Below are 57671 nucleotides of genomic sequence, written 5' to 3' on the forward strand. Positions count from 1 at the left end.
ACACAAAAGCAGCCTTTTAAAGCCTATTTTATCGTCAGTGTGATTTTGAATATCTCAGTACTGGTGGCAATTTATCAGCTCTACCCGTTTTCTTCTTTTTTCACTTCCTGAACATTATCCCTGGTCACAGACTGTTGAAAATACCTCAGTCTGAATGACCTCAGCCCTACTCCCAACCCCAAATTTATTATTAAACGTATCTCTTGCGCCCAAAGCACAAACTGCACTTATTACAACATTTCTATCCCGTACCCTCGCGCCCTCCTCATTCTGGATTGAATAATCCCAACGCTTTGAAGCAACTGCATCTATATTTTTTATGCGACCTATTTTAGATGGAGATAACCATGAAACAGCAAATACCTGGTTTTAAAAAAAGTACGGTAGCAGGCCAATGAAGAAAATCACCGTTTTATGCTCAGGGCTGCTGTTCTCTTCGCTCAGTCACGCCAGTGCGCTCTATTTTTACGAAATCGGTACTGAAGACACGGCTCTTGCAGGTGCCGGGCAAGCCGCTCGTGCTGGCGATGCCTCAACAATTGTGACTAATCCGGCGGGCATGACGCGTCTACCCGACCATATATTTACCGGCGGCGTGCAGGCGTTAGGCGGGAATATTGATTACCAACTGGATAATTCATCACAGCAAAGTCCAGGCAACGTCATGAATGTCATGCCCAACGCGAGTGGATTCTACAGCCAGAAAATTAATGACGATTTGTACGCCGGTATTGGGTTATACGGCAATTACGGTTTAGGGATCGATTTCGGTAATTGGGCTGGCGATCGCTTAATCAAAAAAAGCACGTTGATGGCGATGACGCTGAGTCCTTCCCTCGCCTACAAATTAAGCGATCGCGTTTCGGTGGGCGCTTCTGCCAACATCAATTACGGCTTCCTGTCTTTAACCCGCAACGTTGATGGCGGGGACGATAAACAAAAAGATCATGACTGGGCGATGAGTTATCGCCTGGGTTTGTTGATGGAGTTAACTGACCAGACTCGCGCGGGCGTGACCTGGAACAGCGAAACTAAATACGATTTCAGCATCGACGGTAAGGCCCGTTTGCCTAACCTGCCCAACGTGCAGTACGACTTGCCAATTACTGCGCAAGTGAATGCGCCGCAGCAAATCATGGTGAGTCTGGTGCATGACATCAACAAACAGTGGTCGGTGATGGGAGATTTGGGCTGGCAGGACTGGAGTCGCTTTGGCGCACCGCAGGTTAGCGTTGTCGGCCAGCCGCTCGATAAAACCAACCGGATGAAAGATACCTGGCATACTGCGCTCGGTGTGCAATATCGCCCGACGGATCAGTGGCGTCTGAATGCGGGTGTCGCATTTGATAGCACACCGTACGATAGCCAGAGCAACGTGGCGATGACCATTCCAACCGGCGATGAGTGGCGCTTTGCCACGGGGGCGCAATACCAGTTAACCACGGCCAGCAACGTGGGTTTTGCGGTGGAATATCTGCACATGCAATCCTCTAAAACCCAGACGCCAGAGATACTTCAGGGCAGCTACGACCACCCATATCTTTGGTTTGCGAGTGTGAACTACAGCTATCAGTTCTAAACTTGACTTACCGGTGTAAACGGTGGATGACGCTGTGCTTATCCACCCTACAGCACCCTTTCGTAGGTCGGATAAGCGCAGCGTCATCCGACACAACCGGCGTAACTTTGTCAGCAATCAGGAGGCGACGAGCAACTATGACATTTCCGTTACCCGGCGCCTTCATTCTGCTGGGAGCGTTGCTCTCCAGCCCGCTGTGCTTTGCTTTAGACGGCAGCCGTCTGAAGCATCGGGCTGATGCCGTGCTCACCCTGATGAGTTACACGGTGGTGCCCGACATTACCGCCAGCGACCTGAATGTCGACAGCGGAACCAGCGAAAGTAATGAGCTGACCATTACCCAATTTGGCGGCGGCGCTACCATGAGCCAAAGTTTTCCCATTTATCTTGAAGGAGCAATGAGCTACAGCCGCTATGACCCTCAATTTGTTCTGACCAACGGTGAAGAAAGCCGCAAAATTCCGACCCGCTGGAACAGCCTGACCGCTACCGGAGGCATTGGCTGGGATTTTCACTTGTACAAAGATAAATGGGGCGGAAATCTGGTGTTGCGCCCAATTGGTAATGTGATGCTGGGCACCATGGCGAGTGATTTACGCATTGGCACCTACCTGGTGGAACAGCGTCTGGACGATGATTTTAAATTTCTTGATGGTGGCCGACTCAATGCCTATGGCCTCGGCGGTGCGTTAATGCTCGATTACGAGTTATTTTCCAAACCTCAGGATATTGATATTGAGTTACGCTACTCCGCAATGAGCCTGCAATCATTTGGCAGTACCACAAAAACCGTTCAGGGTCAGGCGAGTGCCGAAAACCTCGGTATTTATCTGCGTCGGCGTGCGCCGATTTCTGACTGGACGTTACTGCAAAAGCCGCTTCGCTATGTTCTTGAGGGCGCACATACCGAATATCTTGGTGAACAACGGGGGCAACTCGGCTTTAACAGCTTATCCTCAGTGGGGGTTGGCCTGGAGCTTGATAGCAGCGAGTATCGCATTTTTGTTACCCGTACACGCCTCGTTGCACGTTATATGTTTGGCGATAACACCACGGGTTATGGTCTGGGTTTGGCGATGAGTTTTTAAAATACCAAAGAAACAAGCAGGTTTTAGAACACTGGATACAATAAACACTTTTGGGATACCCGATGAGACGACAGCCACATTTTACTCCTGCGCGCTTTGCGACCGCCTTTTGCCCCCTGCTATTGCTCAGTTCACTGGCACACGCCGAGGTTGATCTCGGTTCTTTAGAACTATTCGCCAAAGACAACACCACCAGCCCTATTCCAAAAGGTCTGGTGCTGGGCGGCGCGGTCATTAACGGTACGGCACGCTACGAAGCGCAAAAGAACGAAACCTACGTGATTCCCGGCGCATTCTATTTTGGCAATAACCTGATGTATCTTGGCGACCGCGCCCGCTACTACTTTCATCTGGACGATACAACAGCGGCCTATGCTTACGGCAGATTTCGTTTTGGCAATCTTGATCCCGATGATGAACACGAATTTGATGGCATGGACAAACGAAAATCGGAGTTTGAAGCGGGTGTCGGCGGCACTCTTATCACGCCTTACGCATTACTCAGCGCAAGGGTCAGCTCCGATGTCACAGGGCGCAGTAACGGCCAGGAATTACTATTGTGGGCTGATTTCCCGATAGTTAAAGGTAAATTGCTCATCATGCCCGGCATGGGGATGATGATCCGCAGCTCGAATATGGCCAATTATTACTTCGGAGGCATTTCGAAAAACGAAGCCACTGCCAGTCGCCCGGCATGGGATACAGGAACGACCTTCTCGCCAATGACGGCGTTGATTACCAGCTATCGCTTTAGTTCGAAATGGGTGGGAATGTTTGCGGCCAATTACGAGTTTTATGATAAAGATATTGCCGACAGCCCTATCGTTCAGCACAACGGGGAGTTGTACGCGACCGTTGCGGTCGGCTATATCTGGTAATCAAATACGGGCTGATGGTATTCATCAATATCTATCTGGAGTCAGGAATGATCGAGATATGCCCGTTACGCTCCAGAATGGCGAATTTGATCTCTGCAAGCCTGGTAATACCGTGATCCACGCGGGCGGTTAACAAAATATCATCGCAGGAAATATCGGCTTTCTTCATTTTGTCCTGAAACAAATAGCCATTTTCCACCAGAATTACCGGCGTGTTATCAAGAAAGTCATCCGCACCCGGCAGATATTTTTTGATTAATCCAAACAACATATCCACCACAATCAGGGTGACGATGGTCAGCATCGCGCCGGTAACTGAAAAATCATCCCCCAATAATGCCTGTTGAGTCGCCTCACTAATTATCAGCAGTAAAATCAAATCGAATGACGTCATTTGCAGCAGCGCCCGACGACCCGCAATTTTAAACACCACCATGAGAATCAGGTAAATGGCTACTGCCCTTAAAACCATATCCATTGTCTGGCTACCTTAAGGATAAATAAATTGGTGGAGTGTGATTTCCGGGCCGTTATCAATGGCAACGGTGCTGTGAGTCGCGCCAAATTTCATTGGCGTCAGACTCAACCACAGCGTTTGCTCAGAGCCTGGTGCCGATACGGAATATTCAAGCACCATCTTTCCATTGAGGCTGTACATTTTATCGGGCTGAGGTTGCAGGGTATCGATGCGAAAGCTGTCCATGAAATCCCCGCCAAGAATAATACGGTTGCGGTTTTCGCGAATCTGGGACGAAGTGATTTTCATATCCACATCGCTCATCAGACGACTGTATTTCTCATAATCAATGCGAAGTGTTCCACTGTCGTTTGCGATTCGGGCGTCGCTAATATAGCCACGAGAAAAAAGCCCGACCATCGCTGCAATCACAATGGCTAGCAACAGGGCAAAACCCATCCTTCGCAACTGGAATTCAAAACTCAGCCAGAACGGTTTTTCAACAATCGGTAATGATGATTTATCGGCGGGGGTGGTTTTCATTATTCTTCATCCAGCCAGTGGTTGCTGGATGAAGTCTAGTCAAGCGGGACGGGCTACGCCACAAATCCCCGAATCATAATGCCCTGCGCTTCAAGCAATTGGCGAACCTGACGGGCCATTTCGATAGCGCCTGGCGTGTCGCCATGCACGCAAATAGAATCCGCCTGAACAGGGGTAAATTGGCCTTCAATGGACGTGATGCCGCCTTCGACAACCAGTTGCAGCATCCGTTGTGCAACAACATTAGCATCATGCAAAACGGAACCGGCTTCACGGCGCGAAACCAGCGAACCATCAGCGTGATAGGCGCGGTCGGCAAAGGCTTCGGAAATGGTTTTCAGCCCCTTTTCCTGCGCCAGTGTCAGCACGCGAGAACCCGCCAGACCCACCAACGGTAAATTAGCGTCGACGGCCAGAATGGCCTCGATAACTGCCAGCGCCTGGCGTTCATCATGGGCGATGGTGTTGTACAACGCGCCGTGTGGTTTTACATAGCGCACTTCGGTGCCAGCCGCTCGCGCCAGGCCTTGTAGAGCGCCAATCTGATAAATCACATCGGCGCGTAATTCATCACTCGCTACGTCCATATTCCGGCGGCCAAAACCAACTAAATCAGGATACGAAACGTGCGCGCCAATAGTCACGCCCTGCTGTTTTGCGGCATGCAACGTGGATAATAACGAGGCCGGGGAACCTGCGTGAAAGCCGCAGGCCACGTTGGCGCTGCTGACAAGCTTCAGAATGGCGGCATCATCGCCCATCGTCCACGCCCCGAAGCTCTCACCCAAATCGCTATTTAAATCAATTGCCGTGACCATCGTTGCCCTCTTTTGCCGCTCACTGTGAATAGGTGTTTTAGCATATAAAACCTATTTACGCAGCGGCACATCCTTCATCAGTAAAGACAACACAAACGCCAATATCACCACACACGCAGAAATCAGATATACCGAATGCAGCGCCGCGCCAAAGGCTTGCAGATAATCATTTTGTAAAGCAGCCGGGAGTTCATGTACCGCTTTCGCCCCCAGTTGATGGGGAAGTTCAACACCCGGCGGGATCAGCGCAATCAGTTTGTTTTGCAGCACGTTGGTGAAAATCGCCCCAAAACCGGCCACGCCAATGGAACCGCCAATCTGGCGGAACAGCGTGGTGCTGGACGTCGCCACACCAATCATATTTTGCTCAACGCTGTTTTGCACCGCCAGCACCAGCACCTGCATCACCATCCCCAGGCCAAAGCCCAGCAGCGCGATGTACATATAAAGAACGTGGATTGGCGTTTCAATTTTAAGCGTGCCGAGCAGCGCCATCGCGATAAAAGTCACCAGCGTGCCGAGAATCGGGAAGATGCGGTAACGCCCAATTTTGCTGATGATTCGCCCGCTGACAATAGAGGTCAGCATCAGCCCCCCCATCAACGGAAGCAACTGGATCCCCGCTTCCGTTGGCGTAGACGATTTTACCACCTGCAAATACAAAGGCAGGAAAGTCATGGAGCCAAACAGCGACATCCCGATGATAAAACCTATCAGACAGCTCAATAAGAAAGTGCGGTCACGGAACAACCCGAGCGGGATAATCGGCTCGATAGCCAGGCGTTCTTCATAGATAAACCCGCCAAGGGTGACGACGAAGAAAGCGAAAATGCACCACAATTGCGGATCGGACCACGCCATTACGGTGCCGCCCTGGCTGGTAAACAGAATCAAACAAGTTAATGAAGCGGCGAGATAACCCGCACCAAGGAAATCAATCTGGTGGCGAATACGCGCGGTTTGCGGTTTGAGTACCGCACCAATCACCAGCAGCGCGAAAACACCCAATGGCAGGTTGATGTAAAAAATCCAGCGCCATGAAAAGTGCTCAACCAGGAAACCGCCAATCAGCGGGCCAATGACCGTTGCCAGTCCAAACACCCCGCCGAATAAACCCTGATATTTGCCGCGATCCGCAGGCGGGATAACATCCCCTACCGCCGCCATTGTTACGACCATCAGGCCGCCACCGCCCAAACCTTGCAGAGCACGCATCAAAATCAGCTGCGTCATATTCTGCGCCAGGCCACATAACGCCGAGCCAACCAGGAACAGCACTATCGCCGTTTGCAGTACAATCTTGCGCCCTAATAAGTCGCCAAATTTACCGTACAGCGGCACCACAATAGTGGAAGACAGCAGATAAGCCGTGACCACCCACGAGAGTTTTTCCAGCCCGCCCAACTCGCTGACAATCGTCGGCAAGGCGGTTGAAACGATGGTCTGATCAAGTGCAGCAAGCAGCATGACCAACATCAACGCGGAAAACAGCAAACGAATTGACGTTGCGTGCTGTTGCGTTTCTGTCCGGGGAGTTTCTGTGACTGTCATCTTATCTGTCGGCTTGTAATTAATTAACTGGATAATTAATATAGAGGGAATAGTTTCACGTGGTCAATGGAAAGCGCACAAAATGTCACCTCAAAACGGCAGTAAAAATTCCGAAAAAATCGCGTCAGGCGACCAAAAACGCCGCCGTCCTGGCCGCCCGGCAGGGGCGAGTAAAAGTGTCGATAAGCGCGATTTACTGCTCGATACCGCATTGAAATTATTCTCGAATCAGGGAATAGCCCAGACCCCTTTGAGTGCCATTGCAACCGAAGCAGGCGTGACTCCCGCCATGCTGCATTACTATTTCAAAACTCGCGAACAACTTTTAGACGTATTGATTGATGAGCGTTATATGCCGGTGCGGGCATCCATGGGTGGCGCGTTTGAAATGCACCCCAACGATCCGGTCAGCGCCCTGACGGCACTGACGCAGAAGTTTATTGATGCTTCGCTTGAGCATCCCTGGTTTGCACCGTTGTGGATCCGCGAAGTGTTAAGCGAAACCGGCTTGTTAAAGCAGATAATCGATGCACGTTTTGGTACAAAAGAGAGAGAAGCGGCGCAGGTGTGGATCCGCAAATGGCAGGATGAAGGCCGCCTGAACCCAGACATTGAACCCGAATTTTTATTTATCTCACTGTTTGGCTTAACGCTTTTACCCGTGGCGCGTTTACAAAATGATCTTAGCAGCGGCAGCACGTCGCTGACCAGCGAGAGGCTTTCGCGTCATATCGCAGCCCTACTGAAATCGGGTGTGGGCAATCGCGAATCATAATCTTATACCCAAATAATTCGAGTTGCAGGTAGGCGGCAAAGGAGCAAATCCCCGGGAGCTTACTTAGGTAAGTGACTGGGGTTTGTGAGTGCAGCCAACACCCCTGCAACTTGAAGAATGACGGGTATACATCAAGGATTAGGCTTTTTCTTAGGTAACCCATACTAAAAATGATGGATTATGCTCGCGCCATATTTTGGCGTTTCGCTTCGGCGGTTTCTTTTACATTTTGGGTTAAACAGCAATGAAAAAAATAATGTTGATGGTGGTGATGGTAGGTATGGTTGGAACATTGGCTGGCTGTAGTACTCCGGCGCAGCGTATGGCGGATTGCCAGGCTCAGGGAATCAGTAAAGATACCTGTTATCTTGCCGAGCAAAATCGTCAGAACTCCATCAATAACGCGGCAATGAAGCAGGCGATGGAAAACGCCCATGACGCAGTAAAATAGTCCCCGTTTAACAGGCTCAGATGAGCCTGTTATTTCGAAAAATCATCCCACCTTAACACCGTCTTTTCATCTCAGCCACAGCCTTGCCACACAGACAAAATCCCTTTTAATTCAAATGGTTTATTATTTCTCAGCCCCGAGAAATGTAAAGTTAAAAAAAGGATTGCCATTACTGTTTCCAGGCTCTTGTATTACGCCTGAAAGGGGGAGTACATTAGCGCCCGACGAATCAATGCAAAGCGGCCAGCGGTTATGGAATAAATCCCAAAAACTCCAGATGGCGGTTTACTGTTTCTATACTGAATTTTTTAGCAAAATTGCGCGGCAACACGCGCGGAGCAATGTAACGTGAAATATTTCATGATGGGGTTGTCGTTCATTTTGTTGGTTTGGGTCGGTACATTTGTAATGATGGTTGAATGAATAAGAAACAGGAGCCAATTGGCTCCTGTTTTCGTTTTTATTCAGCAATATTTGACGGCGATTTCTGCGTGATGGGCAATAAACCGTCAGCGCGGAACATCGCTTTAATCCCCCGCACGGCCTGGCGAATGCGATCGCGGTTTTCAATTAATGCAAAACGCACATGCGTATCACCGTAATCGCCAAAACCGACACCCGGTGAAACGCAGACTTTCGCGTCCTGAAGCAGTTTTTTAGCAAACTCCAGCGAACCCATTGCCGCGTATTGTTCCGGAATTTTCGCCCACACATACATCGACGCTTTCGGGCATTCCACCATCCAGCCCGCTTCGTGCAAGCCTTTCACCAACACATCACGTCGGCGTTTATACTGCTCGGCGATATCGCGCACACATTGCTGGTCACCTTCCAGGGCAGCAATAGCAGCGACTTGCAGCGGCGTAAAAGTGCCGTAGTCGTGGTAACTTTTGATACGCGCCAGCGCGTTCACCAGCTCTTTGTTACCCACCATGAAACCAATACGCCAGCCCGCCATGTTGTAACTTTTCGACAGCGTAAAGAATTCAACGGCTACATCACGTGCGCCCGGGACTTCCATAATGGATGGGGCTTTCCAGCCGTCGTACACGATATCGGCGTAAGCCAAATCGTGTACCACTAGCACATCGTAGCGTTTTGCCAGCGCGACGACTTTTTCAAAAAACTCCAGCTCCACGCATTGCGCGGTAGGGTTTGATGGGAAGCCGAGGATCATCATTTTCGGTTTTGGGTAACTTTCGCGAATGGCACGCTCTAATTCGGCGAAGAAGTCCACACCTTCCACCAGCGGCACCGAGCGCACCTGCGCCCCGGCGATAACCGCCCCGTAAATATGAATCGGATAACTTGGGTTTGGCACCAGCACCGTGTCGCCGTGATCCAGCGTTGCCAGCATCAAGTGCGCCAGTCCTTCTTTAGATCCAATCGTGACAATCGCTTCGCTTTCCGGGTCGATTTCCACGTCGTAGCGATCTTTGTACCAGCGAGAAATCGCCCGACGTAAACGCGGAATGCCGCGCGATGTGGAGTAACCGTGCGTATCTTCACGCTGCGCTACGGTACAGAGTTTTTCCACGATATGCGGCGGTGTTGGGCCATCCGGATTACCCATACTGAAATCGATAATGTCTTCGCCACGGCGGCGAGCGGCCATTTTCAGTTCAGCGGTGATGTTGAACACATACGGAGGGAGACGATCGATACGCGAAAAACGACGTTTTGGACTGGAGTCAGCCATAAATTCCTCTGATTACGTTAGCGCCCGGACCGTCCGAGCGACGCTGCCACATGATGTGGCCTGCTTAGAAAATAGCCTGAATAAAAATCATCTGTCGAGAGGGAAAGCGAAATATTTTTCATCCGAGATAAAAGAGGATGCTTCATTTGAAGCTAATCCCTATTTTATTTGATGATCATGGATTACATTAACCATGTCGCAACATTAATTTAACCTTCTTTTAAGAGACGTGGAGCTTCGCTATGACCCTACACATTGATGACTTACCGCGTGCAATCCGTGAGATAAAACAAAAGCTTCGCCACGACTTGCCGGACTACAAAGCTGCTTTTGAACAACTTGAAGGCGATATGAAGCGCCAGATTGAGGCTATTCGTGCCGAGATGGAGCGGGGAGAAAACCCGGTGCCGCAAATTAACGCCGAAGATATCGTCAATAATCGTGTGAGCGAGCAGCAAAAAGCCCTGATTCGCCAGCGCGGTTGCTGCACAGTAAAAGGCGTTTTTCCGCAGGCTCAGGCACAGGCATGGAATGAAGAAGTCGGCAATTATCTGGAGCGGAATAACTTTGTCGAGAAGCTGAAGAATGCCGCAGAAGATAACTATTTCGGCACACTTGCAGAAAGTAAGCCGCAAATTTACGGTATCTACTGGTCTAAACCGCAGGTCGAAGCGCGCCAGCACGCCCGCATGAAAGCGGTGCAGGTGTTCTTGAATAATTTATGGGAAACCGAAAGCAACGGTAAACAGCATTTCGACCCGGATCGCGTGGTGAGTTATGCCGACCGCACCCGTCGCCGCCCTCCTCGCTCCAACTCTTTGGGCCTGTCGCCACATGTTGATGGCGGTTCCGTTGAGCGCTGGCTGGATGAGAATTTCCGCCATGTTTATCGCCACGTGTTTTCCGGCGAATGGCAGAAATACAATCCGTTCGCTGCTGAAGGCCGCACTGAAGTTCGTGAATTCCCGTCTCCGGCTGTGTGTTCGATGTTCCGTACTTTCCAGGGCTGGACTGCACTTAGCCCGCAACGCAAGCACGGCGGCACGCTGACTTTGCTGCCGGTGGCAAACGCGATGGCGTATATCCTGCTGCGTGCATTACAAGACGATGTGCCGGAGGAATCACTGTGTGAAGCGAAACCTGGACGCGCACTTTCTATTAACGAACAATGGCATCCCCTTTTATTAACTGGGATATCCTCAATTCCCAATATGGAAGCGGGCGACACGGTATTCTGGCACTGCGATGTGATTCACGCGGTGGAAAATGAACACCTTGGAGAGTTCGATAGCAATGTGATGTATATCGCTGCGGCTCCGTGGTGTGAGAAGAACGCCGCATATCTTGAACGCCAGTGGCCTGCTTTTGTAGAAGGCAAATCACCGCCCGATTTCGCGGCCGATGATTTTGAGGTCGATTTTGATGGGCGTGCGACTCCTGCTGATTTGAGTTCCGCCGGGCGCGAGCAGTTAGGCGGGAAGTAACCCCTCACCCTAACCCTCTCCCCAGGGAGAGGGAATTAATCCCCTTTCTGGTAACCACCCAGTAATTTCCTTATCATTACCCTTCCATTCTTAGTCACGCGAGTTACCGGTGCACGAAACCTTTGACATGCTGCTGGCGGTATTTGACCGTGCGGCGCTGATGCTTATTTGCCTGTTCTTTTTGATTCGCATCCGCCTGTTCCGCGAGTTGCTGCATAAAAACGCTCACACCCCCAAAGAGTTATTGGCGGTCACGGCTATTTTCTCGATGTTTGCTCTATTCAGTACCTGGTCTGGCGTTCACGTCGAAGGGTCGCTGGTGAATGTGCGCATTATTGCCGTGATGGCAGGCGGGATTTTATTTGGCCCGTGGGTAGGGATCATCACCGGGATTATTGCCGGGCTGCATCGTTACCTGATTGATGTTGATGGCATTACTGCCGTCCCCTGTCTGATTACCAGTATCGTCGCCGGTATTATCTCAGGTTTAATCAACCGCAAAGTCCCGAAAGAACAGCACTGGCGAGTCGGTATTTTCGGCGCCATGTTGTGTGAAACCATGACCATGATTCTGGTGGTGCTGTGGGCGCCATCCATTGAATTAGGGATAGATATTGTCTCGAAAATCGGGATTCCGATGATCCTCGGCACGGTGTCAATCGGCCTGATTGTGGTGCTGGTGCAAAGTGTTGAGGGTGAAAAAGAGGCCAGTGCGGCACGCCAGGCCAAACTCGCGCTGGATATTGCCAACAAAACGCTGCCGCTATTTCGTAACGTTAACAGTGAGTCTTTGCGTCAGGTTTGCAATATTATCCGCGACGATATTAATGCCGATGCGGTAGCCATAACCGATGTCGATAAAGTTCTGGCTTACGTCGGGTTTGGCGAAGACAACTATAAGCAAAACGACGACGGCATTAGCCCAAGAACACAGCTGGCTCTTCGTGAAGGGAAAATCATTATTCGTAATGATGATGAAGCGTATCGTACCCCGGAAATTCACTCGCTGATTATTATTCCTTTATGGGAAAAAGGTGTGGTGACGGGCACGCTGAAAATCTATTACCGTCACGCGCATCAGATTACATCGACCTTACAAGAAATGGCGGTGGGGCTTTCGCAGATTATATCCACCCAACTGGAGGTTTCCCGGGCCGAGCAATTGCGTGAAATGGCCAATAAAGCGGAACTGCGGGCGCTACAAAGCAAAATTAACCCGCATTTCTTGTTTAATGCGTTAAATGCTATTTCATCGTCTATTCGCATGAATCCCGATACCGCCCGTCAGTTGATTTATAATTTGTCGCGTTATCTGCGCTATAACATTGAATTAAAAGACGATGAGCAGATCGACATTAAAAAAGAGCTGTATCAAATTAAAGATTACATCGCTATTGAGCAGGCGCGTTTTGGCGACAAGCTGACGGTGATTTATAACATTGATGAAGAAGTGAATTGCCTGATCCCAAGCCTGCTGATTCAGCCGCTGGTCGAGAACGCGATTGTTCATGGTGTTCAGCAATGTAAAGGCAAAGGTGTGGTGACGATTAGCGTTGAAGAGAGCGGTAATCGCGTGCGCATTGCGGTGCGCGACACTGGGCATGGTATCGACCCGCAAGTGATTGAACGGGTTGAAGCTAACGAAATGCCAGGCAATAAAATCGGCCTGTTAAATGTGCATCACAGGGTAAAATTACTTTATGGCGAAGGTTTGCATATTCGCCGCCTTGAGCCGGGTACGGAGATTGCGTTTTACGTGCCTCACGCTGCTGCTACCGCCGTTCCACCGTTATTGTCGCAACAAGGAGGAAACGCATGAAAGTTCTCATCGTCGAAGATGAAGTGCTGGCGCAGCAGGAACTAAACTGGCTGATTAAAGAACACAGCCAAATGGAAGTTGTTGGCACCTTTGATGACGGTATGGATGTGTTGAAATACCTCCAACATCATGAAGTTGACGCTATTTTTCTCGACATCAACATTCCTTCTTTAGACGGTGTTTTGCTGGCGCAGAACATCAGCAAGTTTGCCCATAAGCCCTTTATCGTGTTTATCACCGCCTGGAAAGAACACGCGGTGGAAGCGTTTGAGCTGGAAGCATTCGACTACATTCTGAAGCCGTATCAGGAGTCGCGCATTATTGGCATGCTGCAAAAGCTGGAGGCGGCATATCTACAACAGAATGCGCCGACCTCAGGAAGCAGTTCTAACCGTGAAGCGCTGACGATTAATCTGGTGAAGGACGAGCGGATTATCGTTACCGATATTAACGATATTTATTACGCTGAAGCGCACGAAAAAATGACCTTTGTGTATACGCGCCGCGAAGCCTATGTGATGCCAATGAATATCACCGAGTTTTGCCACCGTCTGCCGGAAAGCCATTTCTTCCGCTGCCATCGCTCGTATTGCGTGAACCTGAGTAAAATTCGCGAGATAGAGCCGTGGTTTAACAATACCTATATTTTACGCCTGCGGGATTTGGATTTTCAGGTGCCGGTGAGTCGCAGCAAGGTGAAAGAGTTTCGGGCGTTGATGCGCTTGTAAAATGGGCGCAAGAATTTGCGCCCGACGAGATTACAGAACCTGACCCAGCGTTTGACGCAAATGCGCACCAGCGCCGAGCAGCCCCGGTTGATCGTGAACAATCAGGTACACCGGGATGCTTTGCACATATTCTTTAAAACGCCCTTTATCCTCAAAACCGCCACGGAAACCGGAAGCCTTAAAGAACTCAAGGAAACGTGGCACGATGCCGCCCGCGATATATACGCCGCCGAAGGTTCCCAACGTCAGAGCAAGGTTGCCGCCAAAGCGACCCATGATCACGCAGAACAGCGACAGCGCACGGCGACAATCGGTGCAGCTATCTTCGAGCGCTTTTTCAGTGATGTCTTTCGGCTTGTAATTTTCCGGCTGACGGCCATCTGATTTAACAATGGCACGATACAGATTCACCAGCCCCGGCCCTGAAAGCACACGCTCCGCAGAAACATGGCCGATTTCAGTGCGCAACTCTTCGAGGATGATCCCCTCTTCTTCGCTGTTTGGCGCAAAATCGACGTGACCGCCTTCGCCCGGCAGACTCACCCAACGTTTATCGACGTGAACCAGATGTGCGACGCCCAACCCAGTGCCCGCGCCATAAACCGCTACAGGTTTACCTTCAACCGGCTCGCCGCCGCCAAACTTAATTAAATGTTCATTTTTGATCATTGGAATCGCCATGGAAACGGCAGTAAAGTCGTTGATGATTTCCAGATGTTCAAAGCCGAGATTCTTTTTCATCTCAGCGGTAGAGAATGCCCAGGTATGGTTGGTCATCGCCACCCAGTCGCCGGTAATCGGGCAAGCAATTGCGATACAACCATCGGTTACACTGACATTGTGCTCTTTGAGATAATGCACCACGACCGCTTCAAGGCTTGGGAAATCGAGGCCCGAATAGGTTTTTGCCTGGGTGATGTCACCATTTTCAACGTTGCACAGTGCCAGACGCGCATTGGTGCCGCCTACATCTCCCACCAAAGCATATTTTGTCATTCTTCCACTGCTCCGCTAAAGTCAAAATAAGTCCTGGCATCACTGTAAAATTAGCTAGCCTAAACAACAACGACCAGATGATAAGTGCCTTGGGATTATAGATCTTCGTCACAGATTAGATTGAGCGTTTCAGCCCTTATTGCATAGCGGTCGAAATGTCCGGTCTGGCAGACTGTTTGCCGCGACGATTTTGCGCAAAGTTTATTTTAGTTAAGGAATAAAACATGCTCCATCCGCGAGCCAGAACGATGTTGGTTCTCTCTCTCCCTGCATTAGTGATTGGGATCTTTTCCAGCCTGGTATTAATCGTAGTGATGAAAGTTGCCGCTGTTTTACAGCGTTATCTTTGGGTATCACTGCCCGCCAGATTTGATCTCGATATGAACTCCCCGATGTGGATTTTGTTGATGCTGACGTTAACGGGGATTGCCGTGGGGCTAGTGATTCGCTATATGCCGGGGCATGCGGGGCCCGATCCGGCAACCGAACCTTTGATTGGCGCACCGGTGTCTGTCATGGCGCTGCCGGGGCTGATTATTGCTCTGGTGCTGGGGCTTGCAGGCGGCGTGAGTCTGGGGCCAGAACACCCGATTATGGCGGTGAATATTGCGCTGGCGGTAGCGATTGGGGCGCGTTTGCTGCCAAGAGTTGGCGCGCTGGACTGGACGATTCTTGCCGCCGCAGGCACCATCGGCGCACTATTTGGCACACCGGTTGCCGCAGCACTGGTGTTTTCCCAGACGCTCAATGGCAGCAATGATGTGCCATTGTGGGACCGTTTGTTTGCCCCGCTGATGGCGGCGGCGGCGGGAGCGTTGACCACCGACCTGTTCTTCCATCCTGATTTCTCTTTGCCCGCTTTGCAATATCCAGAAATGCGCCTGGTTGATATCTTCAGCGGTGCGGTAGTCGCGGCAATCGCCATTGCACTGGGAATGATTGCAGTGTGGTGCTTGCCACGTGCGCACCGTCTCATTCATCAGCTTAAACACCCGGTGTTAATTCTGGGCGTCGGCGGTTTTCTGCTAGGCGTGTTGGGGTTGGTTGGCGGCGAAGTCACGCTGTTTAAAGGCCTGGATGAAATGCGCCAGCTATCCACCGTGCAGCATTATTCTGTCGCGACGTTGCTGATGTTTGCGGTAGTAAAACTGGCGGCGCTAGTGATTGCCTCAGCCTGCGGTTTCCGTGGGGGGCGTATTTTCCCGGTGGTTTTTGTCGGAGTGGCGTTAGGCATGATGCTTCACCAGCATGTTGAAGCGGTTCCGGCCGCCATTACGCTATCCTGTGCCATCCTTGGCCTGGTATTGGTAGTGACTCGCGATGGTTGGCTCAGCCTGTTTATGGCAATGGCGGTGGTGCCGGATATCAAATTGCTGCCATTGCTGTGTATCGTGATGCTACCCGCATGGCTGCTGCTGGCGGGCAAACCGGTCATGATGGCGGATAAACCCAAAGTTTAATTTTACATTGCCAGTTTTGCCGGATGACGCTGCGCTTATCCGACCTACGGAATGGGTGTTGTAGGGGGGATAAGCGCAGCGTCATCCACCATTAATTCGACCGACTAACCGGCATTGCGTTTCGCAAGCGATGCTGTGATCGCCTGCAAAAGCTCAGGAATATCCTGCTTCGGCAGAACGACTTCTACCAGCGACAGTCGTTCTGCTTTTGCCACTTTCTGCATCACCTCATCGAGCTGCACCGGCTCCGTCACTCGCCAGCATTGCGCCTGATTATCAACATTCAATGCCTGCGGAATTTGCGTCCAGTTCCACGGTGCAATGTCGTTGTAACGCTGTTCGGCACCATGAATAGCCCGTTCAACTGTGTAACCCTCATTGTTGAGCAAGAAAATCACCGGGCGCTGCCCGTCGCGCATCATCGAGCCAATTTCCTGGATGGTGAGTTGCGCCGAACCATCGCCTACCAGCAATATCACGCGGCGATTTGGGCAGGCGGTTTGCGCCCCAAATGCGGCAGGAAGGGTAAAACCTATCGACCCCCAAAGCGGCTGAGCGATAAACGTGACACCTGCGGGAAGCGTGAGTGTCGCAGCACCAAAAGCTGCGGTTCCCTGGTCGGCAAGAACGATATCCCCCGCTTGCAGGAAGCCTTGCAAGGATTGCCAGAAAGCGTGCTGATCCAGTTTCCCGGATGTCGCCGCCGGTAACGCGGGCGGTTTTTGTTGCGGCGAAGACCAGCCTGAAACCTGGTGTTTGCAGAGCTGATGCAGAGTTTCAATGGCTTGCGCCATCGCTATCCCACTAAACCAGCGCTCGCCAATTCGGGCGGCATTCGGCTGGATGTCGATAGTCTGCTGGAGAGAAAAATGTTGGGTGAATCCGGCTGTTAGCGTGTCGGTAAATTTCACGCCCGCACAAATAACCAGTTCAGCCTGTTCAATCGCCTGAATTACCGTGGGCGAACTGGCCGAGGCGCTATAAGTCCCGACAAACCCTTGCTGGCCTTCATCGAATAATCCTTTGCCCATTAGCAATGTGGCGTGTGGCATAGGCGTGTCGTCCATCCATTGCTGCAAGGCTTTTTGTTGCCCAAATCGCAGCGCCAGGAAATCAGCCAGTAACGCCACGCTGCGGCTTTCTGCCAGGCGCGCTTGTGCGCAGACGCGGAATTGGGCGAGTAATGCCGGGTCGGTGGACGGTTGTTGCGGCAATAAGGGTTTGGTCGGGCGCGTCGCAGGTGTCTGAGAAACATCGCTTGGGAGCAGTAAATAACCCGGACGGCGCTGCAATAAAGCCTGCTGCAAAACCCGGTCGATCTCGTAACAGGCATTTTCTGCGGTGAGCGAGGCTTGTGCCACCGTCACTTCCTGCGCCATGCGTGAGAAATGGCCGAAATCCCCATCACCCAAAGTGTGATGCATCAATTCACCCCGCCGCTGCGCACCGAGACACGGTGCGCCGACCACATGTATGACCGGTAAATATTCGGCATAGCTTCCGGCGATACCATTAATGGCACTTAATTCGCCGACACCAAACGTCGTCAGCACAGCCGCCGCACCGTTACAGCGTGCGTAGCCATCAGCGGCATAGGCTGCATTAAGTTCGTTGGCGCACCCCACCCATGCAAGGGTTGGGTTGTTAATGACGTTATCCAGAAACTGTAAGTTGTAGTCACCGGGGACACCAAAAAGATGGTTAATTCCAGCCTCGGTGAACCGGTCCAGCAGATAGTCCGCGACAGTGTAATTCATGACTCATTCCTTCTCTGAGGGCTTACAGTGAGTATTGGACATCTGTGATCGCTGTCGAGGAACAAGGAGAATAAGGCCGTGGAAAGAGGGATTTACACTTAATCGGGGTGTAGTCTGATGGCCTTCAATGTTGTGAAAACGTATACACTAAGTTGGCATTATTCACTCACCAAGGATTTCACATGGTCTATCAGGCAAATTCTGCGCGTTATGAATCAATGGAATATCGTCGTTGTGGGCGCAGCGGTTTAAAACTCCCCGCTATTTCGCTGGGTTTGTGGCATAACTTTGGTGATAGCACGCTGCTGGAAAACAGCCGACAGCTGTTACACCGCGCGTTTGACTCAGGGATTACCCATCTTGACCTGGCGAATAACTACGGGCCACCGCCAGGTTCTGCCGAAGAAAACTTTGGTCGTATCCTGCGTGAAGATTTCCTTCCATATCGTGATGAGCTGATTATTTCGTCCAAAGCTGGCTATACCATGTGGGATGGCCCTTATGGTGATTGGGGTTCACGTAAATATCTGATTTCAAGCCTGGATCAAAGCCTGAAACGCATGGGTCTTGAATATGTCGATATTTTTTACCATCACCGTCCGGACCCGGAAACCCCGCTTGAAGAAACAATGCGCGCTCTTGACTCCGTCGTGCGCCAGGGCAAAGCCCTGTATGTCGGCATTTCAAATTACCCGGCTGAACTTGCGGCTCAAGCCATTGATATTTTGAACTCTCTTGGCACGCCATGCCTTATCCACCAGCCGCGTTATTCGATGTTTGAGCGTTGGGTTGAAGGCGGTTTGCTGAATGTTCTGCAAGAAAAAGGTGTCGGCAGCATTGCGTTTTCACCATTGGCGGGTGGGCAGCTTACGGATCGTTATCTTGATGGTATTCCTGCTGATTCACGAGCGGCGAGCGGCAGCAAGTTCCTGAACGCGGAGCAACTGACCGAAGATAAGCTGAAGAAAGTCCGAAAACTCAACGCCATTGCACAACGACGTGGGCAGAAGCTTTCGCAAATGGCGCTGGCTTGGGTGCTACGTGGTGATAAAGTCACTTCGGTGTTGATTGGTGCCAGTAAAATCAGCCAGATAGACGATGCGGTAGGCATGTTGGATAACCGTCATTTTACCGCTGCTGAGCTGGCAGAAATCGAAGAAATATTAGTGTAACCGTTAACACGTACTGATTTAATTTTCAGCTAAATTAGCAAAAAGTGCTCTCCCCTGCGAATTAGGAGTTGTGGCGATGAAACACTTAGTTACCACAACTTACTATACCGTTAACAAGCCGCTGTGGCGGTTATCGTATGTAGGGAGAGAGTATGTTCAGGTCACTAATTCTTGCGATTGCATTACTGGCATCAGCTCCAATGATGGCCAATGCGGGCGAAATCACCCTGCTGCCGTCAATTAAGCTGCAAATAGGCGATCAAGATTATCGCGGTAATTACTGGGATGGCGGTGGCTGGCGCGACCGTGATTACTGGCGTCGAAATTACGAGTGGCGCGATAATCGCTGGCACCGCCATGACAATGGCTATCACCGTGGCTGGTACAAAGACCGTGGTCGTAGCAGCTTTGAGAAAGGTTACCGCGCAGGCTGGAACGATCGTGACGATCATCGCGGACGAGGCGGGCGTGGACATGGTCACGGCGGTGGTCATCGCCATTAAGATTTTACAACGGGAGCTTCGGCTCCCGTTTTTTATTGCATCTTTTTAAGGGCTACAGGCCTAACACCGTGCCAATCAGCAGCCACAAATTCAACGCGACGACGATGGCGACAATCACCCATCCGGTGATTCTCACGATCCGGGTATTAACTAAATCGCCCATCAATTTTTCATTGCTGGTGAAGATAAGCAGCGGAACCAGTGCCAGGGCAATACCGAAGCTGAGTAATACCTGGCTCATGACCAGAATTCTGGTCGGATCCAGCCCCATCAAAATAACAATGAACGAAGGTGCCATGGTGACGGCGCGACGCACCCACAGCGGAATATAGAAGCGCACAAAGCCTTGCATCACCACCTGCCCCGCCAGTGTTCCCACCACGGTTGATGACAATCCCGCGGCAACCAGACTTAAACCAAAAATCGTGGCGGCAGAGTGGCTAAGTAAAGGTTCAAGCGTGAGGTACGCTTCGTCCAGGTCAGCAACCCCGGTGTGGCCCGAGAAGTGAAATGCGGCTGCCGCAGTAGCCATCATAGCCAGGTTGACGAACCCGGCAATGGTCATCGCGATGGCGACATCCCATTTAGTTGCTGAATACCTTTCGGCTCGATTACCACCGTGCAGGTGTTGGGTTAGCGAAGAATGTAAATAAATGACGTGCGGCATAATGGTTGCGCCGAGCACGCCTGCGGCAAGAAATACCGCTTCACTGGTCGGCAAACTTGGAATCAACATTCCTTTCCCGAGTTCTACCAGTTTCGGCTGGGAGAAAATCAGCTCCACAATGTAAGCCGCCGCCACGAACAGCAGTAATCCGCCAATCACTTTTTCCAGCGGTTTCTGGCCGCGCCGTTGCAGCATCAGTATCAGGAAAGTCGCGATTCCCGTTAGCACCGCACCTTGTAGTAAAGAGACGCCGAGAATCAGTTTGAAACCTATCGCGGCACCGATGAATTCAGCAAGGTCAGTCGCCATGGCGATAATTTCAGCCTGTATCCAGTAAAGCCACACCACCGGACGCGGATAATGGTCGCGAATCTGCTCAGCGAGATTTTTACCAGTCGCAATCCCCAGTTTTGCCGAGAGGATTTGGATAAGCATCGCCATGAAGTTGGCCCACACCACCACCCACAGCAATTTATAACCAAAGCTGGCACCGGCCTGGATGTTGGTCGCAAAGTTACCGGGATCGATATAACCGATGGCAGCAATAAAAGCCGGCCCCATCAACGCCAGGCGTAATCTGCGCGCTGTGCGAGTACCACTATTTTCAACGCGACTGTTTGTCATCATCTGCCTCTGGAGATATAGCCTTTGCTATGTTTCAAGCTATCAAAAGTGAGAATGATTATCAAATTCATTTGAGAAGCCATAGTCGATTACTTTGATAGACAGAAACAATAGTGAGGGATTAGCAGTGGCGAATTTCGATCGCCTGTTAAAGAAGCCTGATTGCAGCAAGCACTATGTTAAAGATATGTGCGTTGACGCAACTTTTATGTTCTTTACTTAACATAGCAGAAATGTATGGTTGATCACTAATTTTGAGTTTGGTCACACGACATCATTATAGTGTGCGATTAGTCTCGTTTTCTTATTGCTTGTTTCATAGAATGTGCAACGAAATTAAACCTGCCTCATATTTGGAGCAAATATGTCCCGCGTTCTTCATTTTGTCTTAGCGCTTGCCGTGGTTGCGCTACTTGCTTTATTGCTGAGTAGCAACCGTAAGCAGATCCGCATTCGCTTTATCGTTCAACTGTTGGTGATTGAACTTATCCTGGCCTGGTTCTTCCTGAACTCAGAAATTGGCCTAGGCTTTGTGAGAGGTTTCTCAGAGATGTTTGAGAAACTGCTGTCATTTGCCAACGAAGGGACAAACTTTGTATTCGGTAAGATGAATGACGAAGGACTCGCCTTCTTCTTCCTGAAAGTGCTTTGCCCAATCGTCTTTATCTCCGCACTGATCGGGATATTGCAGCACATCCGTGTTCTGCCGATTGTTATCCGCTTTATCGGTACCGTTCTGTCTAAAGTGAATGGTATGGGTAAACTGGAATCCTTTAACGCCGTAAGCTCGCTGATTCTGGGACAATCAGAAAACTTTATCGCTTATAAGGATATTCTCGGCAAGATGTCTCGCAACCGCATGTACACCATGTCCGCTACGGCCATGTCTACCGTGTCCATGTCGATTGTCGGTGCTTACATGACGATGCTCGAGCCAAAATATGTGGTCGCAGCGCTGGTGTTGAACATGTTCAGTACCTTTATCGTACTGTCGCTGATCAACCCCTACCGCGTTGATGAGAGCGAAGAAAATATCCAGATGTCTAACCTGCACGAAGGCCAAAGCTTCTTCGAAATGCTCGGTGAATACATTCTGGCAGGTTTTAAAGTTGCGATTATCGTTGCAGCGATGCTGATTGGCTTCATTGCTTTGATTGCTGCGCTGAACGCCCTGTTTGCTGCCGTCTTCGGCATCTCCTTCCAGGGCATTCTGGGCTACATCTTCTACCCGGTCGCCTGGGTTATGGGTGTTCCTTCCCACGAAGCGTTGCAGGTGGGTAGCATCATGGCCACCAAACTGGTTTCCAACGAATTCGTTGCGATGCTGGATCTGCAAAAACTAGCCGGAACGCTTTCCCCACGTGCGGAAGGTATCCTGTCTGTGTTCCTGGTTTCGTTTGCCAACTTCTCTTCTATCGGGATCATCGCGGGTGCGATTAAAGGCCTGAACGAAGAGCAAGGTAACGTGGTTTCTCGCTTTGGCCTGAAGCTGGTTTACGGCGCAACTCTGGTGAGTATTCTGTCAGCGTCTATCGCTGGTCTGTTCTTGTAATTCTCACAATAAAAAGCCGGGGCAATTTGCCCCGGCTTTTTTATGCCTGAATGTCTTCATCCTGCCAGCATACCTGATTTCTCCCACGCTCTTTCGCCCGGTACATTCGCATATCAGCCCGCGCCTGTATTTGGTCTAACGTGTATTCTGGAAACTCACTATGTGACGCCACGCCCAGCGATGCCGTAACAGGCAAGGATGAACCGTCCTCAAGAATCATTTCAGAAGACTCAAGCTCCCACTTAATTCGTGTTGCGACCATAATCCCGGCCTTGAGATCGGAATTCGGTAAGTAAATACAGAACTCTTCCCCGCCTATACGCCCCAAAATGTCCTGGTTACGGATAGCACGCTGAATACGTTGAGTGGCATGCACCAGTACATTGTCACCGACCAAATGCCCGTAGACATCATTCACATTCTTGAAGTGGTCGAGGTCCAGTTGTACCAGCGTGTAATCCACATTGTCCGACATGATTTGCGAGGTTTTATCGAAGAATCCACGCCGGTTAAGCGCCCCGGTTAAATCATCATGTAGGGCATGATGCTGCATTTCACGTTGCAAATTGCCCATATTCCGCACCAGACGGCAAATAATGCGGTAGGCACCCAACAGGGAAAGCGAGAAAATCAAAAACATCGTGACGAGAAGTAAACTGAATCGCCCAAAATCCTCATGCAGCCCCTGACTCACGGTCTGGGTGCTCACCAGCACCGAGTGAGTCCCTCTCAGCTGGCCAAACGTGATATAGACCAATCCGGAACGGAAGCTACCACGGGGATTATCCGCCAACATTCGGAGAATGGTTTCTTTCTGCTTCACGCTTAACTGAACGTTATTTTCCGCGCCCACAGATTTCGTCAGAGGTTTTAACTGTGCATCATACAGTCGGTAGGCACTTTGGGTGTCTTCCGGTAACGAAGATAAGAGGAATTTCTGAACTGACTGGCTATCAAATGCAATGCCCAGCAAGCCAATCCATTCCCCCCCAAAATCGACAGGGATAGAGGCGTTGATCAGCGTCTCATCGCTGTTAGCAATATTTTGTCGCGTCCAGAAAGCCGTTCGTTTGGGATTTAATAGCGGGGATGCCAGCACAAAACTGCCCAGCTTTTCGTGTGGGTTATAGCTATTGATCAGCAGCGAGTTCACCTCTTTCGACAAAGAGGCGATAAATTCGCCTTCGCGCGAGATGTAATACAAATCGGCAAACAGTTCATGGGATCCGGTTGCCAGGGGGAAAAGCCCCTGGATTTTACGCAACCCGTTGAGTTGTTGGCGCACCTCCAGTGACTCCTGATCCGGTAATTCATCATCCTCAGTGACACTATCAGGCAAGGGCAACTCGCCTATCCACAGCGGCCTTTGAATCGAATTTTCATTCACTTCCCATGGCGTCACTGGGCTGCCGGGGAAGATCGGATCATCCATGGCTTCAATAAATATTCTTTTTAAATAGCGAAGGTTATCAATCTTGTACTGCGCCCGGCTTTCTATGCGCGCAATCACACTTTCCAGATGACTTAGCTGGCTGGAGCGATAACCCTGACTAAACAGCTGCCCTTGCTGCCAGAACAGGATTGCGGTCAGGGCAAAAACAAAAATGAAGCACAGGTGAATAACACGTAGCGTGTTGCTCAACGGCAAACGAAATCGACTCGCTCTTGAAGTACTCACAATACAGTCCTGTGATCATATGCTCGCAACATACTGCTACCTTAAAAAGTATGGACTGTATTTAGAGGCTCGGGTTTGCCAATCAGATAACCTTGCAGGAACTGAACGCCCAGTTCATGAAGAAGTCTCCGCTGCTCTTCCGTTTCGACAAACTCAGCAACAACGCTCAATTGCTTCGTATGGGCCATATCACAAATAGATTTTACAATCAGAGGGTCAAGCGAGTCCGTGGTGATATCTTTGATGAAACAGCCATCAATCTTAATAATGTCCGCCTGCAGCCGTTTGAGCCTTTCGTAATTCGCATAGCCGGTGCCAAAATCATCAATCGCAATTTTAAAGCCATTTTCACGCAGTAACGTGATGTTCTGCATTGAGATTTCTGATTCTGAAAACGCCTGCTCTTCAGTAACTTCAATAATCACACTGCTGGTAGGCACCTGGAATTGAGTGAACAGTGAAACAATCTTTTGAGCGATATCCTTTTGCATCAGCGTCAATGGCATCAGGTTTACGGAAAAACGCGGGTACTCACTCTCATTTGGATGGAGATAGAGGAAATTAACCAGCTTCTTCATCACTAACATATCGAAGCGCGTGCTGAGGTTAAACTCGGCAATAACAGGAATAAACTTATCCGGGGTAATTAATTCATCGTTAAAAATGATGCGGCTGAGTATTTCCTGATAACCCTTTCCAGCTTGATTAACAATAGGCTGCGCATAAAGTACAACGGCTTCTTCTTCATCCAGCGCCCGTTTGATTTTTTGCAGCAACAAGACGCGCTCTGTCGTCTTGTCAGAAACATCTTCAACGCGTGTGTTCAGGCTAAGCACACACATTGATTCACTTGCCTGGTCTGCGAGATAACTTAATTGGCCTAATGTCCGGTGTAACTCATCAAGACTGTCGTCAATAACGCTATAAGAAGCGCCATACTCAATCTCAAGCATCGTGTTATGCCACTTTATTTTTTTGCTATTGAGTAACTCGACAATATGCTCAAGACGCGCATCGGTATGCTGACCACGAAGAAATATTAATAACTCACTGCCTGGCAATTGAAAGACTTGCTCACCTTGCTGCAAGAAAGGGGTTATCTGGCTGGTTACGATACGCTTACAATGAATGCGCATCATCATGCCGTAATGACGACTCAGAAACTCAAGATTAGACAAACGCAGGCAGCAAAGCGTCCCTTCCGGGTAGCTTTGCACATGATATTCCAGTGCGCGTAAATTAGGTAATTGCGTGAGTGGATCGGTTAAGGCTTGCGAGTGATAAATGCGTTTCATCCACTCATTTACCTTAAACATCATCGTCATGTATAACATGCAGACTGAGAAAGAGATAAAAACAGAAAGGATAAATGACAGGGCAAATTCAGTATTAACCCCGTAAAGAAAACCATCGTTATACGTCAGCAATAACCAGGCAGAAATCCCCCACAGCAGCCCCATAAGACGAGGGCCAAAATGACGAATCCCCAACGTAAACAGCACAAAAATCATAGGCACCAGATACCCTGAAACCTGCAATACACCCCATGAAGAACAAAGCACGACCATCAGGGTAAACAGGCACAGCATCCAGGTGAAAGAATATAAACGACGCGGCCCCACAAAATCTCGCATCACGCAACGACGCCAAAATGCACGAGCGTAGTGTGGGTTCAGGATCATTCTTAGTGGGTAATAAAACACGACGGTAAAGATAAGCGATGCCGCAACCAGATTTTGGAAATCCACCACCATAAATATGAGTGAGTTATGGCCAAAATAAGGGGCAAGTTTCACTGGGACAGAAACGTAATGCCCGGTCAGATACATCAGTAATTTAATGCTGAAGGGGGCGATAAAACCGAGCCAAAATATTCTAATCCCGACGCCTTTATCGGACAGAGCATGGCGCCAGCGCTTTCCCAGATAATAACGGGTCACGAGGCTACAAACGGCTATGGGAAATATTAAGCTGAAGGTAAAGGCGACTAACGCTGGAGTGGCTAAATCCAGGCTGTAAGTAAAGGTTACAATGGAGGCTATTATCAAAGGAATAATCGCCACTCGACCATAGAGAAACACCATGGCAATCATAAAACTTACAGGAAGATACGCTAAATAAGTGTGTTTACCATCAATAATGGTTGAAGGTGAAAGGTACCGAGAAAGAGGTAAAAGCAAAAGACATAAAACCAGTGCTGTGAGCGATTTTTTGATTATTAGAGGAAATGTCATAAGCCCTGGAGTGGATATTTTATCATTGCTAAAAGCATTATTCGGTGACAAAGAATACGTTTATTTATTAAACAAATCAAGTTGACGTATAATTATATCCCTTTCAATTCATTGCCTTTTAATACAACACAACAAAGCGAAATAGTTTGATATATTCACACTGCAAATAAATCACATTCAACTATTCATTTAGGCGTTGAATAAAACCCACTGCGACACAAAATAACAACAAAATATACGAACGTATAAAACAAAAAACCCCCGCCATCAGGCGAGGGTTTCGTATTTTGGTGGAGCTAAGCGGGATCGAACCGCTGACCTCTTGCATGCCATGCAAGCGCTCTCCCAGCTGAGCTATAGCCCCACGAATGGGTTCGGGTTAAACGGTACAAATCTTGCTGGTAAAGATTTGGTGGAGCTAAGCGGGATCGAACCGCTGACCTCTTGCATGCCATGCAAGCGCTCTCCCAGCTGAGCTATAGCCCCATACCGTAAACACCTTGTCGTGTCGACGGGCGGCATCATATGAAACCCGTTCAATAGTGTCAACGGCAAATTCTGCTTCTGCGACTAATCGCCGAAAAAGCAAACAATACGGGAAATCTCAATTGCTTCTCATCGTACGGTAGTTAATCCTGTCACAGTTTCCAGTAAAATGATCCCCTAAAATGAACCACTAATAACCCTTTTGAACTTAAGGAAAAACTGTGCTCAAGGAACGTATGACCCCGGAAGAGCTGGCGATGATTACTGGTTATAGTCGCCAAACAATCAACAAATGGGTAAGAAAAGAAAGCTGGTTAACGACTCAAAAACCCGGCGTTCAGGGTGGAAAGGCGCGCCTGATCCATGTGGATGAGCGTGTTCGCGAGTTTATAAATAGTGCTAAACGCATTTCAGAAAAACCAGGCAATTATCATGTTAATGATTCGTCGCTGGAAGGTTTGCTGTTGAATGCACTCAAGCAAATGTCGATAGCAGAGCAAGAAAAAATGTCAGCTTTGCTGCTGCGAGAAGGTATTGCAGGGGTTTTGAAACGTTTAGGTATTCGTGATGAGTAAGACGACGAGTATTAAAAAGCCGGCATAGCCGGCTTTATTCGCTTTACTGTTGTGCTTCGCGTGCAGCGATAAATTCCAGCGCCTGGTTGATACGGGCGATGGAACGCTGTTTGCCAATAGCATGAACTGTCACATCCAGGCCAGGTGACTGCCCTGCCCCAGTAACAGCCACACGCAGCGGCATACCAACTTTGCCCATCCCAACTTCCAGCTCATCAGCCGTTGCCTGAATCGCATTATGGACATTTTCGGCAGTCCAGTCGGTTAACGCAGCCAGTTTGTCACGCACCACTTCCAGCGGCTGACGAGCAACCGGACGCAGGTGCTTCTTCGCAGCGTCTGCATCAAATTCGCTAAAGTCTTCATAGAAATAACGGCACGTTTCCGCCATCTCTTTCAGAGTTTTGCAGCGATCGCCCAGCAGTTTCACCAGCTCAGCCAATTCCGGCCCATTGCGGGTATCAATATTTTGCTGCTCAATATGCCATTGCAGTTGGGTCGCAACATATTCAGGTGCAAGATGATTAATGTAGTGGTGGTTCAGCCACTGCAATTTCTCAGTGTTGAATGCGCTAGCAGATTTGCTGACGGAATCGAGCGTGAACAGCTTGATCATTTCTTCGCGAGTAAAGATCTCCTGATCGCCATGCGACCAGCCCAAACGCACTAGATAGTTCAGCAGGGCTTCTGGCAGATAACCCTCATCACGATACTGCATGACGCTAACCGCGCCGTGGCGTTTAGACAGTTTTTTACCGTCGTCACCGTTAATCATAGAAACGTGCGCGTAAACCGGAACCGGCGCATTCAACGCTTTCAGGATGTTAATCTGACGCGGAGTGTTGTTGATATGGTCTTCCCCACGCACCACGTGAGTTATTTGCATATCCCAATCATCCACTACAACACAGAAGTTGTAGGTCGGGGAACCATCGGTACGGCGAATAATCAGATCGTCGAGTTCCTGGTTGCTAAACTCGATTGGGCCACGAATCTGGTCGTCGAAAATAACAGAACCGTCTTGCGGGTTGGCAAAACGCACAACGCAAGGTTCGTCGGCTGCGTGATGTTCATGACCGTGACGGCAGCGGCCGTCATAGCGTGGCTTGTCGCCATTCGCCATTTGTTCTTCACGCAACGCTTCAAGGCGTTCTTTAGAGCAGTAGCATTTGTACGCTGTACCAGCTTCCAACATCTCGTCGATAACCGCGTTATAACGATCAAAACGTTTGGTCTGGTAGTACGGACCTTCATCCCACTCAAGACTCAACCAATTCATACCATCCATAATAGCTTCGATAGCTTCTGGGGTTGAACGCTCAAGGTCAGTGTCTTCTATACGCAGCACAAACTCGCCGCCGTGGTTACGAGCAAAAAGCCAGGAGTAAAGAGCAGTACGAGCACCGCCAACGTGCAAATAGCCTGTTGGGCTTGGCGCAAAACGAGTTTTGATTTTCATTGAACGGCCTTAATTACGCAAAAATGCCGGAAAACCGGCAAATGCCAGAAAATAAAGAGTGGGCAACATTCTACCACTGTGCGCTGATTCCTCAATGTCGATACCTTTATCTGTCAGCAATCCGCATATTCTGGTGACAAATCAATCACCCATGGATATTTATCGATCGCGTTGATTATTTTTACGACGAACGAACGAAATCTTTAGAAAAGGCGTTGACTCATTTTCAACTCTCCCTATAATGCGACTCCACACAGCGGGGGTGATTAGCTCAGTTGGTAGAGCACCTCCTTTACACGGAGGGGGTCGGCGGTTCGAGCCCGTCATCACCCACCATTCATTAGTGAGTGATACCGCAGTGTGTAGTCGTTAAGAAGTACAGTAAGAGATAAGATTTGGGTGATTAGCTCAGTTGGTAGAGCACCTCCTTTACACGGAGGGGGTCGGCGGTTCGAGCCCGTCATCACCCACCATTATCTACTCTTGCAATCGTAGTACCGAAGTTTGGGTGATTAGCTCAGTTGGTAGAGCACCTCCTTTACACGGAGGGGGTCGGCGGTTCGAGCCCGTCATCACCCACCATTCGGGGCGTTAGCTCAGTTGGTAGAGCAGTTGACTTTTAATCAATTGGTCGCAGGTTCGAATCCTGCACGCCCCACCAATGTAGAAAGGCGCCCTAAAGGCGCCTTTTTGCTATGCGCAATTTAACCACTCTTTCCACTCAAGATTTATCCACATCAAGCCGATAACTGCTCTAATCAATCCTTTAAGGAATTATTATGAGTAGCACAATCAACACATCAACACCTTCTCCACAAACAAGCAGCACAGCTTCCAAAAGCTCAGGCGGCAACGATTTGGCGTCGCAAATCACCCGCATCACGCAGCAAATCACCAAGCTGACACAACAAGCGAAAGATATTGCTAACGGCAGCGGGACAACCGAAGAAAAACAAAAGCAGCAAGAGTTAATTCAGGCGCAAATTAAAATGCTCCAGGCACAGCTTGCGCAGCTACAGCGCCAACAAGTAGAACAAGCTCAACAAAAGCAGGAACAGCAGCAGTCCAGAGTGGAAGGCGTGAATAAACCGTCTGAAGATCATCAGATTGATATCTATATCTAATCGTGGTTAAAAAGTGGGTCGCCTGACCGGGCCGCGGTTAACTGCTGCGCCTGTTGGCGAACCACCTGCCAGATGGCTTCCGCCGCTCGTGACAGGGAACGATTTTTACGTCGCACCAGCATTAACTGCCTGTCCACGACCGGAATAAGTGGCCTGACAACCAGCGGGCGCCCCTGCGGAAGAGGCAATGCCAGCGCGGGAAGTACGCTGATGCCAATTCCCGCTTCCACCATCGGGAAAAGCGTTGCTGGGTGGCCTATTTGTTGAACAATATTGGTCTCAATACCCTGACGTAACAGCGCATCATCAATCAGCGGACGGCTTCCCGACGCGTAATCCTGTAGTACCAGATTTGCACCTTGCAGCGCCTGCCAGGGAACCTGCTCCTGAGCTGCTAATGGATGGTCATTGCGGCACAGCAGTAAAAACGGCTCTGAAAGCACCGCCTCACAATCCAGATCGTTGGCCTGAATCGGGTCGATGACCATGCCAAAATCCACTTCCCCCTGATAAATGCTTTGCAACACCCATTGCTGAGGGCGATCGTGAAGCACAAATCGAATCGCGGGAAATTCCAGTGCCGCAGCGGCAATAGATTGCGGCATTAAATGAGCAGAAATCGTCTGGCTTGCAGCAACACGCACCGTTCCGCTTAACTGATGCCCTACACTGCGCGTATCCAGTAAGGTGCTGGTTAATTCTTCCAGGAGGCGTTCGAGACGTGCTGCCAGTTGCTGACCAGCTTGGGTCAACACCACTTCTCGCGTGGTGCGATCCAAAAGCTTCACGCCAATTTCGCTCTCAAGCTCTTTCACGCTGTGGCTAACTGCTGACTGGCTCAGGCCAATTTGCTCCCCTGCCCGGCTAAAACTTCCGGCATGAGCGACCGCGACAAAGACTTTTAACTGACGTAGTGAATAATTCATTTAATAAATTCATTAATGTATTCAATAAATCAATTTTATTTCTAAAAACAATAAAAGCACAATGCCTTATCAAAAGTTTGAGGAATGATGATGAAACTCTTTCGCGTACTCGATCCATTCACACTGACATTGATTGTCACTGTATTACTGGCGTCTTTCTTCCCTGCCCAAGGGAGTTATGTTGGTTTTTTTGAAGGACTGACGACGGCTGCCATCGCGTTACTGTTCTTTATGCACGGCGCAAAGCTTTCCCGTGAAGCGATAATTGCAGGCAGTAGCCACTGGCGTTTGCACCTGTGGGTGATGTGTAGCACGTTTGTGTTGTTCCCCGTCCTGGGCGTGTTGTTTGCGTGGTGGGCACCGGTTAATGTCAGCCCTGAAATTTATACCGGCTTTTTATATCTGTGTATTTTGCCCGCCACGGTGCAATCGGCCATCGCATTTACCTCCCTTGCCGGGGGCAACGTTGCGGCGGCAGTGTGTGCGGCTTCTGCGTCCAGCCTACTCGGTATTTTCCTGTCACCACTGTTGGTTGGCATGGTCATGCATGTTCATGGCGCGAGCGGCAGTTTGCAGCAAGTTGGCAGCATCATGTTGCAGTTACTGGTGCCATTCGTGGCGGGACATCTGTCACGTCCGTTGATTGGTGATTGGGTTGCGCGCCACAAAAAGTGGATTGGTAAAACCGATCAAACTTCAATACTGCTGGTGATCTACACGGCATTTAGCGAAGCCGTAAGACATGGGATCTGGCACAAAGTGGGTATTGGCTCGCTGCTGTTTATTGTGGTCGTGAGCCTGGTATTGCTGGCGATTATTATCAGCGTCAATATGTTTGTCGCCAGACGTCTGGGCTTTAGCAAAGCGGATGAGATTACGATTGTGTTCTGTGGCTCGAAAAAGAGCCTTGCGAATGGTATTCCAATGGCGAATATTCTATTCCCGGTTGCAAGCGTGGGAATGATGGTGCTGCCGCTAATGATCTTCCATCAGTTACAGTTAATGATATGTGCGGTGCTCGCTCGTCGTTATCTGCAAGAAACAAAAGTGGCAGCCAAAGCTGCCACTGAAAACGCATAGTAAATCGTAATTATCTTTTGAGGGGCTTCACCAGCCCCTCCAATCCTTCGGTCTTAATCAGCAATGTCAGCCGCATCAGCTCGCCCAGATGCCCCTGCGGAAACTCGTCTTTGCGAGCAAACCACAGTAAATACTCTTCTGGCACATCAATCAGCACGCGACCTTTATACTTGCCAAACGGCATGACGGTATTGGCAATCTCGATAAGCTGCTCTTTATCCATCTCACGCACCTAATAAGCGAATCATTTCCGCTTCATCGATAACTTCAATACCCAGCTCTTGCGCCTTGACGAGCTTCGAACCAGCAGCTTCACCGGCAATCACCAGGTCAGTTTTCTTCGACACGCTACCAGCAACTTTAGCACCCAACTCAATTAAACGAGCTTTGGCATCATCACGGGACATAATGCTTAAGGAGCCCGTCAGAACCACGGTTTTGCCGGCAAACGGGCTGTCGATTTCTTCTGCGTTAATCACGACGGGAGCTGGCCAGTGAACGCCTGCTTCTTCGGTCAATTGGCGGATAACTTCGCGATTACTTTCTTCGGCGAAAAAGTTGAACACGTGCGTTGCAACCACGATGCCGACATCAGGTACTTTTTGCAGTTCTTCTATAGAAGCCGCTGTCAGCGCATCAAGCGTGCCAAAATAAGTGGCTAAGCCCGCTGCTGTCGCTTCGCCAACTTCACGAATACCTAACGCATACAGGAAACGGGCGAAAGTCGTTTCTTTCGACTTCGCAAGCGCATCGACAACGTTTTGCGCCGACTTTGGCCCCATACGATCCAGGCCAGTCAGTTTTCCAGCGGTCAGTTTGAAAAGATCTGCGGCGGTATGAACGTATTCTTTTTCAACGAGTTGATCGATTATCTTGTCGCCCATGCCATCAACATCCAGCGCACGACGAGAGACAAAGTGCTTAAGCGCTTCTTTTCGCTGCGCACCGCAAATCAAACCGCCGGTACAACGCGCGACGGCTTCGCCTTCGACTCGTTCAACATCCGAGCCGCAAACCGGGCAATGTGCCGGGAAGACAATTTCCGTCGTGTTTTCCGGTCGCTCAGACTCCACCACGCCGACAACCTGCGGGATTACATCCCCAGCGCGACGAATCACCACGCGATCGCCGATTCTTAACCCCAGACGCTCGATTTCATCAGCGTTATGCAAAGTGGCGTTGCTAACCAGTACACCTGCAACCTGCACAGGTTCCAGTCGCGCAACGGGCGTAATGGCGCCTGTGCGTCCCACCTGGAATTCGACGTCACGAACAAAGGTCATTTGTTCCTGGGCGGGGAATTTAAATGCCACCGCCCAGCGCGGCGCACGAGCAACAAAACCCAGTGTCTCTTGCAGAGCAAGTGAGTCCACTTTGATAACCACACCGTCGATATCAAAACCTAAAGTCGAGCGCTCTGCCTCAACCTGATGATAAAACGTCAGGACTTCTTCTGCTGTGTTGCAAAGACGAATGCGATCGCTGACTGGCAATCCCCATTCTTTGAACTGCTGTAAACGCCCGTGATGGCTGGCGGGTAATTCGCCACCCTCGAGCACGCCAACGCCATAACAGAAGAAAGTTAACGGACGTTTGGCGGTAATTCGCGGATCAAGCTGGCGCAAGGATCCCGCCGCTGCATTGCGCGGGTTAGCAAAAATTTTCCCCCGGTGCGACGAGCTTCTTCGTTGATCTTCTCAAAGCCTGCTTGCGGCAGGAAAACTTCACCGCGCACTTCGAGGCGGCGAGGGATGTTCTCACCGCGTAATTTCAGAGGAATGGCGCGAATAGTACGCACATTAGCGGTAATATTTTCGCCGGTCGTACCGTCACCGCGCGTCGCGGCGCTAATCAGCACACCATCTTCATATAGCAGGCTTACCGCGAGGCCATCTAACTTTAACTCACAGCAAAAAGTCACCGCTTCGGTGCTCTTTAAACGGTCCTGAATCCGTTTATTAAATGCGAGGTAGCTCGCCTCATCAAACACGTTATCAAGCGACAGCATCGGAACTTCATGGCGAATCTGAGTGAATTCGCTTAGCGGTGCCGCCCCAACACGCTGAGTAGGTGAGTCAGGGGTTATTAAATCTGGATGCGCTTCTTCCAGGGCTCGCAACTCACCCATCAGGCGGTCGTATTCCGCATCCGGGATTTCTGGGTTATCAAGCACATGATAGAGGTATTCATGATGGCGAAGCGTGGTTCGCAGTTGAGTAATTTGTTGTTCGATTGTGTCCATATCGCACCATCAATATAAAAAACCCCCGACATGCGGGGGTTTAGGGGAAAACATGTTCAGGATGAATTCTAGTGGCTCGCGTTAGCTTCAACCACTTCGCGAATACGGTCCTGATACTCACGCATTTTCTGCGGCGTCATCATACGACGTTGGTCATCAAGCACCACACCACCGACTTCATCAGCAATATGCTGAGCTGACTGGAGCATCAACTTAAAGTTTTGCGTCGGGTCACCATAAGACGGGACCTGCATGAAGATTGTCACGCCAGGCGTTGCAAAATTCGTCATGCTTTCTGGGTCAAATGAACCTGGCTTAACCATGTTCGCGAGGCTAAAGAGAACCGGACCGCTGCCATCAGGACTGAGATGACGATGGAAAATGTTCATTTCGCCAAAGATAAAGCCCGCTTGCTGAATACTGTTTAACAGCACATCGCCGTTAATCATGCTGCCAGCGTGCGCCGAAACGTTCAGTACAATCACCGTCTCTTTAAGACGAGCTGGCGCTTCAGGAGCCGGAGCAGGTTGTGCAACCACAGGCTCTGGCGCAGGTTCAGCATGCTGAACAATTGGCTGTTGCACGGGCGCTTGCGGAGCCACTGGCTGCGGTTGCTGTGCAATCGGCTGTTGAACAGGCTGCTGTACGGGTTGATGAACAGCTGGCTGATGTACTGGCGCAACAGGCGCTTCCTGACGCGGTGCTACCGGTTCAGGTTGACGCACAGGTGCACTCTGACGCGGCTCAGCAGAAGCGTAAGGCGGCTCGTACTGATGTTGAGGCGCTTGCGGCTGACGAGGCATTTCTGTCTCGCGATTCGCTGTTTCCGGCGCAGGGTTAACCCGACGCACACGCACCTCACCTACTCCATCATCTTGCTCATCGTCAGCCTCGTCGTCATCCGACTCGTGTTCGTCACGCTTAGACTTCATGCGCTTCATTGGACGATCACGAAAAACGGATGAACGCTCTTTACGACTCGTCCACAGACCGTGAACCAGTAAGGCTATTATGGCGATCGCGCCAACAATGATTAATATCAGACGCAAATCCTGCATCATTATATTCTCTGTTGTTCTAACACCTTGCCACCGCGGCAAACATTTACTTACTAAGAGTATTTGCCCATCTGCTCAAGTGCAAGTGCGCGCACGGTTTTCTCAGCATAAAGATGTACTGAAATCGATTTTTTGCTGTTTTTTCGACCATTTCCTAATAAGTTTTTCTCCTGGCAGTCAGTTATGATAACTCTGCACGTCATTGTAATGACCAAAAAGGAGTTCGTTCAGATATGGTTTCACCTTCAGGAGCCGGGCCACGTAGTGGCGTTTATTACTTTTCGCAAGGCTGGAAGCTGGTACATCAGCCTGGAATCAGGCGCTTCGTACTCTTGCCATTGTTGGTCAATATTTTATTGATGGGTGGCGCATTTTGGTGGTTGTTTACTCGCCTGGGTGTCTGGGTTCCCACTCTTCTTTCCTACGTGCCAGACTGGTTACAGTGGTTGAGCTATCTCATTTGGCCACTGGCGGTAATTTCTATCTTGCTGGTGTTTGGTTATTTGTTTTCAACCCTAGCCAACTGGATTGCCGCCCCATTTAATGGATTGCTGGCCGAACAACTTGAAGCACGCCTGACGGGTGCGACTCCGCCGGATACTGGCCTGGTTGGCATCATGAAAGATATTCCGCGCATCATGAAGCGCGAGTGGCAAAAGCTTGCCTGGTATCTGCCACGCGCACTGCTGCTGCTGGTGCTTTATTTCATTCCGGGTATTGGCCAAACCGTTGCACCTGTTTTGTGGTTCTTGTTCAGCGCCTGGATGCTGGCAATTCAGTATTGCGACTATCCGTTCGATAACCATAAAGTGCCTTTCAAAGAAATGCGCATCTCACTTCGCGAGAAAAAAGTGATCAATATGCAGTTTGGCTCGCTGGTCAGTCTGTTTACGCTGATTCCCTTCCTGAACCTGGTCATCATGCCAGTTGCCGTCTGCGGCGCTACTGCGATGTGGGTTGATTGTTACCGCTCCAAACATGCCATGTGGAAGTAATCTATCAGGAGCGGCTTATGCTGCTCCTTATTCCTTCTGGCTTCTGCTTATTTCCCTTCTACATATAGATATGCGATTTCTTTACTTCCGCATAACTTCTAAGCAGGTATGCTGATGAGGTTTCCCAAATTTCATACAGTTAAGGACGGGTTATGAGCAAGATCTATGAAGACAACTCTCTGACTATCGGTCATACGCCGCTGGTTCGACTGAACCGCATCGGTAATGGGCGCATCCTGGCGAAGGTCGAGTCCCGTAACCCGAGCTTTAGCGTTAAATGCCGTATCGGGGCCAATATGATTTGGGATGCCGAGAAACGCGGTGTACTCAAGCCTGGCGTCGAGTTAGTCGAACCAACCAGCGGCAATACCGGTATTGCGCTGGCATATGTTGCCGCAGCGCGTGGCTACAAACTGACATTGACCATGCCTGAAACCATGAGTATTGAACGCCGCAAACTGCTGAAAGCACTGGGTGCCAACCTGGTACTGACAGAAGGCGCGAAAGGTATGAAAGGAGCGATTCAGAAAGCGGAAGAAATCGTTGCCAGCGACCCAGAAAAATTCCTGCTACTGCAACAATTTAGCAACCCAGCTAACCCAGAAATTCACGAGAAAACCACCGGCCCAGAAATCTGGGAAGATACCGATGGCGAAGTGGACGTATTCATTGCTGGTGTCGGCACTGGCGGCACGCTAACTGGCGTTAGCCGTTATATCAAAAACACCAAAGGCAAAACGGACCTCATCAGCGTGGCCGTTGAGCCAACAGATTCTCCAGTTATTGCTCAGGCGCTGGCAGGTGAAGAACTCAAACCAGGCCCGCATAAAATCCAGGGTATCGGTGCAGGCTTCATTCCTGGCAACCTCGATCTTAAGCTTATCGACAGAGTTATCGCCATCACCAACGACGAAGCCATCTCTACTGCACGCCGTTTGATGGAAGAAGAAGGTATTCTTGCTGGGATTTCATCGGGTGCAGCGGTAGCTGCAGCGTTAAAACTTCAGGAAGATGAAGCATTTACCAACAAAAATATTGTGGTTATACTGCCTTCCTCCGGGGAGCGTTATCTGAGTACTGCCCTGTTCGCCGATCTTTTCACTGAAAAAGAGCTGCAACAGTGATGCCAGTCAGGTAAAAATGTGTAAAAAAGCACCCTAAAGGGTGCTTTTTTGTGGGGTTCGTCAAACTTTTGGCTACCCTGGCATTGCGTCGCCCTGTCAGGTCTGGTATCTATCCAGCAAATTATTTTGATGCGCGAAATTAATCGGAATGTGAGCTATATCTGCTGAATCGATTTAACGATTTGGTGCAAAATCACATTTCACGGCATAATGATTAATGACGAGCGAGCCGCTAAGCGCATGGTGAACGCCAGAGCACATTTCGCGGTTCCCGAAAGCATCCTGTGTCGCGTACAGTGTGACGTCGACGCTAACTATACAGGCTAAAGTTTTGCCACCAGGCTAGACTTTAGTTCCACAACACTAAACCTATAAGTTGGGGAAATACAATGTTCCAGCAAGAAGTTACCATCACCGCTCCAAACGGTCTGCATACCCGCCCTGCTGCTCAGTTTGTTAAAGAAGCTAAAGGCTTCACTTCTGAGATCACTGTGACCTCCAACGGCAAAAGCGCTAGCGCGAAAAGCCTGTTCAAACTGCAAACTCTGGGCCTGACTCAAGGTACAGTAGTGACCATCTCCGCTGAAGGCGAAGACGATCAGAAAGCAGTTGAGCATCTGGTAAAACTGATGGCTGAACTCGAGTAAGTTCTGGGTTCTTCGTAAATATCAGTCACAAGTAAGGTAGGGTTATGATTTCAGGCATTTTAGCATCCCCGGGTATCGCTTTCGGCAAGGCACTTTTGCTGAAGGAAGATGAAATTGTCATCGACCGGAAGAAAATTTCTGCCGACAAAGTTGCGCAGGAAGTTGAACGTTTTTTAAGCGGTCGCGCCAAAGCGTCATCGCAATTAGAAGCGATCAAAATTAAAGCTGGCGAGACCTTCGGTGAAGAAAAGGAAGCTATCTTCGAAGGCCACATTATGTTGCTGGAAGACGAAGAGCTTGAGCAGGAAATCATAGCCCTTATCAAAGATAAGTTAGTGACTGCTGATGCAGCGGCTCACGAAATTATCGAAGGCCAGGCCATTGCGCTGGAAGAATTAGACGATGAATACCTGAAAGAACGTGCGGCTGACGTACGCGACATCGGTAAACGTCTGCTGCAAAATATTCTGGGTCTGGCAATTATCGACCTGAGCGCTATTCAGGATGAAGTTATCCTGGTCGCTAAAGATTTGACTCCGTCAGAAACCGCACAGCTCAACCTGCAAAAGGTGCTGGGTTTCATCACTGATATCGGCGGCCGCACCTCCCACACATCAATCATGGCGCGTTCTCTTGAGCTGCCAGCGATCGTTGGTACGGGTAGTGTTACCAGCCAGGTGAAGAACGGCGATTACCTGATCCTCGATGCTGTTAACAATAAAGTTTACGTTAACCCAACCAACGACGAGATCGAAGCCCTGCGTGCTGTACAGCAACAGGTTGCTTCTGAGAAAGCTGAACTGGCGAAACTGAAAGACCTGCCAGCAATCACTCTCGATGGTCATCAGGTAGAAGTCTGCGCAAACATCGGTACTGTTCGTGATATCGACGGTGCAGAGCGCAATGGTGCAGAAGGTGTAGGTCTGTACCGTACAGAATTCTTGTTCATGGACCGTGATTCTCTGCCAACCGAAGATGAGCAGTTCGCGGCGTACAAAGCTGTTGCTGAAGCCTGTGGCTCACAAGCTGTTATCGTACGTACCATGGATATCGGTGGCGATAAAGAGCTGCCGTACATGAACTTCCCGAAAGAAGAAAACCCGTTCCTGGGCTGGCGTGCAATCCGTATCGCGATGGATCGTAAAGAGATCCTGCACGCTCAAGTACGCGCTATTCTGCGTGCTTCTGCTTTCGGTAAATTACGCATTATGTTCCCAATGATCATCTCTGTTGAAGAAGTGCGTGCACTGAAAGCAGAAATTGAAATCATGAAGGCGCAGCTGCGTGAAGAAGGCAAAGCGTTTGACGAAACTATCGAAGTTGGCGTGATGGTTGAGACTCCGGCTGCGGCCACGATTGCTCGCCACCTGGCTAAAGAAGTCGACTTCTTCAGTATCGGTACCAATGATCTGACGCAGTACACCCTGGCAGTTGACCGTGGTAATGATATGATTTCGCATCTTTACCAGCCAATGTCACCGTCTGTACTGACTCTGATTAAGCAAGTTATTGATGCTTCTCATGCAGAAGGTAAATGGACCGGTATGTGTGGTGAGCTTGCAGGCGACGAACGTGCTACACTTCTGTTGCTGGGTATGGGTCTGGACGAATTTAGTATGAGTGCCATTTCTATCCCGCGCATTAAGAAGATTATTCGTAACACGAACTTCGAAGATGCGAAGGTGTTAGCAGAGCAAGCTCTTGCTCAACCGACAACGGACGAGTTAATGACGCTGGTTAACAAGTTCATTGAAGAAAAAACAATCTGCTAATCCACCGGATGCGGCCCAATTTACTGCTTAGGAGAAGATCATGGGTTTGTTTGATAAACTGAAATCTCTGGTTTCTGATGATAAAAAAGACACCGGAACCATTGAGATTGTTGCCCCACTTTCTGGCGAAATCGTCAATATTGAAGATGTTCCAGATGTGGTTTTCGCCGAGAAGATCGTTGGTGATGGCATTGCAATTAAACCGACTGGCAACAAAATGGTTGCTCCGGTTGACGGCACCATCGGTAAAATCTTCGAAACTAACCATGCTTTCTCTATCGAATCCGATAGCGGCATTGAACTGTTCGTCCACTTCGGTATCGACACTGTTGAACTGAAAGGCGAAGGCTTCAAACGCATCGCAGAAGAAGGCCAGCGTGTTAAGAAAGGCGACGTAGTAATCGAGTTCGATTTGGCCCTGCTGGAAGAGAAAGCGAAGTCTACCCTGACTCCGGTTGTTATCTCCAACATGGACGAAATCAAAGAGCTGATCAAACTGACTGGTAGCGTGACCGTGGGCGAAACCCCAGTCATCCGCATCAAGAAGTAAGTTGTCCGCACAATAGAAAACGGCACCCTTGTGGTGCCGTTTTTGTTTGTATTTAAAATCTCAGATTCCAGAGCCTTGCGAGTAACTCTCTTCGCCAAATACGCCAGTTGATAAATAACGATCGCCGCGATCGCAGATAATCGCCACCACTACAGCACCGGGGTTGGCTTGAGCGACACGTAATGCACCTGCCACCGCACCGCCAGAACTCACACCGCAGAAAATCCCCTCTTCACGCGCAAGTTTGCGCATGGTTCTCTCAGCTTCAACTTGTGACATATCAATCACTTCATCAACCAGATTAGGGTTGAAAATCTTCGGCAACCACTCTTCTGGCCAACGACGAATCCCTGGGATACTGCTGCCATCTTCTGGTTGTAACCCAACAATTTTGACGGGTTTGTCTTGCTCACGCATAAACTGGCTGACACCGGTGACTGTTCCGGTCGTTCCCATACTTGAGACGAAGTGCGTGATTCGTCCCTGGGTTTGCCGCCAGATCTCCGGCCCGGTAGTGCTGTAGTGCGCATACGGATTATCAGGGTTGTTGAACTGATCGAGAACTTTGCCCTCACCTCGTTCATCCATCAAACGTGCCAGTTCACGAGCGCCTTCCATGCCCTGCTCTTTGGTCACCAGAATCAGTTCTGCGCCATAAGCCTGCATCGCCGCTTTGCGTTCCATACTCATGTTGTCAGGCATTAACAGCTTCATGCGATAGCCTTTGAGCGCAGCAATCATAGCCAGTGCAATGCCAGTATTGCCGCTGGTCGCTTCAATGAGCGTATCTCCTGGGGAGATTTCACCGCGAGCTTCTGCACGCACAATCATAGAAAGTGCTGCTCTATCTTTTACCGAGCCTGCGGGGTTATTCCCCTCAAGCTTTACCCAAATTTCACTGCCGTTATCAAGGCCGGTGCGCTGTAATTTAACCAGAGGCGTATTGCCAATCGTGCTTTCTAAGGTATTCACTTGCCTGTCCAAAAAATAAGAAAAGCGGCCACGTGGGCCGCCTTTGCGTGTCGTGTTGTTCAGTAAACTTATCAGGCGGATTGCGCGAGGTCTACCTGGCCATTATAAGTACTGTGAATTCTGTTCTTCCCATCATACAGGCGCGCATGTTGCAGGCCGACAAACAGACGCTCACCCCGCACAGGAACGTGATCTTCACGCAGCACAACCGTTAATGGTTCGTCATACCAACCCAGCGGCTGTACCACCAGCTGCATATAATGCCCGCGTGGGCTGATTTCCAGCACCTGCACCGGCAGCGGCGAATCAAGGTTGGTACGGCGACTGACGTCCACTTCCCACGGGCGAAGGAACAGATCGACCGGCCCCTGATGTGCCGGCGTAAAGCCCAGCGGCCAGCGGTGTGCGCCAACATGGAACTGGCTGCCACGCACAATGCCTTTCATACGGTTCACTTCGCCAAGGAACTCCAGCACGAAGCGAGTCGCCGGTTCACGCCACACGGCTTCCGGCGTATCAACCTGCTCGATATTCCCCTGGCTCATCACCACCACGCGATCCGCGACTTCCATCGCTTCTTCCTGGTCGTGCGTAACAAACACGCTGGTGAACTTCAATTCTTCATGTAACTGGCGCAGCCACCGGCGTAGCTCTTTACGCACTTGCGCATCCAGCGCGCCAAATGGCTCATCGAGCAGCAGAATCTGCGGCTCAACGGCTAACGCACGGGCCAGCGCGACACGCTGTTTCTGCCCGCCAGAAAGTTGTGCGGGGAAGCGATCCGCCAGATGGGAAAGCTGCACCATCTCCAGCAAACGGGTGACTTTTTGTTTGATAACCGCAGACGACGGGCGTTCACGGCGAGGTAGCACCGTCAGACCAAAAGCGATGTTATCGAACACCGTCATATGGCGGAACAGCGCGTAATGCTGGAATACAAACCCTACTTTACGTTCACGCGCATGAATTCGACTGACATCGGTGCCATGGAAACTAATACGCCCGCTGTTCTGGTGCTCAAGCCCTGCAATAATACGCAGCAGCGTGGTTTTGCCGGATCCTGACGGCCCCAACAACGCCACCATTTGACCAGAAGGGATATCCAGCGAGATATCATTCAGCACCTGGGTGCGACCAAAAGATTTCTTAATATTGGTAATATCAATGCTCATGATTCCCCTCCTGTTGCAGGCGTTTTTCCTGGCTATTCAAACGCCACTGCACCGCACTCTTTAAGAACAACGTAACGATTGCCATCAGGGTCAACAACGCCGCCGCGGTAAACGAACCGACAGTGTTGTAATCCTGCTGTAGCAATTCAATCTGTAACGGCAGCGAGAATGTCTCGCCGCGAATAGAACCCGATACCACCGACACCGCACCAAACTCGCCAATGGCGCGGGCGTTGGTTAACACCACGCCGTAAAGCAGCGCCCAACGGATATTTGGTAATGTGACGCGGCGGAACATCTGCCATCCTGACGCGCCCAGCAAAATTGCCGCTTCGTCTTCCTGGCTGCCCTGGCTTAACATCACCGGCACCAGTTCGCGAACCACAAACGGGCAGGTGACGAAAATTGTCACCAGCACCATGCCCGGCCAGGCGAACATAATCTGAATATTATGTTCGTCCATAAAGCCTGCCAGCGGGCCGTTAGAACCGTAAAACAACAGGTAAACCAGGCCGGCAACCACTGGCGAAACCGCAAATGGAATATCCAGCAGCGTGAGTAACAACTGGCGGCCAGGGAAATCAAAGCGTGTCACCAGCCAGGCCAGCAAAATACCGAACACCAGGTTTACCGGCACGGTAATCAGCGCAATCATGACGGTGAGCCAGATTGCGTGCAGCATATCCGGGTCGACAATATTGTTCAGCGCAGGCATCAAACCTTTCGAGAATGCCTGCGCAAAAATTGAGGCGACCGGCACCACCAGCAGCAAAAACGAAATCAGCACGCCGATACCAATCAGCGCCCATTTTCCCCAGTTAAAACCGGTACGGCGATAGCTTTTCAATTCAGTTACGTCCGTCATCAGTGACCTACCACGCGCCGACCAAAGCGGCTTTGCAACGTGTTAATGGTGAACAACAACAGCAATGACGCGGCGAGAATGACCGAAGCAATTGCGCTGGCTGCCGGGTAGTCAAACTCCTGCAAACGCACGAAAATCATCAGCGAGGTGACTTCGGTTTTCCAGGCGATGTTCCCGGCGATGAAAATCACCGCACCGAATTCCCCCAGACTGCGGGTGAATGACAACGCAACGCCTGCCATTAACGCCGGAGAAAGCTCCGGTAAAATCACGCGGCGGAAGCTCTGCCAGCGCGTCGCGCCCAGAGTTTCTGCAGCTTCTTCGTATTCTGGCCCGAGTTCTTCAAGCACAGGCTGAATGGTGCGTACCACAAACGGAATACTGGTAAATGCCATTGCCACAGCAATACCCAACCAGGTGTAAGTCACTTTGATGCCAAACTGTGCCAACCACTCGCCATACCAACCGTTAACGGAAAACAACCCCGCCAGCGTTAAACCTGCAACAGCCGTTGGCAGAGCAAACGGCAAGTCCATCAAAGCATCGAGCAGGCTGCGGCCCGGAAATTGATAACGCGTTAAAATCCACGCCATTAACATGCCAAACGCGCCGTTAAAGATTGATGCAACCCCCGCCGACAGCAGCGTGACTTTATAAGCTGCCACCACCTGCGGGTTAGTAATCACTTCCCAATACTGAGCCAGCGTCATCTCAGAAAGCTGCATCACCAGCGCACTGAGTGGCAGCAGTAAAATCAAACAGACGAACAGCAAACTGGTGCCGAGGCTTAAGGTAAAGCCCGGCAGCACCCGTTTAGAAGCAACAGCAAACATTACTCACGCCCCTTGCCGAGCAACTTATCGAACTCACCGCCACTGGCAAAGTGGGTTTTCATCGCTTCCGGCCAGCCGCCAAATTCATCTTCCACGCGGAACAGGTCGGTCTGCGGGAATTTATCTTTCAGCTTCGCCATTACTTCCGGGTTATTCACGCGGTAGTAATAGTCAGTGATGATGGTTTGCGCCGCCGGGCTGTACAGGAAGTTCAGGTATTCTTTCGCGGCTTTTTCGGTGCCGTTGGCTTTAACGTTTTTATCCACCCAGGCCACCGGGAATTCAGCAAGAATGTTGACCTTTGGCACCACGACTTCGTAGCCGTCTTTGGCGTACTGGTTACGAATGTTGTTCACTTCGGACTCAAAACTAATCAGCACGTCGCCGAGGTTACGCTCAACAAATGTCGTCGTTGCACCACGGCCACCGGTATCGAACACTTCAACGTTTTTCAGGAACTGCGTCATGTACTGTTCGGTTTTGGCTTTATCGCCACCGTCAGCTTTGTTCGCCGCCCCCCACGCACCTAAATAGGTGTAGCGCGCGTTACCAGAAGTTTTCGGATTCGGGAAAATCAGTTTCACATCCGGGCGAACCAAATCGCTCCAGTCGTGGATATTTTTCGGATTACCTTTGCGCACCAGGAACGCCATGGTGGAATAAAACGGCGAACTGTTGTTGGGTAAACGGGTCTGCCAGTCAGCAGGGATAAGGTTGCCTTTGTCGTGCAGAATCTGCACATCCGAAACCTGGTTATAAGTTACAACGTCAGCTTTTAAACCTTGCAGAATCGCCAGTGCCTGTTTTGATGACCCGGCATGAGATTGTTTAATCACCAGCTTGTCGCCGTTATTTTCCGCAGCCCACTGTTTCTGGAAAGCAGGATTCAGGGCAGCAAACAGCTCGCGAGACACATCATAAGAGCTGTTCAGCAGTTCTGTGGCGTGAGCTGAACCTGCCAGCAACGCAGAAACAACCAGAGCACTCCAGACTTTTTTGACTGACGTATTGACCATTTGGCACCCTTATAAATGTGATAACCGCCGAACTTTATGGTTACCAGTGTATTTATAACGAGTGTCAAAGCTGTAACGGTTTTATATATCGTTTGGTGATTTGCAATAAGAAAGGGATATAAGGTTTTTAGCAGGGATTTGTCGGGCGTCACTAACGCTAGCCCGACCTAAGCTTGATACGCACTTGTAGGGTGGATAAGCGAAGCGCCATCCACCATTTTATTCTACAGGTTCAACAAGTTATCTAAAGAAGGCGCGAAGTAATAACCACCGGTCACAGGCTTAGTGAAACGCAGCATCCCGTCACGCTTACCGTCGGTTTCGCCAAACATGCTCAGCAATTGCTGTTCGATGTTATGCAAACGCGCGCAATAGGCGATGAAGTACAGGCCATGCGGGCCGCTGGCCGTACCGTACGGCAGACTCTGGCGCACAATCTTCAACCCTTTGCCGTTTTCTTTCAAATCGACACGGGTTAAGTGGGACGTTTCCGGACGCTCGTCACCGTCAATCTCTTCATTGGCCTCTTTAGTACGGCCAATAATCATTTCCTGATCGTGAACACTCATGCGGTTTAGCTGGTTGAGATTATGTTCCCAACGCTGCACAAACACGTAGCTGCCGCCCGCATCCACACCGTCGTTAATCACAGCCACTTCACGGCGAGTCTCTTCGCCCTGCGGGTTTTCAGTGCCATCAACGAAACCACTCAGGTCGCGTTCTTCAACCCAGCGGAAACCGTGGATTTCTTCTTCAATTTTCAGCGCGTCGCCAAATGCAGCCAGCGCCGCTTGCGCCAGAGTGAAATTCACATCATGGCGCAGAGAAAGAATGTGGATCATCACATCATGCTGAGTCGCTGGAGCCAGGCCTTTGCCCATCGGAGCAAAGTTTTTCAGCTCGGCTGCACCCACGCCACCGCTTAAATCGCGCCATAAGTCGTGACCAAACGCCACCACCGCGCCTAAATTAGCATCCGGGAATTTATCCTGAAGCGCACTGAGCGATTGATTAAAGGTTTTACAGCCCTGGCGAATGGTATCGAAATCGCCCTGAATGCTCGCTTCCAGCCAAACGGCGGCGCGACAATGTTCTGGCAGAATGCCAGATTGAACACGAGACATGAATCCTCCTAAAAAACACACGCCACTCTACGTGGCGTTATTCCCTTATGATACCCAATTCCGGCAGCGCCTTCTTGAGAAGGCGCAAGCCAACGGCTATTTTTATCGACGCCAGATAATTTTACTGATCTTCCAGGTTTTGAGCGTATCGTCAGACGGCATCAACTCCTGCCCGCCATGCCATTCGCCGCTAAAAATGTAGCTGATATGCTGGCTGTCTTTAGCCTTACACTCAACACTTTCGCTATCATCTCCAGTCCCTTTGACACACGCGCCAAATGCTTTGTCGTACAGGTCGCTAAATTGCGTACCGATTTTCACGCCACTTGCTGTTTCAATTGCGGTGTCTAGCACTTCGACGCGGCTTACTGTGCCCTTCTCGCCGTTGACGATAACCATCACGGTTTTATCGTCCATCGCTTCATAGAAACGGACAATCTCGCCGTTATCGGTTTTCATACCGCTGCGCAGACGATAATTGTCATTCAAGGCACTGCTGACGGCCTTTTCATCCATCGGCGTGCTGGCATTTAACTCACCCACTCCTTGCTCGCTTACTTCAAGCGATGAACCAAACCAGTTCCAGGGATTTGCCGCAGACCAGTTGACAGAAGACAGCGTCGAACAACCGCTCAGAAGCAGTGGCAGCCCTACTAGCATCAGGCGCAGAGTTTTCATCAGAAATTCCTTTATTAAGCATGGGTACGCGCTTTGGAGTGCAAACTTTCCCAAAAGTGCCAGGTTATTCACGGCTAAGGGTGAAGTAATCGCGTAATCGGCGGCTGGTACACAACCACCACAGGGCAAAAATATCGGCAATCAGCAGCGCTAACGTCACCGGCGTGAGTTCTTCCCCCTGCCATAACAACCAAAGTTGCCAGGCCAAAACGCCCGCCTGCGCGGCGATTAACACCCAACGCCAGGCTGACCATAATCGCGGATACAAATGGCGACGACCGCTAATCATGAAGGCCAGGGCCGCAGGAACACCGGGCAAAAGCCCATACCAAAAATTGTCGCGGTCGGGGTAGAACACACCGAGAATGGCATCGCCCTGTTGACGGGACGCCGCCGCCAGCACTAACACAAACCAGGTTCGCGCCTGCAACAGGAGGATGCACCAAAACAAAAAGGGTGTTTTCAGATTACCGTGTGTATCGTAATCCGAAGGTGGATATAGATAAGGCATTAATATTCTTGATCTTCAATCAAACGTTTGCCGAGTAAAACCACATCCTGCTGCTCGTATTCAAGGCGCTCATACATGCCAATCACCAGGTCGTTTTCTTCGCGCACCATGATATGAATTTTTGGGCAACCGCGGGCGATAAGCTTTTTCTCAAGGCGGCTTAACAGCGCATTGGCGATACCGCGCCCCCGATATTCTGGATGCACACCGAGATAATAAGCAGAGCCGCGGTGTCCGTCGTAGCCGCCCATTAATGAGCCAACAACCTCACCGCCCACTTCGGCCACTAAAAACAGATCGGCGTCATGATTGAGTTTGCGTTCAATATCCATTTCAGGATCGTTCCACGGACGCAGTAAGTCGCAACGTTCCCAAAGCGTAATGACTTCTTCGAAATCATCCTGGCGAAAAACACGTATTTCCATGGTATTAGCCACCTGAAAGTCTAAAAACCTGATTATGGCGTTAACTTGGCGTTTAGCCAATATCTGCCGCAAAAGTGGGTAAAAAATGGCATACTTCCCTCTCATTCATTTATTGAAATGAAAAGATAATCATTTCAGGAAAATGCTTGTCGTTTACCGTTTAGCGATACGCTATAAATGCCTATCAGAAATTTTTAAGATAAAAATATTAGCCGCATGAGCAAAATTAAATCACTGACGCACCTGACCACCCGCCGCCAGTTACTGCTTACTGGTTTGGCTGCCTTAACGTTAACGGGCGTAAACAAGGCTTTGGCCAGCTCCGAGACTAAACCCCTTAAAACCACCACTAATCACAGTAAACCGACCAAAAAATCGGGTGCCCGCAGAGTAGTGATGCTTGACCCAGGCCACGGCGGGATTGATACCGGCGCGATTGGGCACAATGGTTCCAAAGAAAAGCATGTCGTTCTGGCCATTGCAAAAAATGTAAGAAACATTCTTAAAAGCAATGGGATAGAGGCCAAACTCACACGCACCAGCGATGAATTCATCCCGCTGTACGATCGCGTAGAAATCGCCCATAAACACGGTGCCGATTTGTTTATGTCGATTCATGCCGATGGTTTTACAAACCCATCGGCTGCCGGTGCGTCGGTGTTTGCCCTTTCCAATCGCGGAGCCAGTAGCGCGATGGCAAAATACCTTTCTGACAAAGAAAACGCCGCCGATGATGTGGCGGGCAGCAAGGTAAAACACAAAGATCAGTATCTCCAGCAGGTGCTGTTCGACCTGGTACAAACCGATACCATTAAAAATAGCCTGACGCTTGGCTCGCATATCCTCAAGCAAATCAAGCCGGTGCATAAGCTGCATAGTCGTAACACCGAACAGGCGGCATTCGTGGTATTGAAATCACCGTCCATTCCGTCTGTACTGGTGGAGACTTCTTTTATCACCAATCCCGGTGAAGAAAAGTTGTTAGGCACCCCGGCGTTCCGTCAGAAAATTGCCAGCGCCATTGCATCAGGCATCATTAGTTACTTCCATTGGTTTGATAACCAGAAAGCTCACAGCAAAAAACGTTGAACCCTATGAACTCACCCGACATTCACGCCGTAAAACAATTCCTGCTGCAATTGCAGGACACCATTTGCCAGCAACTAAGCCAGGTTGACGGTGCCACGTTTGAAGAAGACACCTGGCAACGCGAAGGCGGTGGCGGCGGGCGCAGTCGGGTGTTGCGCGGTGGGAATATCTTTGAGCAAGCGGGCGTTAACTTCTCCCACGTTCATGGCGATGCCATGCCAGCATCCGCCACCGCTCATCGCCCGGAACTCGCCGGTCGTAGTTTTGAAGCGATGGGCGTGTCGTTAGTCGTGCATCCGCTCAATCCGTACATTCCCACCAGCCACGCTAACGTGCGTTTTTTCATTGCGGAAAAGCCGGGCTGTGATCCGGTGTGGTGGTTTGGCGGCGGTTTTGATTTAACGCCGTTTTACGGTTTTGAAGAAGATGCGATTCACTGGCATAAAACGGCGTATGACTTGTGCCAGCCGTTTGGTGACGACGTGTTCCCTCGTTACAAAAAATGGTGTGACGATTACTTCTTTATTAAGCATCGCAATGAACAGCGCGGCATTGGCGGCTTGTTCTTCGATGACCTCAATACGCCAGATTTCGACCATTGCTTCAGCTTTATGCAGGCGGTGGGCAACGGTTATCTGGATGCGTATCTGCCGATTGTAGAACGCCGTAAAGCGTTGCCGTGGGGCGAGCGCGAGCGTGATTTCCAGCTTTATCGCCGTGGCCGTTATGTGGAATTTAATCTGGTGTGGGATCGCGGAACGCTGTTTGGTTTACAGACGGGCGGGCGTACCGAGTCGATTTTAATGTCGATGCCGCCGCTGGTACGTTTTGAATATAACTATCAGCCAGAAGAAGGCAGCCCGGAGGCTGCCTTGTATCGTGATTTCTTGCCGGTTAAAGATTGGGTTTAAAACAACCCTCACCCCAACCCTCTCCCTGAGGGAGAGGGAGTGGTCCGATTCTCCCCTTCTCCTGGGGGAGAAGGCCGGGATGAGGGCGTCCGATACTTAAAGCGGAACCGTCTGCGCCTCAACCACCGCCAGCGCTACCATATTCACAATACGACGAACAGACGCAATCGGTGTTAATACATGCACCGGTTTCGCCACGCCCATCAATACTGGCCCAACAGTAACCCCTTCAGAACTGGAAACACGCAGCAAGTTGTAGCTGATACGCGCCGCTTCGACGTTTGGCATGATCAGAATATTTGCCGAACCTTTCAGCGGGCTGTCTGGCATACGATCGTTACGGATGCTTTCCACCAGCGCGGCGTCACCGTGCATTTCACCGTCGATTTCCAACTCAGGCGCACGCGCACGCACCATTTCAAGCGTCGCACGCATTTTGCAGGCGGCTTTTGAATCGGAAGAACCGTAGTTGGAATGTGAAAGCAGCGCGACTTTTGGCTCAATACCAAAACGACGCACCGTTTCCGCCGCCAACAACGTGATTTCAGTCAGCTCCTCCGGCGATGGATCGTCATTCACATAGGTATCTGCAATAAAGGTGTTACCACTTGGCAGCAACAGTGCGTTCATCGCCCCGGCGGCTTTCACGCCTTCACGGTAGCCGAACAGTTTTTCCACCACGGAGAAATGCTCGTGATACTCACCAATAGTGCCGCAAATCATGGCATCCGCTTCACCGCGATGAACCATAATTGCGCCGATAACCGTCGTGTTGCTGATCACCGCACGTTGCGCCTGCTCTTGTGTGATACCACGGCGTTTCATGATGTTGTAGTACTCGTTCCAGTACTCTTTGAAGCGTGGGTCGGATTCGTTGTTCACGATTTCGAAATCGCGCCCAGCCTGCATTTGCAGCCCAAGTTTCTTCAGGCGCATTTCAATAACCGCCGGGCGGCCAATCAGAATCGGTTTCGCCAGCCCTAACGTAATCAGTTCCTGAGTCGCATGCAGCACACGCGCTTCTTCACCTTCAGTCAGCACCACGCGTTTCGGATCTTTACGCGCCTGGGAGAAAATCGGCTTCATGAACAAGTTGGTTTTGTAGACGAACTCGGTCAGTTTTTCGCGATAAGCATCGAAATCCTGAATCGGGCGCGTTGCCACACCGGTGTCCATTGCCGCTTTCGCCACAGCCGGTGCAATTTGCACAATAAGACGCGGGTCGAACGGTTTTGGAATCAGGTAATCAGGGCCGAAAGTCAGCTCCTCTTCACCGTAAGCAGAAGCCACCACGTCGCTTTGCTCGGCGTGAGCCAGCTCTGCAATGGCGTGAACGGCCGCCAGTTTCATCTCTTCATTAATCGCCGTTGCACCGACATCCAGCGCGCCACGGAAGATGAACGGGAAGCACAGCACGTTGTTGACCTGGTTTGGGAAGTCAGAACGGCCGGTACAAATAATCGCGTCCGGACGCACTTCTTTTGCCAGCGGCGGCAGGATTTCCGGCTCCGGGTTTGCCAGCGCCAGAATCAGTGGCGCACGTGCCATTTTCTTGACCATTTCCTGGCTCATTGCTTTCGGGCCAGAACAGCCGAGGAAAATATCCGCGCCTTCAATCACTTCATCAAGCGTGCGTTTGCCGTTATCTTCCACCGCGTAAGCCGCTTTGGTTTCTGCCATGTTTTCTTCACGGCCTTTGTAGATAACGCCTTTCGAGTCGCAAACCACAATGTTGTGTTTTTGAATACCCAACTGCACCAACAGATTCATACAGGCAATGGCAGACGCACCCGCGCCAGAAACCACCAACCGCACATCAGAGATATTCTTCTCGACCACACGCAGGCCGTTGAGCACCGCCGCGGTACAGATAATTGCAGTGCCGTGCTGATCGTCGTGGAACACAGGTATGTTCATGCGTTCGCGCAGTTTTTTCTCGATATAGAAGCACTCTGGCGCTTTGATATCTTCCAGATTAATGCCGCCAAACGTTGGCTCGAGTGCAGCAATCACCTCAATCAGTTTGTCCGGGTCCATTTCATCGACTTCGATATCGAATACATCAATACCGGCAAATTTCTTGAACAGAACGCCCTTACCTTCCATCACTGGCTTGCCCGCCAGCGCACCGATATTACCCAATCCCAGCACCGCGGTGCCGTTAGAAATCACACCGACCAGGTTGCCACGCGCCGTGTATTTATAGGCCGCTAATGGGTCTTTTTCTATCTCAAGACAAGGTGCCGCCACGCCCGGAGAGTAAGCCAAAGCCAGATCACGCTGGGTGGCTAAAGGTTTGGTTGGGGATACCTGAATTTTTCCGGGAGTAGGAAATTCATGAAAATCGAGGGCACTTTGCTTCAGTTGTTCATCCATTTCTTCGTTCCTTTTTATCACTCTAAAGGGTCGGTAAGGCCAAGTAGTATCGCGCTTGCGCGCTCTCTAAACTTTGAACGTCGCCATACTATCAGCAACGTCAGGTAAAAATGTTAGAAAATCAGAGTGACTATGTTAGCTACCATTAACAACAATGCCAGACCTATCTGCTATGCTTTTTAGTTATGCCAACGATGAATTTTCGTCGCGAATGACATGGAGTATTCAAGTAACAATCTGTATATCAAGGAGATAGTTATGAGTCAGCTAGACAGTATTAAGAAATTCACCACCGTTGTTGCCGACAGCGGTGACATCGAATCTATCCGCCATTACCAACCTATTGATGCGACCACCAACCCCTCGCTATTACTGAAAGCAGCGGGTCTGGAGCACTATCAATCACTGATTGATGATGCCATTGCCTATGGAAAGAAAGGCGGTGGCACGCAAGAAGCCCAGGTGGCGCAAGCCTGTGACAAACTGGCAGTCAATTTTGGTGCGGAAATTCTGAAAAGCATTCCTGGACGCGTCTCAACAGAAGTGGACGCCCGCCTCTCGTTTGATAAAGAAAAAAGCATCGCCAAAGCCCGCCATTTAATTGCGCTATATGAAGAGCTTGGCATTGATAAATCACGAGTTCTTATCAAGCTTGCGTCAACCTGGGAAGGTATTCGTGCCGCGGAAGAGCTGCAAAAAGAAGGCATCGACTGCAACCTGACGCTGCTGTTCTCTTTTGCCCAGGCGCGGGCCTGTGCCGAAGCGGGCGTATTCCTGATTTCACCGTTCGTCGGGCGTATTTACGACTGGTATCAGGCACGCAAACCGATGGACCCGTATGTGGTTGAAGAAGATCCGGGCGTCAAATCGGTGCGCAATATCTATGATTACTTTAAGCAGCACAATTACAGCACCATTGTGATGGGCGCGAGTTTCCGCCGTACCGAACAAATTCTGGCGCTAGTGGGCTGCGACCGTCTGACTATCGCCCCTAACCTGCTGCAACAGTTGCAGGAAAGCGAAGAACCAGTGGTGCGCAAATTAGTCCCCGGTTCACAGGGCTTCCGCCGTCCGGAACCGATTAGCGAAGCGGATTTCCGTTGGGAACATAACCAGGATCCAATGGCAGTAGAAAAACTGGCAGAAGGCATTCGCCTGTTCGCCATTGATCAACGAAAACTGGAAGATTTACTCGCCGCCAAACTTTGAACGACAACCACGGAGTGAAACATGTCATCTCGTAAAGAGCTTGCTAATGCCATTCGTGCCCTGAGTATGGACGCGGTACAAAAAGCGAATTCGGGCCACCCTGGCGCACCGATGGGGATGGCGGATATCGCCGAAGTGTTATGGAATGAATTCCTGCACCATAACCCGACGAACCCCACATGGGCTGACCGTGACCGCTTTATTCTGTCTAACGGCCACGCCTCGATGCTGCTCTACAGCCTGTTGCATCTGAGCGGGTATGACTTATCGATGGAAGAGTTGAAAAACTTCCGTCAGCTTCACTCCAAAACCCCCGGTCACCCGGAAATTGGCTATACGCCCGGTGTTGAAACAACCACCGGGCCACTCGGCCAGGGCTTAGCAAACGCTGTAGGGATGGCGATTGCTGAACGTACCTTGGGGGCGCAATTCAACCGCCCCGACCACGAAATCGTCGACCACTTCACCTACGTATTTATGGGTGATGGCTGCCTGATGGAAGGCATTTCTCATGAAGTTTGCTCGCTGGCGGGGACTCTCGGCCTCGGCAAGCTCATCGGTTTCTACGATCACAACGGGATTTCCATTGATGGCGAAACTAAAGGCTGGTTTACCGACGACACCGCCAAACGTTTCGAGGCTTATCACTGGCACGTGGTGCATGAAATTGACGGACACGATCCGCAAGCCGTGAAGAAAGCGATTGAAGAAGCGCAGAGCGTGAAAGACAAGCCGTCGCTCATTATCTGCCGCACGATTATCGGTTTTGGCTCACCGAATAAAGCCGGTAAAGAAGAGGCGCATGGCGCGGCACTCGGCGAACAGGAAGTCGCGCTCGCGCGTAAACAATTGGGTTGGAATTATCCGGCGTTTGAAATCCCGAAAGAGATTTATCAAGCCTGGGACGCCAAAGAAAAAGGCGAGAAAGCAGAAGCCGCATGGAACGATAAATTTGCGGCCTATGCCAAAGCTCATCCTGATTTAGCGTCTGAGTTTAACCGCCGGATGCACGGTGAAATGCCAGAGAACTGGCAGGAAACCACACAAAACTTCATTGAAAAATTGCAGGCTAATCCAGAAAAAATAGCGACCCGTAAAGCCTCGCAAAACGCGCTGAATGCGTATGGCCCAGGCCTACCGGAATTGCTCGGCGGCTCGGCAGATTTAGCGCCCAGCAACCTGACCATCTGGAAAGAGTCCAAATCCATTAAAGAGGATCTCGCCGGGAATTACATTCACTACGGTGTACGCGAATTCGGCATGACCGCTATCGCGAATGGGATTGCACACCATGGCGGATTCGTGCCCTACACCGCAACGTTCCTGATGTTTGTGGAATACGCCCGCAACGCGGCGCGTATGGCAGCTCTGATGAAAGCACGGCAGATCATGGTCTATACCCACGACTCGATTGGACTGGGCGAAGACGGCCCAACACACCAGGCGGTAGAACAACTTGCCAGCCTGCGTATGACGCCGAATTTCAGTACCTGGCGCCCGTGCGATCAGGTGGAAGCTGCGGTTGCGTGGAAGACGGCTATCGAGCGTCACAATGGCCCTACGGCACTGATTCTTTCGCGCCAGAACCTCGCACAAATGGATCGTACGCCGGAGCAAGTCAAAGCGATTAGCCGTGGCGGTTATATCCTGAAAGATAGCGACGGCGCACCAGATGTCATTCTGATTGCTACCGGCTCGGAGATGGAGATCACGACGCTTGCTGCGGATAAACTTACCGCCGAAGGCCACAAAGTGCGCGTCGTTTCGCTACCTTCAACGGACATATTTGATGCTCAGGATGAAGCATATCGCGAGTCCGTACTGCCTTCTGATGTGGCTGCACGTGTCGCCGTAGAAGCCGGTATTGCGGATTACTGGTACAAATATGTGGGTTTGAAAGGGGCGATTGTCGGCATGACAACGTACGGTGAATCAGCCCCTGCCGATAAGTTGTTCCCATTCTTTGGTTTTACCACCGAGAATGTGGTGGCGAAGGCGAAGAAGGTGTTGGGCGTTTAATCGAAAATAAATATTGTGAATCCCCTATGGATTTCGAGTTGCAGGAAGGCGGCAAGCGAACGAATCCCGATGAGCTTACTTGAGTAAGTAATTCGGGTGAGTGAACGTAGCCAACACACCTGCAACTTGAAAGACGACGGGGATTACTTCGTCACCCAAAGTGTCGGCCACGACGCATTGCTGTTCCACTCATCGCACGCCGGTTCTTCGGCATAACGCACCAGGCGGAAACGCTGTCCATCAAAACGCCAGCGCGTCGCAACGCCGCAATCGCCGATGCCACGTCCTTTCGCAAGCGTCATCAGCTCTTTGTTCGTTTCATCATACCCGGCGTTCATCAGCTCAAGTTCAGTGTTTCCACTCCCCGGCGTAAACGGCAGTTTTAAGCGAATTTGTCGTGCCGCAAAGGGTTTCTGGCGTGATACCACCCAGGCGAGATCGACCACGTTGTAAGCGCCCGCTTCGCAACCGGTCATCAGCAAAGCTTTATCATCACTGAGCGCAAACACACGAACTTCACGACGGGCGGGATCTAGCGAGCACTGACTGTTGTTCATGCGCCATGTGCCGTAATCCAGCAGATCACTCAGTTCTTTCTGCGTTAAAGGCGTTGGTGTAGGGTTTGTCAGTGTGACTTCTTTGAGTGCGGGCGCAGGCGGCACGCTCAGCGGCGGATCGTCACCTTTCTTAATCCAGGCCGTTTCACTGCCTACGCGTTGCTGCTGGCTATCAATAAATAGCAATGACGCTTTCAGACCCGCAAGCGAAATACTTCCCCGACCATTCGCCAGCGTAATCGCATCGGCGTTCGCCACTTTATCGAGAAAGCTGTTTATCGCGTCCGCATCGCTGGTTTTGAGATGGTGCGCTGTTTCCTGCCATTTCGCTAAGTCCAACGTCAACGGTTCACCATCTACCAACAGGCGCGGCGCAATCGGCGGCGCTTTAGGTTCTGTGATGGTCATATTGCCGAGATCAATTCTCAGCGTTGCATCGGTATGCGCACCCGCACTGCGGGTCAGCGTCATGACTAATCCTTGATGCAGCCCAGTGTTACGGGCCGCACAAAAATTTTGGTTGTTGCAGGTAACTTGCCAATCGGAAAAAGACTTTTGTGCAGGTGCCGCGAAAACGGAGCTCGCTATAAAGAATAAAAAGAGAAACAGCGAATTAATCCGGAAACCCATTGGCGACACATATCCTGAAAAGACGAAGAGAATTTAATGTACAAAATGTGGCGATATCTTCGTCTGGTTAACGTTTGCGCTCAATCGGATTTATCGGATAGATTCACCTTAAATAACAAACCCGTAATCCATTGAATTTAAATGCTTTTAACCCATAATTCCACGGAGCTGCAATTGCTGTAACAGAATGACTGTTTTTCCGTCACGAATTTCACCTGTTGCCACCATGTCGAGGGCGCGTGTGAAAGGCAATTCGAGTACATCAATGTCTTCATCATCAATACCGCCACCGGCATTTTCACGCTGGGCGTCGCTGTATTCCGCCATGTAGAAGTGAATCAGCTCGGTCACGCCGCCTGGCGACATATATAGCTCAAAGACTTTTTCGACTTCTCCTACTTCATAGCCGGTTTCTTCGATAGCTTCTTTGCGCGCACACACTTCCGGTTCGTCGGCGTCCAACAATCCCGCGCAGGTTTCAATCAACATGCCGTCAGGATTACCGTTTACCCATGTTGCAACACGAAACTGGCGTGTCAGTACCACGGTTTTTTTATCACGGTTATAGAGCAGCATGGTTGCACCGTTACCGCGGTCATAGACTTCTCGTTTGTGGCGAATAGCTTCGGCTTCGTTACGGTATAGATCGTAGGTGATATTGCGCAGGATGAAGTAATTATCTGAGAGGATTTTATCTTTGATGACTTCAATTTTAATCGACATACCGTCTCCA

53 protein-coding genes, 6 tRNA genes and 1 pseudogene (1 of these 60 only partly in view) are annotated in these 57671 nt (G+C 50.4%); 30 read left to right on the top strand and 30 right to left on the bottom strand.

Features of this window, described 5'->3' with window-relative positions; translation table 11 throughout:
- The 4 genes from AC0IWZ_RS15025 to AC0IWZ_RS15040 all read left to right on the top strand — a co-directional run.
- Positions 1-111, top strand: the 3' portion of a protein-coding gene (locus tag AC0IWZ_RS15025) for a DUF1294 domain-containing protein (protein WP_471679000.1). The gene continues 243 nt to the left of window position 1, outside the view; the window shows 111 of its 354 coding nt (coding positions 244-354); its start codon lies off the left edge, out of view; the stop codon is at positions 109-111.
- 283 nt (positions 112-394) lie between these two features.
- Complete coding sequence (locus AC0IWZ_RS15030) at positions 395-1579, top strand: OmpP1/FadL family transporter (RefSeq protein ID WP_471678999.1); 1185 nt, start codon at positions 395-397, stop codon at positions 1577-1579.
- 137 nt (positions 1580-1716) lie between these two features.
- Positions 1717-2667, top strand: a complete 951-nt coding sequence (locus tag AC0IWZ_RS15035; protein ID WP_471678998.1) for a hypothetical protein — start codon at positions 1717-1719, stop codon at positions 2665-2667.
- 62 nt (positions 2668-2729) lie between these two features.
- On the top strand, positions 2730-3545 hold the full coding sequence (locus tag AC0IWZ_RS15040; protein ID WP_471678997.1) for a MipA/OmpV family protein: 816 nt from the start codon (positions 2730-2732) through the stop codon (positions 3543-3545).
- A gap of 31 nt (positions 3546-3576) precedes the next feature.
- On the opposite strand, the gene AC0IWZ_RS15045 is transcribed toward AC0IWZ_RS15040, so the two are convergent.
- From AC0IWZ_RS15045 to AC0IWZ_RS15060, 4 genes are read right to left on the bottom strand one after another with little or no spacing between them, the layout of a single operon-like run.
- Positions 3577-4023, bottom strand: a complete 447-nt coding sequence (locus AC0IWZ_RS15045) for a DUF421 domain-containing protein (RefSeq protein ID WP_410373435.1) — start codon at positions 4021-4023, stop codon at positions 3577-3579.
- A gap of 12 nt (positions 4024-4035) precedes the next feature.
- Positions 4036-4545, bottom strand: a complete 510-nt coding sequence (locus AC0IWZ_RS15050; protein ID WP_471678996.1) for a hypothetical protein — start codon at positions 4543-4545, stop codon at positions 4036-4038.
- 53 nt (positions 4546-4598) lie between these two features.
- The gene (locus tag AC0IWZ_RS15055) at positions 4599-5363 is read right to left on the bottom strand and encodes a LamB/YcsF family protein (protein WP_471678995.1); all 765 of its coding nucleotides are present in this window, start codon (positions 5361-5363) and stop codon (positions 4599-4601) included.
- A 51-nt stretch (positions 5364-5414) separates the two neighbouring features.
- Complete coding sequence (locus AC0IWZ_RS15060) at positions 5415-6914, bottom strand: MDR family MFS transporter (RefSeq protein WP_410373438.1); 1500 nt, start codon at positions 6912-6914, stop codon at positions 5415-5417.
- 82 nt (positions 6915-6996) lie between these two features.
- Between AC0IWZ_RS15060 and AC0IWZ_RS15065 the strand changes: the two genes are divergently transcribed.
- From AC0IWZ_RS15065 to ypdK, 3 genes are all read left to right on the top strand, one after another.
- The gene (locus AC0IWZ_RS15065; protein WP_471678994.1) at positions 6997-7689 is read left to right on the top strand and encodes a TetR/AcrR family transcriptional regulator; all 693 of its coding nucleotides are present in this window, start codon (positions 6997-6999) and stop codon (positions 7687-7689) included.
- A gap of 244 nt (positions 7690-7933) precedes the next feature.
- A complete protein-coding gene (locus AC0IWZ_RS15070) occupies positions 7934-8140 on the top strand; it encodes a hypothetical protein (protein WP_034497411.1) in 207 nt (68 codons plus the stop codon).
- Between the two features lie 348 nt (positions 8141-8488).
- Complete coding sequence (ypdK, locus tag AC0IWZ_RS15075) at positions 8489-8563, top strand: membrane protein YpdK (protein WP_115631778.1); 75 nt, start codon at positions 8489-8491, stop codon at positions 8561-8563.
- A gap of 37 nt (positions 8564-8600) precedes the next feature.
- Here ypdK and alaC read toward each other — a convergent pair whose 3' ends face one another.
- Entirely contained in the window at positions 8601-9839 is a 1239-nt protein-coding gene (gene alaC / locus AC0IWZ_RS15080; protein WP_034497414.1) for an alanine transaminase, read from the bottom strand.
- Between the two features lie 242 nt (positions 9840-10081).
- Between alaC and AC0IWZ_RS15085 the strand changes: the two genes are divergently transcribed.
- The 3 genes from AC0IWZ_RS15085 to AC0IWZ_RS15095 all read left to right on the top strand — a co-directional run bounded on the left by AC0IWZ_RS15085 (position 10082) and on the right by AC0IWZ_RS15095 (position 13870).
- Entirely contained in the window at positions 10082-11323 is a 1242-nt protein-coding gene (locus AC0IWZ_RS15085; RefSeq protein ID WP_471678993.1) for a DUF1479 domain-containing protein, read from the top strand.
- Positions 11324-11432: 109 nt separating this feature from the next.
- Positions 11433-13142: a sensor histidine kinase gene (locus AC0IWZ_RS15090; RefSeq protein ID WP_156104895.1), complete on the top strand. Its 1710-nt coding sequence runs from the start codon at positions 11433-11435 to the stop codon at positions 13140-13142.
- Positions 13139-13870 (top strand): LytR/AlgR family response regulator transcription factor, encoded by a 732-nt coding sequence (locus AC0IWZ_RS15095; protein ID WP_034497421.1) that lies wholly within the window; start codon positions 13139-13141, stop codon positions 13868-13870. The genes AC0IWZ_RS15090 and AC0IWZ_RS15095 overlap by 4 nt, the downstream gene beginning before the upstream one ends.
- A gap of 30 nt (positions 13871-13900) precedes the next feature.
- On the opposite strand, the gene glk is transcribed toward AC0IWZ_RS15095, so the two are convergent.
- A complete protein-coding gene (glk, locus tag AC0IWZ_RS15100; RefSeq protein WP_034497424.1) occupies positions 13901-14866 on the bottom strand; it encodes a glucokinase in 966 nt (321 codons plus the stop codon).
- 224 nt (positions 14867-15090) lie between these two features.
- Between glk and AC0IWZ_RS15105 the strand changes: the two genes are divergently transcribed.
- Positions 15091-16326 carry an ion channel protein gene (locus AC0IWZ_RS15105; protein WP_034497426.1) on the top strand — a complete coding sequence of 412 codons (1236 nt, stop codon included), beginning with the start codon at positions 15091-15093 and terminating at the stop codon, positions 16324-16326.
- A gap of 104 nt (positions 16327-16430) precedes the next feature.
- Here AC0IWZ_RS15105 and AC0IWZ_RS15110 read toward each other — a convergent pair whose 3' ends face one another.
- The gene (locus tag AC0IWZ_RS15110) at positions 16431-18083 is read right to left on the bottom strand and encodes an alpha-keto acid decarboxylase family protein (protein ID WP_034497429.1); all 1653 of its coding nucleotides are present in this window, start codon (positions 18081-18083) and stop codon (positions 16431-16433) included.
- A gap of 182 nt (positions 18084-18265) precedes the next feature.
- On the opposite strand from AC0IWZ_RS15110, the gene mgrA reads away from it, so the two are divergent.
- Complete coding sequence (gene mgrA / locus AC0IWZ_RS15115) at positions 18266-19255, top strand: L-glyceraldehyde 3-phosphate reductase (protein ID WP_471678992.1); 990 nt, start codon at positions 18266-18268, stop codon at positions 19253-19255.
- Between the two features lie 152 nt (positions 19256-19407).
- Complete coding sequence (locus tag AC0IWZ_RS15120; RefSeq protein WP_034497435.1) at positions 19408-19758, top strand: DUF2502 domain-containing protein; 351 nt, start codon at positions 19408-19410, stop codon at positions 19756-19758.
- 52 nt (positions 19759-19810) lie between these two features.
- Here the strand turns inward: AC0IWZ_RS15120 and AC0IWZ_RS15125 are convergent, their stop codons facing one another.
- Positions 19811-21049 carry an Nramp family divalent metal transporter gene (locus AC0IWZ_RS15125; protein ID WP_034497437.1) on the bottom strand — a complete coding sequence of 413 codons (1239 nt, stop codon included), beginning with the start codon at positions 21047-21049 and terminating at the stop codon, positions 19811-19813.
- On the bottom strand, positions 21049-21132 hold the full coding sequence (locus AC0IWZ_RS15130; protein ID WP_425591309.1) for a hypothetical protein: 84 nt from the start codon (positions 21130-21132) through the stop codon (positions 21049-21051). The genes AC0IWZ_RS15125 and AC0IWZ_RS15130 overlap by 1 nt, the downstream gene beginning before the upstream one ends.
- A 281-nt stretch (positions 21133-21413) precedes the next feature.
- Between AC0IWZ_RS15130 and AC0IWZ_RS15135 the strand changes: the two genes are divergently transcribed.
- Positions 21414-22601, top strand: a complete 1188-nt coding sequence (locus AC0IWZ_RS15135) for a NupC/NupG family nucleoside CNT transporter (RefSeq protein WP_034497440.1) — start codon at positions 21414-21416, stop codon at positions 22599-22601.
- A 40-nt stretch (positions 22602-22641) separates the two neighbouring features.
- Here the strand turns inward: AC0IWZ_RS15135 and AC0IWZ_RS15140 are convergent, their stop codons facing one another.
- From AC0IWZ_RS15140 to AC0IWZ_RS15155, 4 genes are all read right to left on the bottom strand, one after another.
- Positions 22642-24279 (bottom strand): diguanylate cyclase, encoded by a 1638-nt coding sequence (locus AC0IWZ_RS15140; RefSeq protein WP_034497442.1) that lies wholly within the window; start codon positions 24277-24279, stop codon positions 22642-22644.
- 41 nt (positions 24280-24320) lie between these two features.
- Entirely contained in the window at positions 24321-26513 is a 2193-nt protein-coding gene (locus AC0IWZ_RS15145) for an EAL domain-containing protein (protein ID WP_034497444.1), read from the bottom strand.
- A gap of 288 nt (positions 26514-26801) precedes the next feature.
- A tRNA-Ala gene (locus tag AC0IWZ_RS15150) sits at positions 26802-26877 on the bottom strand.
- A 46-nt stretch (positions 26878-26923) separates the two neighbouring features.
- A tRNA-Ala gene (locus tag AC0IWZ_RS15155) sits at positions 26924-26999 on the bottom strand.
- Positions 27000-27220: 221 nt separating this feature from the next.
- Between AC0IWZ_RS15155 and AC0IWZ_RS15160 the strand changes: the two genes are divergently transcribed.
- A complete protein-coding gene (locus AC0IWZ_RS15160; protein WP_034497446.1) occupies positions 27221-27574 on the top strand; it encodes a YfeC-like transcriptional regulator in 354 nt (117 codons plus the stop codon).
- Positions 27575-27617: 43 nt separating this feature from the next.
- Here the strand turns inward: AC0IWZ_RS15160 and gltX are convergent, their stop codons facing one another.
- A complete protein-coding gene (gltX, locus tag AC0IWZ_RS15165) occupies positions 27618-29033 on the bottom strand; it encodes a glutamate--tRNA ligase (RefSeq protein ID WP_410373448.1) in 1416 nt (471 codons plus the stop codon).
- Positions 29034-29293: 260 nt separating this feature from the next.
- Between gltX and AC0IWZ_RS15170 the strand changes: the two genes are divergently transcribed.
- The 5 genes from AC0IWZ_RS15170 to AC0IWZ_RS15190 all read left to right on the top strand — a co-directional run bounded on the left by AC0IWZ_RS15170 (position 29294) and on the right by AC0IWZ_RS15190 (position 30157).
- Positions 29294-29369 (top strand) — tRNA-Val (locus AC0IWZ_RS15170).
- A gap of 61 nt (positions 29370-29430) precedes the next feature.
- Positions 29431-29506: transfer RNA gene (locus AC0IWZ_RS15175), tRNA-Val, on the top strand.
- A gap of 33 nt (positions 29507-29539) precedes the next feature.
- Positions 29540-29615: transfer RNA gene (locus AC0IWZ_RS15180), tRNA-Val, on the top strand.
- 3 nt (positions 29616-29618) lie between these two features.
- Positions 29619-29694 (top strand) — tRNA-Lys (locus AC0IWZ_RS15185).
- Between the two features lie 118 nt (positions 29695-29812).
- Positions 29813-30157 carry a FlxA-like family protein gene (locus tag AC0IWZ_RS15190; protein WP_034497467.1) on the top strand — a complete coding sequence of 115 codons (345 nt, stop codon included), beginning with the start codon at positions 29813-29815 and terminating at the stop codon, positions 30155-30157.
- Here the strand turns inward: AC0IWZ_RS15190 and AC0IWZ_RS15195 are convergent.
- The gene (locus AC0IWZ_RS15195) at positions 30154-31083 is read right to left on the bottom strand and encodes a LysR family transcriptional regulator (protein WP_034497470.1); all 930 of its coding nucleotides are present in this window, start codon (positions 31081-31083) and stop codon (positions 30154-30156) included. The two genes, AC0IWZ_RS15190 and AC0IWZ_RS15195, sit on opposite strands and share 4 nt — an antisense overlap.
- Positions 31084-31173: 90 nt before the next feature.
- Between AC0IWZ_RS15195 and AC0IWZ_RS15200 the strand changes: the two genes are divergently transcribed.
- Positions 31174-32163, top strand: a complete 990-nt coding sequence (locus tag AC0IWZ_RS15200) for a bile acid:sodium symporter family protein (RefSeq protein ID WP_471678991.1) — start codon at positions 31174-31176, stop codon at positions 32161-32163.
- Positions 32164-32173: 10 nt separating this feature from the next.
- Here AC0IWZ_RS15200 and AC0IWZ_RS15205 read toward each other — a convergent pair whose 3' ends face one another.
- The 3 genes and pseudogenes from AC0IWZ_RS15205 to zipA form a co-directional block, all read right to left on the bottom strand.
- On the bottom strand, positions 32174-32386 hold the full coding sequence (locus AC0IWZ_RS15205; RefSeq protein WP_034497476.1) for a DUF3820 family protein: 213 nt from the start codon (positions 32384-32386) through the stop codon (positions 32174-32176).
- A 1-nt stretch (position 32387) separates the two neighbouring features.
- Positions 32388-34405, bottom strand: a pseudogene (gene ligA, locus AC0IWZ_RS15210) (NAD-dependent DNA ligase LigA).
- 68 nt (positions 34406-34473) lie between these two features.
- On the bottom strand, positions 34474-35466 hold the full coding sequence (zipA, locus tag AC0IWZ_RS15215) for a cell division protein ZipA (protein WP_410373451.1): 993 nt from the start codon (positions 35464-35466) through the stop codon (positions 34474-34476).
- Positions 35467-35696: 230 nt separating this feature from the next.
- Between zipA and cysZ the strand changes: the two genes are divergently transcribed.
- The 5 genes from cysZ to crr all read left to right on the top strand — a co-directional run bounded on the left by cysZ (position 35697) and on the right by crr (position 40551).
- A complete protein-coding gene (gene cysZ, locus AC0IWZ_RS15220; RefSeq protein ID WP_471678989.1) occupies positions 35697-36458 on the top strand; it encodes a sulfate transporter CysZ in 762 nt (253 codons plus the stop codon).
- A gap of 152 nt (positions 36459-36610) precedes the next feature.
- Positions 36611-37582 (top strand): cysteine synthase A, encoded by a 972-nt coding sequence (gene cysK, locus AC0IWZ_RS15225; RefSeq protein WP_034497484.1) that lies wholly within the window; start codon positions 36611-36613, stop codon positions 37580-37582.
- A gap of 389 nt (positions 37583-37971) precedes the next feature.
- On the top strand, positions 37972-38229 hold the full coding sequence (gene ptsH, locus AC0IWZ_RS15230) for a phosphocarrier protein Hpr (protein WP_034459025.1): 258 nt from the start codon (positions 37972-37974) through the stop codon (positions 38227-38229).
- A gap of 44 nt (positions 38230-38273) precedes the next feature.
- The gene (ptsI, locus tag AC0IWZ_RS15235; protein WP_034497487.1) at positions 38274-40001 is read left to right on the top strand and encodes a phosphoenolpyruvate-protein phosphotransferase PtsI; all 1728 of its coding nucleotides are present in this window, start codon (positions 38274-38276) and stop codon (positions 39999-40001) included.
- 40 nt (positions 40002-40041) lie between these two features.
- A complete protein-coding gene (gene crr / locus AC0IWZ_RS15240) occupies positions 40042-40551 on the top strand; it encodes a PTS glucose transporter subunit IIA (RefSeq protein ID WP_034459029.1) in 510 nt (169 codons plus the stop codon).
- Between the two features lie 60 nt (positions 40552-40611).
- On the opposite strand, the gene cysM is transcribed toward crr, so the two are convergent.
- The 9 genes from cysM to AC0IWZ_RS15285 form a co-directional block, all read right to left on the bottom strand.
- The gene (gene cysM / locus AC0IWZ_RS15245) at positions 40612-41523 is read right to left on the bottom strand and encodes a cysteine synthase CysM (protein WP_410373452.1); all 912 of its coding nucleotides are present in this window, start codon (positions 41521-41523) and stop codon (positions 40612-40614) included.
- A 71-nt stretch (positions 41524-41594) separates the two neighbouring features.
- Complete coding sequence (gene cysA / locus AC0IWZ_RS15250; RefSeq protein WP_410373453.1) at positions 41595-42695, bottom strand: sulfate/thiosulfate ABC transporter ATP-binding protein CysA; 1101 nt, start codon at positions 42693-42695, stop codon at positions 41595-41597.
- The gene (cysW, locus tag AC0IWZ_RS15255) at positions 42685-43560 is read right to left on the bottom strand and encodes a sulfate/thiosulfate ABC transporter permease CysW (protein ID WP_034497493.1); all 876 of its coding nucleotides are present in this window, start codon (positions 43558-43560) and stop codon (positions 42685-42687) included. The genes cysA and cysW overlap by 11 nt, the downstream gene beginning before the upstream one ends.
- Positions 43560-44393 (bottom strand): sulfate/thiosulfate ABC transporter permease CysT, encoded by an 834-nt coding sequence (gene cysT / locus AC0IWZ_RS15260; protein ID WP_034497495.1) that lies wholly within the window; start codon positions 44391-44393, stop codon positions 43560-43562. Before cysT ends, cysW begins: the two co-directional genes overlap by 1 nt.
- Positions 44393-45409 (bottom strand): sulfate ABC transporter substrate-binding protein, encoded by a 1017-nt coding sequence (locus tag AC0IWZ_RS15265; protein ID WP_115627657.1) that lies wholly within the window; start codon positions 45407-45409, stop codon positions 44393-44395. Before AC0IWZ_RS15265 ends, cysT begins: the two co-directional genes overlap by 1 nt.
- 224 nt (positions 45410-45633) lie before the next feature.
- Positions 45634-46533: a Dyp-type peroxidase gene (locus AC0IWZ_RS15270; protein WP_471678988.1), complete on the bottom strand. Its 900-nt coding sequence runs from the start codon at positions 46531-46533 to the stop codon at positions 45634-45636.
- A gap of 102 nt (positions 46534-46635) precedes the next feature.
- The gene (locus tag AC0IWZ_RS15275) at positions 46636-47211 is read right to left on the bottom strand and encodes an RpoE-regulated lipoprotein (protein ID WP_034497502.1); all 576 of its coding nucleotides are present in this window, start codon (positions 47209-47211) and stop codon (positions 46636-46638) included.
- Positions 47212-47275: 64 nt separating this feature from the next.
- A complete protein-coding gene (locus AC0IWZ_RS15280; RefSeq protein ID WP_172893511.1) occupies positions 47276-47722 on the bottom strand; it encodes a DUF2919 domain-containing protein in 447 nt (148 codons plus the stop codon).
- Positions 47722-48147 carry a GNAT family acetyltransferase gene (locus tag AC0IWZ_RS15285; protein ID WP_034497507.1) on the bottom strand — a complete coding sequence of 142 codons (426 nt, stop codon included), beginning with the start codon at positions 48145-48147 and terminating at the stop codon, positions 47722-47724. The genes AC0IWZ_RS15280 and AC0IWZ_RS15285 overlap by 1 nt, the downstream gene beginning before the upstream one ends.
- 216 nt (positions 48148-48363) lie before the next feature.
- Here AC0IWZ_RS15285 and amiA point away from each other — a divergent pair, with 216 nt between their 5' ends.
- Both amiA and hemF read left to right on the top strand, forming a co-directional pair.
- Complete coding sequence (gene amiA, locus AC0IWZ_RS15290; RefSeq protein ID WP_115627652.1) at positions 48364-49236, top strand: N-acetylmuramoyl-L-alanine amidase AmiA; 873 nt, start codon at positions 48364-48366, stop codon at positions 49234-49236.
- A 5-nt stretch (positions 49237-49241) separates the two neighbouring features.
- Complete coding sequence (hemF, locus tag AC0IWZ_RS15295; protein WP_471678987.1) at positions 49242-50147, top strand: oxygen-dependent coproporphyrinogen oxidase; 906 nt, start codon at positions 49242-49244, stop codon at positions 50145-50147.
- A 96-nt stretch (positions 50148-50243) separates the two neighbouring features.
- Here the strand turns inward: hemF and maeB are convergent, their stop codons facing one another.
- Positions 50244-52523 carry an NADP-dependent oxaloacetate-decarboxylating malate dehydrogenase gene (gene maeB, locus AC0IWZ_RS15300; RefSeq protein WP_034497516.1) on the bottom strand — a complete coding sequence of 760 codons (2280 nt, stop codon included), beginning with the start codon at positions 52521-52523 and terminating at the stop codon, positions 50244-50246.
- Positions 52524-52781: 258 nt separating this feature from the next.
- Between maeB and tal the strand changes: the two genes are divergently transcribed.
- Both tal and tkt read left to right on the top strand, forming a co-directional pair.
- On the top strand, positions 52782-53732 hold the full coding sequence (gene tal, locus AC0IWZ_RS15305; RefSeq protein WP_034497519.1) for a transaldolase: 951 nt from the start codon (positions 52782-52784) through the stop codon (positions 53730-53732).
- Positions 53733-53753: 21 nt separating this feature from the next.
- Entirely contained in the window at positions 53754-55751 is a 1998-nt protein-coding gene (gene tkt / locus AC0IWZ_RS15310) for a transketolase (protein ID WP_471678986.1), read from the top strand.
- Positions 55752-55894: 143 nt separating this feature from the next.
- On the opposite strand, the gene AC0IWZ_RS15315 is transcribed toward tkt, so the two are convergent.
- Together AC0IWZ_RS15315 and nudK are read right to left on the bottom strand one after the other, a co-directional pair.
- Complete coding sequence (locus AC0IWZ_RS15315) at positions 55895-56938, bottom strand: DUF1176 domain-containing protein (protein ID WP_034497522.1); 1044 nt, start codon at positions 56936-56938, stop codon at positions 55895-55897.
- Between the two features lie 147 nt (positions 56939-57085).
- Positions 57086-57661, bottom strand: a complete 576-nt coding sequence (nudK, locus tag AC0IWZ_RS15320; protein WP_410373458.1) for a GDP-mannose pyrophosphatase NudK — start codon at positions 57659-57661, stop codon at positions 57086-57088.
- Positions 57662-57671: the final 10 nt, after the last annotated feature.

It is taken from the genome of Buttiauxella sp. AC142, from assembly GCF_979253435.1.

What these genes read in the sequence shown, in the direction of transcription:
- AC0IWZ_RS15030 (WP_471678999.1), top strand. Translation starts at nt 395, where the DNA reads ATGAAGAAAATCACCGTTTTATGCTCAGGGCTGCTGTTCTCTTCGCTC.
- AC0IWZ_RS15035 (WP_471678998.1), top strand. Translation starts at nt 1,717, where the DNA reads ATGACATTTCCGTTACCCGGCGCCTTCATTCTGCTGGGAGCGTTGCTC.
- AC0IWZ_RS15040 (WP_471678997.1), top strand. Translation starts at nt 2,730, where the DNA reads ATGAGACGACAGCCACATTTTACTCCTGCGCGCTTTGCGACCGCCTTT.
- AC0IWZ_RS15045 (WP_410373435.1), bottom strand. Translation starts at nt 4,023, where the DNA reads ATGGATATGGTTTTAAGGGCAGTAGCCATTTACCTGATTCTCATGGTG.
- AC0IWZ_RS15050 (WP_471678996.1), bottom strand. Translation starts at nt 4,545, where the DNA reads ATGAAAACCACCCCCGCCGATAAATCATCATTACCGATTGTTGAAAAA.
- AC0IWZ_RS15055 (WP_471678995.1), bottom strand. Translation starts at nt 5,363, where the DNA reads ATGGTCACGGCAATTGATTTAAATAGCGATTTGGGTGAGAGCTTCGGG.
- AC0IWZ_RS15060 (WP_410373438.1), bottom strand. Translation starts at nt 6,914, where the DNA reads ATGACAGTCACAGAAACTCCCCGGACAGAAACGCAACAGCACGCAACG.
- AC0IWZ_RS15065 (WP_471678994.1), top strand. Translation starts at nt 6,997, where the DNA reads ATGTCACCTCAAAACGGCAGTAAAAATTCCGAAAAAATCGCGTCAGGC.
- AC0IWZ_RS15070 (WP_034497411.1), top strand. Translation starts at nt 7,934, where the DNA reads ATGAAAAAAATAATGTTGATGGTGGTGATGGTAGGTATGGTTGGAACA.
- alaC (WP_034497414.1), bottom strand. Translation starts at nt 9,839, where the DNA reads ATGGCTGACTCCAGTCCAAAACGTCGTTTTTCGCGTATCGATCGTCTC.
- AC0IWZ_RS15085 (WP_471678993.1), top strand. Translation starts at nt 10,082, where the DNA reads ATGACCCTACACATTGATGACTTACCGCGTGCAATCCGTGAGATAAAA.
- AC0IWZ_RS15095 (WP_034497421.1), top strand. Translation starts at nt 13,139, where the DNA reads ATGAAAGTTCTCATCGTCGAAGATGAAGTGCTGGCGCAGCAGGAACTA.
- glk (WP_034497424.1), bottom strand. Translation starts at nt 14,866, where the DNA reads ATGACAAAATATGCTTTGGTGGGAGATGTAGGCGGCACCAATGCGCGT.
- AC0IWZ_RS15105 (WP_034497426.1), top strand. Translation starts at nt 15,091, where the DNA reads ATGCTCCATCCGCGAGCCAGAACGATGTTGGTTCTCTCTCTCCCTGCA.
- AC0IWZ_RS15110 (WP_034497429.1), bottom strand. Translation starts at nt 18,083, where the DNA reads ATGAATTACACTGTCGCGGACTATCTGCTGGACCGGTTCACCGAGGCT.
- mgrA (WP_471678992.1), top strand. Translation starts at nt 18,266, where the DNA reads ATGGTCTATCAGGCAAATTCTGCGCGTTATGAATCAATGGAATATCGT.
- AC0IWZ_RS15120 (WP_034497435.1), top strand. Translation starts at nt 19,408, where the DNA reads ATGTTCAGGTCACTAATTCTTGCGATTGCATTACTGGCATCAGCTCCA.
- AC0IWZ_RS15125 (WP_034497437.1), bottom strand. Translation starts at nt 21,049, where the DNA reads ATGACAAACAGTCGCGTTGAAAATAGTGGTACTCGCACAGCGCGCAGA.
- AC0IWZ_RS15130 (WP_425591309.1), bottom strand. Translation starts at nt 21,132, where the DNA reads ATGGCTTCTCAAATGAATTTGATAATCATTCTCACTTTTGATAGCTTG.
- AC0IWZ_RS15135 (WP_034497440.1), top strand. Translation starts at nt 21,414, where the DNA reads ATGTCCCGCGTTCTTCATTTTGTCTTAGCGCTTGCCGTGGTTGCGCTA.
- AC0IWZ_RS15145 (WP_034497444.1), bottom strand. Translation starts at nt 26,513, where the DNA reads ATGACATTTCCTCTAATAATCAAAAAATCGCTCACAGCACTGGTTTTA.
- gltX (WP_410373448.1), bottom strand. Translation starts at nt 29,033, where the DNA reads ATGAAAATCAAAACTCGTTTTGCGCCAAGCCCAACAGGCTATTTGCAC.
- AC0IWZ_RS15190 (WP_034497467.1), top strand. Translation starts at nt 29,813, where the DNA reads ATGAGTAGCACAATCAACACATCAACACCTTCTCCACAAACAAGCAGC.
- AC0IWZ_RS15195 (WP_034497470.1), bottom strand. Translation starts at nt 31,083, where the DNA reads ATGAATTATTCACTACGTCAGTTAAAAGTCTTTGTCGCGGTCGCTCAT.
- AC0IWZ_RS15200 (WP_471678991.1), top strand. Translation starts at nt 31,174, where the DNA reads ATGAAACTCTTTCGCGTACTCGATCCATTCACACTGACATTGATTGTC.
- AC0IWZ_RS15205 (WP_034497476.1), bottom strand. Translation starts at nt 32,386, where the DNA reads ATGGATAAAGAGCAGCTTATCGAGATTGCCAATACCGTCATGCCGTTT.
- zipA (WP_410373451.1), bottom strand. Translation starts at nt 35,466, where the DNA reads ATGATGCAGGATTTGCGTCTGATATTAATCATTGTTGGCGCGATCGCC.
- cysZ (WP_471678989.1), top strand. Translation starts at nt 35,697, where the DNA reads ATGGTTTCACCTTCAGGAGCCGGGCCACGTAGTGGCGTTTATTACTTT.
- cysK (WP_034497484.1), top strand. Translation starts at nt 36,611, where the DNA reads ATGAGCAAGATCTATGAAGACAACTCTCTGACTATCGGTCATACGCCG.
- ptsH (WP_034459025.1), top strand. Translation starts at nt 37,972, where the DNA reads ATGTTCCAGCAAGAAGTTACCATCACCGCTCCAAACGGTCTGCATACC.
- ptsI (WP_034497487.1), top strand. Translation starts at nt 38,274, where the DNA reads ATGATTTCAGGCATTTTAGCATCCCCGGGTATCGCTTTCGGCAAGGCA.
- crr (WP_034459029.1), top strand. Translation starts at nt 40,042, where the DNA reads ATGGGTTTGTTTGATAAACTGAAATCTCTGGTTTCTGATGATAAAAAA.
- cysA (WP_410373453.1), bottom strand. Translation starts at nt 42,695, where the DNA reads ATGAGCATTGATATTACCAATATTAAGAAATCTTTTGGTCGCACCCAG.
- cysW (WP_034497493.1), bottom strand. Translation starts at nt 43,560, where the DNA reads ATGACGGACGTAACTGAATTGAAAAGCTATCGCCGTACCGGTTTTAAC.
- cysT (WP_034497495.1), bottom strand. Translation starts at nt 44,393, where the DNA reads ATGTTTGCTGTTGCTTCTAAACGGGTGCTGCCGGGCTTTACCTTAAGC.
- AC0IWZ_RS15265 (WP_115627657.1), bottom strand. Translation starts at nt 45,409, where the DNA reads ATGGTCAATACGTCAGTCAAAAAAGTCTGGAGTGCTCTGGTTGTTTCT.
- AC0IWZ_RS15270 (WP_471678988.1), bottom strand. Translation starts at nt 46,533, where the DNA reads ATGTCTCGTGTTCAATCTGGCATTCTGCCAGAACATTGTCGCGCCGCC.
- AC0IWZ_RS15275 (WP_034497502.1), bottom strand. Translation starts at nt 47,211, where the DNA reads ATGAAAACTCTGCGCCTGATGCTAGTAGGGCTGCCACTGCTTCTGAGC.
- AC0IWZ_RS15280 (WP_172893511.1), bottom strand. Translation starts at nt 47,722, where the DNA reads ATGCCTTATCTATATCCACCTTCGGATTACGATACACACGGTAATCTG.
- AC0IWZ_RS15285 (WP_034497507.1), bottom strand. Translation starts at nt 48,147, where the DNA reads ATGGAAATACGTGTTTTTCGCCAGGATGATTTCGAAGAAGTCATTACG.
- amiA (WP_115627652.1), top strand. Translation starts at nt 48,364, where the DNA reads ATGAGCAAAATTAAATCACTGACGCACCTGACCACCCGCCGCCAGTTA.
- hemF (WP_471678987.1), top strand. Translation starts at nt 49,242, where the DNA reads ATGAACTCACCCGACATTCACGCCGTAAAACAATTCCTGCTGCAATTG.
- maeB (WP_034497516.1), bottom strand. Translation starts at nt 52,523, where the DNA reads ATGGATGAACAACTGAAGCAAAGTGCCCTCGATTTTCATGAATTTCCT.
- tal (WP_034497519.1), top strand. Translation starts at nt 52,782, where the DNA reads ATGAGTCAGCTAGACAGTATTAAGAAATTCACCACCGTTGTTGCCGAC.
- tkt (WP_471678986.1), top strand. Translation starts at nt 53,754, where the DNA reads ATGTCATCTCGTAAAGAGCTTGCTAATGCCATTCGTGCCCTGAGTATG.
- AC0IWZ_RS15315 (WP_034497522.1), bottom strand. Translation starts at nt 56,938, where the DNA reads ATGGGTTTCCGGATTAATTCGCTGTTTCTCTTTTTATTCTTTATAGCG.
- nudK (WP_410373458.1), bottom strand. Translation starts at nt 57,661, where the DNA reads ATGTCGATTAAAATTGAAGTCATCAAAGATAAAATCCTCTCAGATAAT.